This window comes from Ulvibacter litoralis, from assembly GCF_900102055.1.
In the GTDB taxonomy this organism is placed as follows: Bacteria; Bacteroidota; Bacteroidia; order Flavobacteriales; family Flavobacteriaceae; genus Ulvibacter; species Ulvibacter litoralis.
On sequence record NZ_FNBA01000001.1, the window covers coordinates 288,358 to 346,028 of the forward strand.

The 57,671-nt window shown below is 36.6% G+C and carries 50 protein-coding genes and 1 tRNA gene (2 of these 51 only partly in view); 25 read left to right on the forward strand and 26 right to left on the reverse strand.

From position 1 onward, the window contains the following. The 10 genes from BLQ00_RS01335 to BLQ00_RS17430 all read left to right on the forward strand — a co-directional run. Window positions 1–763 carry the 3' portion of a class I SAM-dependent DNA methyltransferase gene (locus tag BLQ00_RS01335; protein WP_093139593.1) on the forward strand. The gene continues 692 nt to the left of window position 1, outside the view, so only the last 763 of its 1,455 coding nucleotides appear in the window; its start codon lies beyond the left edge, outside the window; the stop codon is at window positions 761–763. Further along, window positions 760–1,971 carry a restriction endonuclease subunit S gene (locus tag BLQ00_RS01340; protein WP_093139594.1) on the forward strand — a complete coding sequence of 404 codons (1,212 nt, stop codon included), beginning with the start codon at window positions 760–762 and terminating at the stop codon, window positions 1,969–1,971. The genes BLQ00_RS01335 and BLQ00_RS01340 overlap by 4 nt, the downstream gene beginning before the upstream one ends. Continuing rightward, entirely contained in the window at window positions 1,968–2,198 is a 231-nt protein-coding gene (locus tag BLQ00_RS17515) for a virulence RhuM family protein (RefSeq protein ID WP_175445395.1), read from the forward strand. Before BLQ00_RS01340 ends, BLQ00_RS17515 begins: the two co-directional genes overlap by 4 nt. Beyond that, entirely contained in the window at window positions 2,189–3,181 is a 993-nt protein-coding gene (locus BLQ00_RS01350) for a virulence RhuM family protein/type II toxin-antitoxin system death-on-curing family toxin (protein ID WP_093139596.1), read from the forward strand. Before BLQ00_RS17515 ends, BLQ00_RS01350 begins: the two co-directional genes overlap by 10 nt. Beyond that, window positions 3,178–5,640 carry an EcoAI/FtnUII family type I restriction enzme subunit R gene (hsdR, locus tag BLQ00_RS01355; RefSeq protein WP_093139597.1) on the forward strand — a complete coding sequence of 821 codons (2,463 nt, stop codon included), beginning with the start codon at window positions 3,178–3,180 and terminating at the stop codon, window positions 5,638–5,640. The genes BLQ00_RS01350 and hsdR overlap by 4 nt, the downstream gene beginning before the upstream one ends. A gap of 49 nt (window positions 5,641–5,689) precedes the next feature. Next, on the forward strand, window positions 5,690–7,672 hold the full coding sequence (locus BLQ00_RS17755; protein ID WP_093139599.1) for a cytidine/deoxycytidylate deaminase family protein: 1,983 nt from the start codon (window positions 5,690–5,692) through the stop codon (window positions 7,670–7,672). A gap of 2 nt (window positions 7,673–7,674) precedes the next feature. Further along, window positions 7,675–8,598, forward strand: a complete 924-nt coding sequence (locus BLQ00_RS01365) for a restriction endonuclease (RefSeq protein ID WP_093139600.1) — start codon at window positions 7,675–7,677, stop codon at window positions 8,596–8,598. 599 nt (window positions 8,599–9,197) lie between these two features. Further along, the gene (locus BLQ00_RS01375) at window positions 9,198–9,974 is read left to right on the forward strand and encodes an RNA polymerase sigma factor (RefSeq protein ID WP_093139604.1); all 777 of its coding nucleotides are present in this window, start codon (window positions 9,198–9,200) and stop codon (window positions 9,972–9,974) included. Between the two features lies 1 nt (window position 9,975). Further along, entirely contained in the window at window positions 9,976–11,073 is a 1,098-nt protein-coding gene (locus tag BLQ00_RS01380; RefSeq protein WP_093139606.1) for a hypothetical protein, read from the forward strand. A gap of 494 nt (window positions 11,074–11,567) precedes the next feature. Further along, window positions 11,568–11,777 (forward strand): hypothetical protein, encoded by a 210-nt coding sequence (locus BLQ00_RS17430; protein ID WP_139149345.1) that lies wholly within the window; start codon window positions 11,568–11,570, stop codon window positions 11,775–11,777. A 325-nt stretch (window positions 11,778–12,102) separates the two neighbouring features. Here the strand turns inward: BLQ00_RS17430 and BLQ00_RS17520 are convergent, their stop codons facing one another. From BLQ00_RS17520 to BLQ00_RS01395, 3 genes are all read right to left on the reverse strand, one after another. Further along, complete coding sequence (locus BLQ00_RS17520; RefSeq protein ID WP_175445389.1) at window positions 12,103–12,246, reverse strand: hypothetical protein; 144 nt, start codon at window positions 12,244–12,246, stop codon at window positions 12,103–12,105. 21 nt (window positions 12,247–12,267) lie between these two features. Then, window positions 12,268–13,026 (reverse strand): DUF547 domain-containing protein, encoded by a 759-nt coding sequence (locus BLQ00_RS01385; protein WP_093141848.1) that lies wholly within the window; start codon window positions 13,024–13,026, stop codon window positions 12,268–12,270. A gap of 1,387 nt (window positions 13,027–14,413) precedes the next feature. Then, window positions 14,414–14,486: transfer RNA gene (locus BLQ00_RS01395), tRNA-Met, on the reverse strand. Window positions 14,487–14,687: 201 nt separating this feature from the next. On the opposite strand from BLQ00_RS01395, the gene BLQ00_RS01400 reads away from it, so the two are divergent. Then, entirely contained in the window at window positions 14,688–16,241 is a 1,554-nt protein-coding gene (locus BLQ00_RS01400) for an AsmA family protein (RefSeq protein ID WP_093139609.1), read from the forward strand. Between the two features lie 8 nt (window positions 16,242–16,249). Here BLQ00_RS01400 and BLQ00_RS01405 read toward each other — a convergent pair whose 3' ends face one another. The 6 genes from BLQ00_RS01405 to BLQ00_RS01430 form a co-directional block, all read right to left on the reverse strand. Then, window positions 16,250–16,603, reverse strand: coding sequence for a SpoIIAA family protein (locus BLQ00_RS01405; protein WP_093139610.1), 354 nt, complete (start codon window positions 16,601–16,603; stop codon window positions 16,250–16,252). Window positions 16,604–17,016: 413 nt separating this feature from the next. Next, complete coding sequence (locus tag BLQ00_RS01410) at window positions 17,017–17,199, reverse strand: CPXCG motif-containing cysteine-rich protein (protein WP_093139612.1); 183 nt, start codon at window positions 17,197–17,199, stop codon at window positions 17,017–17,019. 88 nt (window positions 17,200–17,287) lie between these two features. Beyond that, window positions 17,288–18,607: a TolC family protein gene (locus tag BLQ00_RS01415; RefSeq protein ID WP_093139613.1), complete on the reverse strand. Its 1,320-nt coding sequence runs from the start codon at window positions 18,605–18,607 to the stop codon at window positions 17,288–17,290. Further along, entirely contained in the window at window positions 18,594–21,782 is a 3,189-nt protein-coding gene (locus BLQ00_RS01420) for an efflux RND transporter permease subunit (RefSeq protein ID WP_093139615.1), read from the reverse strand. The genes BLQ00_RS01415 and BLQ00_RS01420 overlap by 14 nt, the downstream gene beginning before the upstream one ends. A gap of 2 nt (window positions 21,783–21,784) precedes the next feature. Then, window positions 21,785–22,939, reverse strand: a complete 1,155-nt coding sequence (locus BLQ00_RS01425) for an efflux RND transporter periplasmic adaptor subunit (protein ID WP_093139617.1) — start codon at window positions 22,937–22,939, stop codon at window positions 21,785–21,787. 79 nt (window positions 22,940–23,018) lie between these two features. Then, window positions 23,019–24,935, reverse strand: a complete 1,917-nt coding sequence (locus BLQ00_RS01430; RefSeq protein ID WP_093139618.1) for an ABC-F family ATP-binding cassette domain-containing protein — start codon at window positions 24,933–24,935, stop codon at window positions 23,019–23,021. Window positions 24,936–24,993: 58 nt separating this feature from the next. Between BLQ00_RS01430 and BLQ00_RS01435 the strand changes: the two genes are divergently transcribed. Further along, a complete protein-coding gene (locus BLQ00_RS01435) occupies window positions 24,994–25,371 on the forward strand; it encodes a DUF983 domain-containing protein (RefSeq protein ID WP_093139620.1) in 378 nt (125 codons plus the stop codon). A 6-nt stretch (window positions 25,372–25,377) separates the two neighbouring features. On the opposite strand, the gene BLQ00_RS01440 is transcribed toward BLQ00_RS01435, so the two are convergent. From BLQ00_RS01440 to BLQ00_RS01475, 8 genes are all read right to left on the reverse strand, one after another. Next, complete coding sequence (locus tag BLQ00_RS01440) at window positions 25,378–26,421, reverse strand: NAD(P)/FAD-dependent oxidoreductase (RefSeq protein ID WP_093139621.1); 1,044 nt, start codon at window positions 26,419–26,421, stop codon at window positions 25,378–25,380. A 115-nt stretch (window positions 26,422–26,536) separates the two neighbouring features. Beyond that, window positions 26,537–27,439 (reverse strand): type IX secretion system ring subunit PorN/GldN, encoded by a 903-nt coding sequence (gene porN, locus BLQ00_RS01445; RefSeq protein ID WP_093139623.1) that lies wholly within the window; start codon window positions 27,437–27,439, stop codon window positions 26,537–26,539. A gap of 16 nt (window positions 27,440–27,455) precedes the next feature. Further along, entirely contained in the window at window positions 27,456–29,021 is a 1,566-nt protein-coding gene (porM, locus tag BLQ00_RS01450) for a type IX secretion system motor protein PorM/GldM (protein ID WP_093139624.1), read from the reverse strand. 39 nt (window positions 29,022–29,060) lie between these two features. Then, a complete protein-coding gene (porL, locus tag BLQ00_RS01455) occupies window positions 29,061–29,714 on the reverse strand; it encodes a type IX secretion system motor protein PorL/GldL (RefSeq protein WP_093139626.1) in 654 nt (217 codons plus the stop codon). Window positions 29,715–29,759: 45 nt separating this feature from the next. Next, window positions 29,760–31,133, reverse strand: coding sequence for a T9SS ring complex lipoprotein PorK/GldK (porK, locus tag BLQ00_RS01460; RefSeq protein WP_093139627.1), 1,374 nt, complete (start codon window positions 31,131–31,133; stop codon window positions 29,760–29,762). A 111-nt stretch (window positions 31,134–31,244) separates the two neighbouring features. Then, window positions 31,245–32,408 carry a formimidoylglutamase gene (locus BLQ00_RS01465; protein ID WP_093139629.1) on the reverse strand — a complete coding sequence of 388 codons (1,164 nt, stop codon included), beginning with the start codon at window positions 32,406–32,408 and terminating at the stop codon, window positions 31,245–31,247. Continuing rightward, window positions 32,408–34,939 (reverse strand): type I DNA topoisomerase, encoded by a 2,532-nt coding sequence (gene topA / locus BLQ00_RS01470; RefSeq protein ID WP_093139631.1) that lies wholly within the window; start codon window positions 34,937–34,939, stop codon window positions 32,408–32,410. Before topA ends, BLQ00_RS01465 begins: the two co-directional genes overlap by 1 nt. A 99-nt stretch (window positions 34,940–35,038) precedes the next feature. Then, window positions 35,039–35,815 carry a hypothetical protein gene (locus tag BLQ00_RS01475; protein ID WP_093139632.1) on the reverse strand — a complete coding sequence of 259 codons (777 nt, stop codon included), beginning with the start codon at window positions 35,813–35,815 and terminating at the stop codon, window positions 35,039–35,041. A 130-nt stretch (window positions 35,816–35,945) separates the two neighbouring features. Between BLQ00_RS01475 and miaB the strand changes: the two genes are divergently transcribed. The 9 genes from miaB (at window position 35,946) to groL (ending at window position 44,604) form a co-directional block, all read left to right on the forward strand. Next, window positions 35,946–37,400 (forward strand): tRNA (N6-isopentenyl adenosine(37)-C2)-methylthiotransferase MiaB, encoded by a 1,455-nt coding sequence (gene miaB, locus BLQ00_RS01480; RefSeq protein ID WP_093139634.1) that lies wholly within the window; start codon window positions 35,946–35,948, stop codon window positions 37,398–37,400. A gap of 40 nt (window positions 37,401–37,440) precedes the next feature. Further along, window positions 37,441–38,325 carry a hypothetical protein gene (locus BLQ00_RS01485; RefSeq protein ID WP_093139635.1) on the forward strand — a complete coding sequence of 295 codons (885 nt, stop codon included), beginning with the start codon at window positions 37,441–37,443 and terminating at the stop codon, window positions 38,323–38,325. A gap of 18 nt (window positions 38,326–38,343) precedes the next feature. Continuing rightward, window positions 38,344–39,225, forward strand: a complete 882-nt coding sequence (locus tag BLQ00_RS01490) for a hypothetical protein (protein ID WP_093139637.1) — start codon at window positions 38,344–38,346, stop codon at window positions 39,223–39,225. Between the two features lie 33 nt (window positions 39,226–39,258). Further along, complete coding sequence (locus BLQ00_RS01495) at window positions 39,259–40,557, forward strand: sigma-54 interaction domain-containing protein (RefSeq protein ID WP_093139638.1); 1,299 nt, start codon at window positions 39,259–39,261, stop codon at window positions 40,555–40,557. 25 nt (window positions 40,558–40,582) lie between these two features. Further along, window positions 40,583–41,095 carry an LptE family protein gene (locus BLQ00_RS01500; protein ID WP_093139640.1) on the forward strand — a complete coding sequence of 171 codons (513 nt, stop codon included), beginning with the start codon at window positions 40,583–40,585 and terminating at the stop codon, window positions 41,093–41,095. A 3-nt stretch (window positions 41,096–41,098) separates the two neighbouring features. After that, the gene (locus BLQ00_RS01505; protein ID WP_093139641.1) at window positions 41,099–42,091 is read left to right on the forward strand and encodes a tetratricopeptide repeat protein; all 993 of its coding nucleotides are present in this window, start codon (window positions 41,099–41,101) and stop codon (window positions 42,089–42,091) included. Further along, complete coding sequence (secG, locus tag BLQ00_RS01510; RefSeq protein ID WP_093139643.1) at window positions 42,088–42,429, forward strand: preprotein translocase subunit SecG; 342 nt, start codon at window positions 42,088–42,090, stop codon at window positions 42,427–42,429. Before BLQ00_RS01505 ends, secG begins: the two co-directional genes overlap by 4 nt. A 149-nt stretch (window positions 42,430–42,578) precedes the next feature. Beyond that, window positions 42,579–42,854 carry a co-chaperone GroES gene (locus BLQ00_RS01515; protein WP_093139644.1) on the forward strand — a complete coding sequence of 92 codons (276 nt, stop codon included), beginning with the start codon at window positions 42,579–42,581 and terminating at the stop codon, window positions 42,852–42,854. A 121-nt stretch (window positions 42,855–42,975) separates the two neighbouring features. After that, a complete protein-coding gene (gene groL / locus BLQ00_RS01520) occupies window positions 42,976–44,604 on the forward strand; it encodes a chaperonin GroEL (RefSeq protein WP_093139646.1) in 1,629 nt (542 codons plus the stop codon). Window positions 44,605–44,688: 84 nt separating this feature from the next. Here groL and BLQ00_RS01525 read toward each other — a convergent pair whose 3' ends face one another. From BLQ00_RS01525 to xrtF, 8 genes are all read right to left on the reverse strand, one after another. After that, window positions 44,689–44,898 carry a hypothetical protein gene (locus BLQ00_RS01525; protein WP_093139647.1) on the reverse strand — a complete coding sequence of 70 codons (210 nt, stop codon included), beginning with the start codon at window positions 44,896–44,898 and terminating at the stop codon, window positions 44,689–44,691. A 348-nt stretch (window positions 44,899–45,246) separates the two neighbouring features. Next, the gene (locus tag BLQ00_RS01530; RefSeq protein ID WP_093139649.1) at window positions 45,247–45,603 is read right to left on the reverse strand and encodes a heavy-metal-associated domain-containing protein; all 357 of its coding nucleotides are present in this window, start codon (window positions 45,601–45,603) and stop codon (window positions 45,247–45,249) included. A gap of 22 nt (window positions 45,604–45,625) precedes the next feature. Further along, complete coding sequence (locus BLQ00_RS01535; RefSeq protein WP_093139651.1) at window positions 45,626–47,866, reverse strand: TonB-dependent receptor; 2,241 nt, start codon at window positions 47,864–47,866, stop codon at window positions 45,626–45,628. Between the two features lie 2 nt (window positions 47,867–47,868). Further along, a complete protein-coding gene (locus BLQ00_RS01540; RefSeq protein ID WP_093139652.1) occupies window positions 47,869–50,367 on the reverse strand; it encodes a heavy metal translocating P-type ATPase in 2,499 nt (832 codons plus the stop codon). A 93-nt stretch (window positions 50,368–50,460) separates the two neighbouring features. Continuing rightward, window positions 50,461–50,865, reverse strand: coding sequence for an HYC_CC_PP family protein (locus tag BLQ00_RS01545; RefSeq protein ID WP_139149346.1), 405 nt, complete (start codon window positions 50,863–50,865; stop codon window positions 50,461–50,463). 65 nt (window positions 50,866–50,930) lie between these two features. Beyond that, window positions 50,931–51,470, reverse strand: coding sequence for a DUF3347 domain-containing protein (locus BLQ00_RS01550; protein ID WP_093139655.1), 540 nt, complete (start codon window positions 51,468–51,470; stop codon window positions 50,931–50,933). 39 nt (window positions 51,471–51,509) lie between these two features. After that, window positions 51,510–51,932: an exosortase F system-associated membrane protein gene (locus BLQ00_RS01555; RefSeq protein WP_093139657.1), complete on the reverse strand. Its 423-nt coding sequence runs from the start codon at window positions 51,930–51,932 to the stop codon at window positions 51,510–51,512. After that, window positions 51,925–52,479: an exosortase family protein XrtF gene (gene xrtF, locus BLQ00_RS01560; protein WP_093139658.1), complete on the reverse strand. Its 555-nt coding sequence runs from the start codon at window positions 52,477–52,479 to the stop codon at window positions 51,925–51,927. The genes BLQ00_RS01555 and xrtF overlap by 8 nt, the downstream gene beginning before the upstream one ends. Before the next feature lie 89 nt (window positions 52,480–52,568). Between xrtF and BLQ00_RS01565 the strand changes: the two genes are divergently transcribed. Beyond that, on the forward strand, window positions 52,569–53,024 hold the full coding sequence (locus tag BLQ00_RS01565; protein WP_093139660.1) for a GAF domain-containing protein: 456 nt from the start codon (window positions 52,569–52,571) through the stop codon (window positions 53,022–53,024). A 23-nt stretch (window positions 53,025–53,047) separates the two neighbouring features. On the opposite strand, the gene BLQ00_RS01570 is transcribed toward BLQ00_RS01565, so the two are convergent. After that, window positions 53,048–54,304, reverse strand: coding sequence for an ABC transporter permease (locus BLQ00_RS01570; RefSeq protein WP_093139661.1), 1,257 nt, complete (start codon window positions 54,302–54,304; stop codon window positions 53,048–53,050). A gap of 111 nt (window positions 54,305–54,415) precedes the next feature. On the opposite strand from BLQ00_RS01570, the gene purH reads away from it, so the two are divergent. The 3 genes from purH to mreC form a co-directional block, all read left to right on the forward strand. After that, window positions 54,416–55,948 carry a bifunctional phosphoribosylaminoimidazolecarboxamide formyltransferase/IMP cyclohydrolase gene (gene purH / locus BLQ00_RS01575; RefSeq protein ID WP_093139663.1) on the forward strand — a complete coding sequence of 511 codons (1,533 nt, stop codon included), beginning with the start codon at window positions 54,416–54,418 and terminating at the stop codon, window positions 55,946–55,948. Between the two features lie 66 nt (window positions 55,949–56,014). Then, the gene (locus BLQ00_RS01580) at window positions 56,015–57,043 is read left to right on the forward strand and encodes a rod shape-determining protein (protein ID WP_093139664.1); all 1,029 of its coding nucleotides are present in this window, start codon (window positions 56,015–56,017) and stop codon (window positions 57,041–57,043) included. Window positions 57,044–57,057: 14 nt separating this feature from the next. Continuing rightward, on the forward strand, window positions 57,058–57,671 hold the 5' portion of the coding sequence (mreC, locus tag BLQ00_RS01585) for a rod shape-determining protein MreC (RefSeq protein ID WP_093139666.1). The gene runs 211 nt beyond the window's last position; 614 of the gene's 825 nt are visible here — the first part of the coding sequence; its start codon is at window positions 57,058–57,060; its stop codon lies beyond the right edge, outside the window.

The following is a 57,671-nucleotide window of genomic DNA, read 5'->3' on the forward strand; positions in this document are numbered from 1 at the left end:
ATTACAAGAAAATACCCTCTACGGAAAAGAGAAAAAGAATTTGGCGTATGTGATTGGGATTATGAATATGATTCTTCACGGCATTGAAGCACCCAATATTATCCACACCAATACGTTAGGCGAAAACATACGTGACATCCAAGAAAAAAACCGTTATCATGTTATTTTGGCAAACCCACCTTTTGGAGGAAAAGAGAGACCCGAAGTACAGCAAAATTTTGACATTAAAACAGGAGAAACCGCTTTCTTGTTTATGCAGCATTTTATTAAAAGTTTAAAAACAGGTGGTCGTGCTGCAATCGTGATAAAAAACACCGTATTGAGCAATACCGACAATGCCTCGGTAGCGTTGCGTAAACTCTTATTAGAAGGCTCAAACCTGCATACTATTTTAGATTTACCAGGAGGTACGTTTACGGGGGCAGGGGTAAAAACCGTGGTTTTGTTTTTTGAAAAAGGAGAACCCACCAAAAAGATTTGGTACTACCAATTAGACCCAGGGCGAAATATGGGGAAAACCAATCCTTTAAACGATGCCGATATGGCTTCATTTATTGAATTGCAAAAAACGAAGCCGGAAACTGAACAATCTTGGAATATAAAAGTGGCAGATATTGATGAAACCACCTTTGATTTATCTGTTAAAAACCCAAACACCCCTGAAGAAGCACCATTACGAAGTCCAGAGGAAATATTAGATGAAATGTTTTTTTTAGATAAGGAAACCAAAGCGATTTTGAAATCTATTAAAGAATTGGTATGAGAGAAGGATGGAAATATTGTTCTCTTGAGCAACACATAAAATTAATTGATTACAGAGGGCGTACTCCTAAGAAAACGGAAAGTGGTGTGAAGCTTATTACTGCTAAAAATGTCAAATTGGGGTATTTACAAAATTATCCTGAGGAGTTTATTGCAGAAGATAATTATGAAGAGTGGATGAGAAGAGGGATACCCAATTATGGTGATGTGATTTTTACTACTGAAGCTCCATTGGCTAATGTCGCTCAACTCTTAATTCATGAAAAAGTGGCATTTGCTCAAAGGACAATTGTCATGCAACCAGAGAGTGGAATATTGGATCAAACATTTTTAAAGTATTTACTTTTATCACCTGAAGTAAGAGATGACATATTTTCGAATGGCACAGGAGCTACAGTTACAGGTATTAAATCCAGTTTGCTTAAAAAAATTCAAATCCCAATCCCACCATTTCAAGAACAAAAACAAATCGTAGCCATACTCGACAAAGCTTTTACAGCCATAGATCAAGCCAAAGCCAATATTGAAAAAAACATAGAAAACGCTAAAGAGCTGTTTCAATCTAAATTGAATGACATTTTTAGCCAAAAAGGTGAGGGTTGGGAGGAAAAGACTTTGGGGGAGGTTTGTGAAAAAACCAAGAATATTAAGTGGCAAGATTTTGCAAGTGAAGAATTTGAATATGTTGATTTGAGTTCTGTTTCAAGAGAAACTTTAAGTGTTACTGAAACAACAACAGTAAATAAAGAAAATGCACCAAGTAGAGCAAAGAAAATAATTCACGAAGGTGATGTGATTTTTGCGACTACTAGACCTACATTGAGACGAGCAACCATTATTGATGAAGAAATATCAGGGAATCTTTGTAGCACTGGTTATGTGGTTTTAAGGCCAACAGAAAATATTAGTTCTGATTGGATTTTCTTTTACCTACTAACAACAAAATTTATGGATAGAATGAAATCATTGCAAAGAGGTGCTAGTTATCCAGCAGTATCAGACAATGATGTGAAAGGATCAAAACTTTCAATTCCAAGATCAAAAGTGGAAGAAAAACAGAATATTCTAATAATGAAGAATCTGCAAGAAAAGACTAACTCATTAATTAAAAATTACGAACAGAAACTTGAAGATTTAGAAGACCTCAAAAAATCCATGCTGAAAAAAGCCTTTGCGGGCGAGTTAACTGAAAAGGAAGTTGCGGTATGATTACAGGCAACCAAATAGTAATATTTAAACCAGATGATGCTAATGCTTCTATAGAAGTTCAAGTACATCATGAAACTGTTTGGTTAAACCGTAATCAATTAGCAGAACTATTTGGTAGTGATATAAAGACTATTGGTATACACATTACTAATGTTTTTAAAGAAGGTGAACTTAGTAAAGACGCAACTGTCGCAAAATACGCGACAGTTGAAAATATATGGAGATAAAAAACCAAATAGAAATTTATCAAGCTCAAGATGGCTCTACTCAAATTAATGTACAATTTGAGGAAGAAACGGTTTGGCTTACACAAGCGCAAATGGCCGAACTCTTTAATAAAGGAAGAACAACCATAACAGAGCATATTAATAATATTTTTAAAGAAGGAGAGTTAACGGAAGATAGGGTATGTCGGGATTTCCGACACACCACACAACATGGCGCTATTAAAGGAAAAACACAATCTAAAAACGTTAAATACTATAATTTAGATGTTATCATATCTGTAGGTTATAGAGTAAAATCAAAACAAGGCACACAATTCCGTATTTGGGCAACTCAAACCTTAAAAGAACATTTAGTTCAAGGATATACTATTAACCAAAAACGTTTAGAGCAAAAAGAACAAGAAGTAAAGTTGTTAAAAGACGGGATTCATATTTTAACCAGAACAGTAAGCAAAGCCATAGAAGAAAAAGCTTCAGATAACATAATCTTAGAAACCTTTGCCAAAGGTTTAAGCCTATTAGATGACTACGACCACGAACAATTAGATGCTAAAGGTTTAACAACGAAAGAAGCAAATTACCCAAGTTTAAAAGAGTATCAAACACTTATAAACCAAATGCTTACTGAATTTGATTCTGATGTGTTTGGAAAAGAAAAAGACAAAAGCTTTGAAAGTTCGGTTGCCCAAATTGCAAAAGGATTTGGAGACGACGATTTTTACCCAAGCCTTGAAGAAAAAGCAACAACACTTTTATATTTAGTAGTAAAAAATCACGCATTTGTAGATGGTAATAAACGAATAGCAGCAGCTTGTTTTTTAAAGTTTTTAGAACAAAACAAGATGCTTTTTAATGCTGAAAAACAACCTATAATCAGTAATGATACCTTAGCAAGTTTAACACTGTTTATTGCTTCAAGCAAACCAGAAGAAATGGAAACCGTAAAACGATTGGTGATTAGTGTATTAAACCGAAATAAATGAACGAAGCACAAACCAAACACGATTTAATAGAACCAGCTTTGCGAGAAGCAGGTTGGGGCATTGTTGAAGGCAGTCGTCTGCGTTTGGAGTTTCCTATTACTAAAGGGCGTTTATTAGGCCAAAACAGACGTGCAACACCCCTTTTTGCAGACTACGTTTTAGAATACAAAAACAGACGTATTGGGGTTGTTGAAGCCAAAAAAAGAGATTTATACTACACCGATGGTGTAGGCCAAGCCAAAGACTATGCGGAACGCTTAAATATTCGTTTTACCTATGCTACCAATGGATTGCAAATCTATGGCATGGATCTAGAAGAAGGTACTGAAGGTGATGTAACCAACTACCCTACTCCAGACGAGCTTTGGGAAATGACCTACCCTACTCCTAAAGAAGAGTACAAAGTTGAAATTGCCAATTGGAAAGAACGCTTATTCGCTATCCCTTTTGAAGACAGAGGCGGTACTTGGCAACCTAGATATTACCAACAAAATGCTATTGCTAAAGTGTTGGAAGCGGTTTCAGAAAAAAAAGACAGAATACTATTAACATTAGCAACAGGAACAGGAAAAACAGCCATCGCTTTTCAAATTGCTTGGAAACTATTTCATGCCAAGTGGAATTTAAAACGGGATGCTTCCAGAAGTCCAAGAATTTTATTTTTGGCAGATAGAAACATATTAGCAGACCAGGCTTTTAATGCGTTCAATGCATTTGATGTTATAGATGAAAATATTAAAGTACGTATTCGCCCTTCAGAAATAAAAAAGAAAGGACGTATTCCAAAAAACGGAAGCATCTTTTTTACCATTTTCCAGTCTTTTATGGCAGGAAATAGCGCAATTTCAAACATTGAAGAAGAAAACAACCTTTATAAAGCAGCAGAAGAAGAAGCAAACTACGGGGAGGCAAAACCCTATTTTGGAGAATACCCGAGAGACTTTTTCGATTTTATCATCATTGATGAGTGTCATCGTGGTGGCGCTAACGATGAAAGTACGTGGCGGGATATTTTAGAATATTTTTCACCTGCTGTACAATTAGGTTTAACTGCGACTCCCAAACGCGATGTAAATGGAGATACCTACGATTATTTTGGAGACCCGGTTTATATTTATTCCTTGAAAGAAGGGATTAACGATGGTTTCTTAACCCCATTTAAAGTAAAGGAAATTGATACTACAATTGATGAATACACCTATACGGGCGATGATGATATTGAAAGTGATATTGAAATTCCGATTGGCACTAAATTTACAGAGGAACAGATAAACAAGATTATTGAAATAAAGGCTCGCGAAGAATATCGCGTAAAAATCTTTATGGATATGATTAATCAGAAACAAAAAACACTGGTTTTTTGTGCCACGCAAATTCATGCTGCGGCAATTCGAGATTTAATCAATCAATACGCTACAAGCAAAAACCCTAATTATTGTCATAGAGTGACTGCAGATGATGGAAATATGGGAGAAAACCACCTTCGCGATTTTCAGGATAATGAGAAAAATATTCCTACCATACTTACTACTTCACAAAAACTAAGTACGGGTGTTGATGCACCCGAAATAAGAAATATTGTATTGCTACGTCCTGTAAAATCGATGGTAGAATTTAAGCAAATTGTAGGTCGTGGAACTCGTTTGTTTGATGGGAAGGATTATTTTACTGTCTATGACTTTGTAGATGCGCATGAGCACTTCAATGACCCAGCATGGGACGGTGAGCCGTTGGATCCACCCGAACCAACTACAGGAGGAGAGAAAAAACCTTGTAATGTATGTGGCGAGAAAAAATGTATTTGTCTGAAACCAGAACCTGAAATATGCGAAGTGTGTGAGAACGATCCTTGCGTTTGTGATACTCCTCCACGCAAAATGATAAAGGTAACTTTGGCGAAAGGCAAAGAGTTAGAATTAGATTCTATGGTAAAGACTTCGTTTTGGAGTCCGTCGGGAACACCAATTTCTGCTACCGAATTTGTAAAACAATTGTTTGGCGATATTCCTGGTTTCTTTACTTCGGAAAAAGAATTACGAACAATTTGGAGTGTGCCGAGTACCCGAAAAAAATTACTCACTGAATTAGAAGAAAAAGGGTATACCAATGCGCAATTAGAAGATTTACGAAATTTGGTGCATGGAGAACATAGTGATCTTTTTGATGTATTAAATTATGTTGCATATCACAAAGGGTTAGTTCCAAGATTAGACCGTGCAGACAACGCCAGAATTCATTTGGGCGATTACAATCCAAAACAACAAGAATTCTTAAACTTTGTATTAGAACAATATGTGAAAGAAGGGGTAAATGAACTGGATGATGCAAAACTCCCCGACTTATTAGAATTAAAATACAAAGCAATCGCCGATGCAAAACGAGAGCTAGGAGATATTAAATCGATCCGAAACTCATTTATCGGGTTTCAGAAAACAATCTATGGAGAATGGGTTGGGTGATGGTTAGAGTGTTTTAAAAAAAGATTATATAATCTATAAATTAAGAAATATGAATTTAGATAAGTTTTATTCTTTAAGAACAAGTTTTACTGTAATAGCAATTACTGGTAGAGTAGGGTCTGGATGTTCTCAAATTGCCGATAAATTAGCTAAAGAAGATTTTAATCAAAATTTAAATTCTTTAATAATTAAAAACTCTTTAAACCCTGAGAATATAAAATCTAATATTTGTACTAACTATTTATCTCACCCCAAAAATTGGACAGCATTCAAGAAAATTCTATATAAGGACATACTATTATTTCATGTTTTATTTTATGCAGCCCAAAAATCTGAATCGATTCTTGATACAATTGAAAAAATTATAGAGATTATTTGTCAAAATGATCCGGAACTCAATCCAGAGATTTTAGGTAATAGATTTACAAATAAAGATGATAAACTGATATTATTTGAGAAATTGAAAGGTTTACTATTGGCTAGTGATATGTGGTATTTAAAGATTAAAGAATTTAAAAAAGAAGATCTTAATTCCTGTCTATCTAATAAAAAGAACTATAGAAAATTATATGAATATTATTTTAATGAGCATGAAGAATTATCTTTAAAATTTTATGAAATTCTTAATAATCATAATTTTATAAAAAGAACTCGTTTTATACATGATATTGCAAATAATCTTAGAAATTTTGGATCTGTTGTTACTAATTATTCTGCAGTAAAAGGTAAAGAGTACAGTTATAATCATATCTATACCGTTGCAGAAACAATTAATCGAGTAATTAAATGCTGGAGATACGTTAAGAAAGGTAAAACAAAGACCAGAATAGTTATTGATTCTTTAAAAAATTCTCGTGAAGCTATGTACTTTAAAGAGAAGTTTGCTGCTTTTTATATGATTGCCACAAATAAGTCTGAAGAAGAACGAATTGAATATCTTAAAAGTAAACTAATATCAAAGAAAGTTCTCGATAGTACTATTCAAGACATCTATAATCTAGATGAAAGTGAATACAAAGGAGAGGAAGTAAATAATGGCGAATTTGCATCTCCTGATATAATAAACTGTATCCAAATTAGTGATTATCACATATTTTTTTCTAATAAGCAATACGGAAGCCTTGAACCTATAACTGATGGGTTATTTAAAAATAATAATTATCAATTTATTTCTTTAGATAGACAACTGGTAAAACTAGTTTCTCTAGTTCAGCAGCCAGGACTTATTACTCCTTCTGCAATTGAAAGATCTATGCAAATAGCTTTTAATGCTAAATTAAGCTCAGGATGTATTTCAAGACAAGTAGGTGCACTAGTAACTGACCAGAACTTTTCTATAAAAGCAATAGGCTGGAATGATGTTCCACAAAATCAATTACCCTGTAATTTAAGAAATGCTCAAGACTTAATCAATAAAAATAATACCAATCAATTCAGTGATTTCGAATTAGGACAAGATAATTCTAACACATATAGTGATGATCAAACTTTTCACGATAAATTTAAATCAGAAGTTAATGAAAAACACTTGAGTCTAGACCTAGAGGGACGCAATTGCTCTTTCTGTTTTAAATCTTTTCATAATGCTTTTGAAGGGGAAAAAAATCAAGTACATACACGTTCACTTCACGCTGAAGAAAATGCTATGCTTCAAATCAGTAAGTCCGGAGGTCAAGGAATTAAAGGAGGTAAGCTATTTACTACGGCAAGTCCATGTGAACTATGTGCTAAAAAAGCATTTCAATTAGGAATTATGGATATTTATTTTATCGATCCTTATCCTGGTATTTCAAAACGTCATGTTCTTAAAGGTGGTGTAAATATTAATCCAAGTCTAATGATGTTCCAGGGAGCGGTAGGTAGAGCTTATCATAAACTATATGAGCCTTTTATGGCTTATAAAGATGAATTAGCTATTTTAACAGATATTAGACCTAAAGCCAAACCAGAAAAACTTCTCAGTAAGTTAACAAACGATAAAACACTGCAAAAAAAGTTATTAGATACAATTATAAATCATAAAGAATATTAAATATGCCCATACCAAAACACTTTGAAATCCGTGTTCCTGCCTTGCAGTTGCTTCAAGACAAAGGAACATTAAAACTAAATGAAGTTGTAGCTTTTCTGGGTGAATATTTTCAACTTACCGAAGAAGATATGTCGGAAATGTATCCTTCTGGTAACGGTCATATATTCTACGATCGAGTTAGCTGGGCATTGAGTTATTTGAATATGGCAGATTTACTAGATAAGCCAAAAAGAGGGTTCTATAAGATCAATGATTCCGGAAATCTTCTTTTACAAACTCCCCAAAAGATAAATGATTATGTGGATACTAAAGTAAATGAGCGAGAAGTACCGAGAAAGTCCAAGAAAAACACAAAATTAGAAGAAGAAATAAATGAATCCACCAATAGTGGCACTCCATCTGAGAAATTATACAGTTCTTTTGAGAAAATAAAGTCAGCTCGGAAAACAGAGATTTTAAATATGATTCTAAGTAAAACTCCTTATGAGTTTGAAAATCTAGTAGTACAACTTTTACAGCAAATGGGGTATGGAGGCGAAATTAAGGATTCTGGTTTGGTCACTAAGGCTTCCAATGACGGCGGTATTGATGGAATAATAAAAGAAGACGAATTAGGTTTAGGTAGAATTCATATACAAGCGAAAAGATACGATCATAAAAATGGTGTTGGTAGAGACGATATTCAAAGGTTTGCCGGAGCCATGTTAGGAGCTCCAATGAGTAAAGGAGTTTTTATCACCACCTCCTACTTTTCGAAGGGAGCTATTGAGTATGTACTTAAATTAAACAATGCAACAATTATCCTAATCGATGGGGACCAATTAGCCGAATATATTTACAAATTTGGTTTAGGAATGCAAGTGGTACAGACTATAGAAATAAAGAAACTAGATACTGATTTCTGGGATACGATGAAGGATAATTAATTTTTATGTCAGAGTATACTTTCCCCTGGCGCGCTTTTGCAAAGCGTGACGTTTCTACCGCACTTTATAAAACCTGCCTTACTCTTGTAAAGCGCATCCCCTTTACCGTATAGAACAAACAGTTAGATGATGCAACAGCGGGAAATAAGTCTCAATATAGAGATATCGTTTAACAGTCTATTTTTTGAAAAAAATCATATAACGTAATATCTCTAGCTTCGCAAATTCGATATAAAGTTTCCACAGGAATTCTATAATTATGTATATTTTTTATCTTCCTTACTGTACTTTCATCAATAGTGTGCAAGATAGCAAAGGCATTTTGTGATTTACCTTCCTTTAGCCATGGTTGCAGCCACTCCTTTGTTATATAGTTACATATTTCAACATTAATATCAGTCATAGTAACAAAGGAAATGGATGACTAACAAAATACTTCGGTCGTTCGACCGTAATTTAAAATTATTTATTATATTTGACTCATAATTACATATTTGAGAGACTTCTTAAAGTAAAATATTAGAAGCATTCACTTTGGGTATTACATAAAATCCATTAGAATGCAAGTACAACAACCACCAATGTAAAGGAGGGCTTTCATGGCGAACACTAAGTTAGAACTATTAAAAAAAGGATGTCCTTCCGCCTTTGCAGATATTTATGCCAAACACAGCAGAAATATCTTCTGGGTGGGCAAGCGATTAATCGATGATGAGTTTGTAATAGAATCATTGGTACAGGATGCTTTTTTAAAATTATGGCTCTATAGAGAAACAATAGAATCTCCCAAGCATATTTTCTTCTTTTTACGATTTGTGATGAAAAGAGAGTGTATCTCCTACTATACCCGTCCCAAAAATAATTTTTCTAGAAACATACAATCGTTAGAGAATTTTCAAAACTATCAAGACTATATGGTAGGATACGACCCCCTCAATGGAACAGAAAATCAAAAACTCCAAGAGATGAACCAAAAAGACTTCGATAGAATCAAAATAGTATTGCCCCTATTAAATGCAAAAAGCAGCCACCTCATCGAGCTCTGCCTAAAATATGGCTTTCAATACAAGGCCATTTCCGAGGCAATGGGAACGAGCCTTAAAGAAACCTGTAACGATATAAAAAAGGCCATTAGCGATATCAAAAACATCATAAACCAAGGAGACAAGCTTAATTCCAAACAAAGTACAGTCAAACTAAAAATTCAAGAAGGGATAACACCGCAACAGGCAGAAGTACTAAAACTACGATGTGAAGGGAACTGTACTTTTGCTTTCATTGCCACAACGCTCAACCTTACTCAAAAAGAAGTGCACAGCGAGTTTGTGGCCGCATATAAAATAGTACAAGACAAATACCAACCACAATTAGCTTAATATGGAAACAGCTACAATGAAACGAACACGAAAAATCCAGCTATGGATCGACCTTCCCACCAAGGAGGAGCGGAAAATAGCACTAGATACACTATACCAATGGCAAAACAGGTGCTTTAGAGCGGCCAACCTTATCGTTACACATCTGTACGTACAGGAAATGATCAAGGAATTCTTTTACCTATCCGAAGGAATACAATATAAACTGGCAGACGAAAAAAAAGTTGAGGACGGAATCTTGCAACGCTCTCGTATCAATACAACCTATCGGGTGGTATCAAATCGATTTAAAGGCGAAATCCCAACCAACATATTGTCCACACTCAACAAAACCTTGGTAACCTCCTTTACCAAAGATAGACCTGCATACTGGAAAGGCGAATGCTCCTTAAAAAACTTCAGAAGAGATATGGCATTGCCGTTCAGCTTAGAGCTGGTAAGTGGCCTGCATTATGATGACCAAAAAAATGCATTCTGCTTTAAGCTGTTCCAGATCCCTTTTCGCACCTATTTAGGGAAAGATTTAACAGATAAACGAAAGCTATTAGAACAGGTAATAACAGGGAATACCAAACTCTGTACATCACATATCAAACTAAAAAATGGCAAGATATACTGGCTCCCAGTATTTGAAATTGAAAAGGACGAACACCGTCTGAGACCTGAAGTAATAGCGGAAGCATCCCTATCCCTCGAATATCCACTTATAGTAAAAACAGCCAACAAGAAACTAACTATTGGCAGCAAGGAAGAGTTTATGTACAGAAGGCTAGCCATACAGGCAGCTAGAAAAAGGGCACAAGAAGGAGCTACTTTTTCCAAATCGGGAAAAGGAACCAAAAGAAAATTAAAAGCAATGCACAGCTTCCACCAAAAGGAAAATAAATATGTGCAACAACGTATCCACTTCTATAGTAAAAGCCTGATCGACTTTTGCATCAAACATCAAGTAGGAACACTCATTTTAAGAAACCAGGAAGATAAAATTGGAATAGCCAAAGCAGAAAAATTTGTCCTAAGAAACTGGAGCTATTACGACCTCATGGTCAAAATAAAGTACAAAGCAGAAAAAGCAGGCATTGAACTTATTGTCGAATGATACGCTGATGCGTAACGAGGGTGCTTGTACACCCGTAAGGTGAGGCCAGTTAGAGCACTCACTAAATGTAAAAAGCATATACAACGCGTGGACTCTCTTATTTTGATAAGACCCCTGACGCGCTTTTGTAAAGCGTGACAATTCTAGTGCGCTTTTATAAAACAGCATTCCATCAAAACCACAAAGAAGTAGTACCCCCTAGATACCCCCTAGATACCCCCTAGATAAGCCATGGATAAGCCATGGATAAGCCCATAAAACCTCATAAACCTAAAAGGATCTTAAATACAGGCATTCAAGGGATAATTCTTAACACCTCTAAACGTGCCATAAGCCCTGTAAATACGGTACTTTTAGCCAATCTAACCCAAATAAATAAAACCCAATAGAGACCCAACTTGTGAAATATATCCAAAAAAGGCACGAACAAATTATTATCCCTACTCGTGTATACGTATCGTATATTCTAAAAGGCAGGCTCGAACCGTCATGTTATGAATAAGAAACAAAACCCAAACTATTCAATACTCACCTTCCCAAAACCTAAGTGTCTTTTTCTTTGGTTCGTTTCTTTTGGACAAGCAAAAGAAATGAACAGAACACCCTTAAAACCCAATGAACATCATCATTTCATAATCACAAATCACCAGTCACAAGTCACTCAAAAAACAACTCTAAAAACACGATACCAATCCGTTCCCTAAGCGTAGAATACCTATCGAAAAAATCGAAACAGGACGACGAAGGAGGACGCGGTTTTTTGGATAGGGGTTTGAAAGACGGCACGGATTTCAAAATTCCCCAGCGTGGGTGTCTTTTTCTTTGGTTCGTTTCTTTTGGACAAGCAAAAGAAATGAACAGAACACAAATAGAACCGCAGCATAAACTCATTATATAGGCTGTTTAACCTTCCATTTTAAAGTCAAGAACTAAATACGTTTACATAAAGTATTTGTGACATCGGCAGCTTCATCAATTATGCATTGATTGAAATACAACCAAAAAAACTCTACCGAAATCACCTTTTTTTTATATGTCTTTTTTATAAAACAAAATTGAAATAATAATAAACCCAATTCCTGTAAGCGCTGGAGGGAGCATTTTTCCAATAATTCCAAGTATCACCATGACTATGGCAATTAGCACCAGTGTAATTAATAGCATGTTCTTCATGTTTATTTTATTTAATGTAAATCAATTATTTAAATTCCATTTGTAATCTTTATAGTTAATTTTAGTATTTGCATTGATTTTTACAGTTGAGTATTTGTTTAAAAAATCAATCAAGCTTCCTTCATTTTTAAAATCACCAGAAAACCAATCAAATATTTTTGAAATTTCAATTTTATCGGCAGTAATACTATTTTTGGTTGTATCGTTAATAAAAGAAATTGTCGAACTTTCTAACTGCTTTTCAATCTTGGCTTCAGTATAGGCTTCATTCAACAAATTAGGACACGAATAAGATGCGCAATTAATGGCAAAATGAATTCGAGGTTCATTCATTTTCCTTAAAATTTTATGTTCAATTTCACCTAGACTATAGGCGCTATTTTCTAACATAATAAAATCTTGATCCCAAGGTTTTTTAATGTCCTTTATGCTTTCAACTGGATAATTATCTAAAATTAATTTCACCGTAAATGCATTATATGCATTAATCCAATACGCCAAAGTTGCATTTTTTGACCATGATTTTTTAGGAAGGTTTTCGGCTAAAACATCTAAATAAGATTGAAGTGCTGCTGTATCGTTCTTAAACCCCAGGTAATCTACTTTTCCCGAGCTTGAAACATGTTTTTGCAATAAATCATCCCACTTTTGGTGACTTATGGTTGCTACATTATCACTAATTTCTAAATTGGAACTATACGCTAAATCTGGAATTGAATTTCCGCTTTCTGCACAAGAGATAAATGGCATAAAAAGTAGAATTAAAATATATTTTCTCATTTTATAAGGATTTAATTGTTCTATGTATTGGACTCCATTATAATACAAACCTAACAACTGTTTAGAAAAAAAGGGTTCAGCTACATTCAATATATGTATAAGTGTTTTGAAATATTCCCTCCGATTTGTCAGTTTTAAGAAAAGTCAAAAAAATCATCCCTAAGCGTAGAATACCCATCGAAAAAATCGAAGCAGGACGACGTAGGAGGACGCGGTTTTTTGGATGGGGGTTTGAAAGACGGCACGGATTTCAAAATTCCTCAGCGTGGGTGTCTTTTTCTTTGGTTCGTTTCTTTTGGACAAGCAAAAGAAATGAACAGAACACCGTTAATCCCTCAGAATCCTCTTCATTTCCTAACCACAAATCACCAGTCACAAGTCACAAATCACCAGTCACAAATCCCTAAGCGTAGAATACCCATCGAAAAAACCGAAACAGGACGACGCAGGAGGACGCGGGTTTTTCGATAGGGGTTTGAAAGACGGCACGGATTTCAAAATTCCCCAGCGTGGGTGTCTTTTCTTTGGTTCGTTTCTTTTGGACAAGCAAAAGAAATGAACAGAACACTGTTAATCCCTCAGAACTCTATAAACACTACGTCAGTAATCTAGCTTAAGAAAAGATTCCGTAAAATTCAAAAAAGAAAAGACATAATTGAAACCTAAAACACCCATACAAACCTTTTCCCAAAGCGTAGAATACCCATCGAAAAAATCGAAGCAGGACGACGAAGGAGGACGCGGTTTTTTGGATAGGGGTTTGAAAGACGGCACGGATTTCAAAATTCCCCAGCGTGGGTGTCTTTTTCTTTGGTTCGTTTCTTTTGGACAAGCAAAAGAAATGAACAAACACCCTTAAAACCCAATGAACATCATCATTTCATAACCACAAATCACCAGTCACAAGTCACAAGTCACTAATCACAAGTCCCCAATCCCTAAGCCTAGAATACCCATCGAAAAAACCGAAACAGGACGACGAAGGAGGACGCGGGTTTTTCGATAGGGGTTTGAAAGACGGCACGGATTTCAAAATTCCTCAGCGTGGGTGTCTTTTTCTTTGGTTCGTTTCTTTTGGACAAGCAAAAGAAATGAACAGAACACCCTTAAAACCCAATGAACATCATCATTCATAATCACAAGTCCCCAATCCCTAAGCGTAGAATACCCATCGAAAAAATCGAAGCAGGACGACGTAGGAGGACGCGGTTTTTTGGATGGGGGTTTGAAAGCCGGCACGGATTTCAAAATTCCCCAGCGTGGGTGTCTTTTTCTTTGGTTCGTTTCTTTTGGACAAGCAAAAGAAATGAACAGAACACTCTTAAAATCGCAGCATAAACTTATTGCATAAAAAAAGCTTCAAGAGAACTTGAAGCTTTTTTCCTAGTAGCGGGAACTGGACTCGAACCAGTGACCTTCGGGTTATGAGCCCGACGAGCTACCTACTGCTCTATCCCGCGATATATAGTATCTGAGAGATGCCCAAGATACAATCCCAAATAATGTTCTTAGCTTTTAACTTTCGGTTCATAATGCCGACACGATTATTTCGGACTGCAAAGATACAACGTTTTTTAGTTCCCGCAAGTAAAGTCACTAGAAAGTTTAACATAAAATCATAAATATTTCGCTGACAGCTTCTTGTTTGCTATTTTTAATATATGACCAAGAAAACACGCTACAGCTTACTCACTGTTTTAACCGTAAGTATCCTCATACTTGCTGCTGTGTATTGGGTAAACAACAGCATTAAAAACAAAGTAGAACACTTCATTAACAACCGATTGACCGAAACCATTGTGCAATCGTACGACGATCTTTCTCTAAATGTATTGGAAGGCACCCTTACCTTCTCTAATGTTTCCGTAGCCATAAAAAATAAAGACTCCGAGGTGATTCACACCCAGGTCAATTTAAACAAATTAGTGATTACCGATATTAGTTATTGGCAGTACCTTGTTCACAATACCATACATATTGATCACATCTCTTTAAAAAACCCTACCATTCGCTACAAAGAAAACCTTTTGAAGGCTTCGAAAGACACTACCAAAAAACCCATGCTTACGTTGTTTAAACCTATTGAAATTGACGAAATTTCTATTGAAAATGCAACGCTTCAAATTACGGAAGATGAACAAAACACCATAAAACTGTACACCGAAAATGCTTCCGTAGCGGTTAAGGGCATTTCTATTACTTCGGAAACGTTATTGAAACGCCTTCCTGTTACGTTTGAAAGTTATGAAGCGGAAGCAGATTCCATTTTTGTAAAGATGAATGCCTTCGAAAACCTTTCCGCAAACAATTTTGTCTTGAAGAATAAAAAAGCAACTCTTACCGATATTATCCTCAAAACAAAGTACAGCAAGACCAAACTTTCCGAAGTCATTCAAAACGAAAGAGACTATTACGACGTACAACTAAAAACACTCACGGTAGACGGAATCGATTTTGGCTTTAAGAACCGTAAATTCTTTGCGAAGAGTACCGCTATAACCCTTGACACTCCTTCGGCGCTAATCTTTAGGGATAAATTGGTCGCAGACGATCCAACGCACAAAAAACTATACAGTCGCGCATTGCGAGAAGTACCTTTTGATCTTTCTATCGATGCGGTGAAAATTAAGAATGGTACCATTACCTATCAAGAACGCACCAAGAAAAACAATTTGGGCGGAACCTTACTTTTTAAATCGCTAGACGCCGATATTAAAAACATTAATAATACTTCGGAAGGAAACTCTACAACCACTATTGCCATTAAAGCCCTGTTTATGAAAGACACGCCTTTTACAGTCGATTGGAGTTTTGATATCCAAGATGTTTCAGATCATTTTACGTTTAAAACCTCCATTGGCGCATTGGAAGCGAGCGATTTAAATCCTTTTACGGAAGCAAATTTAAGGGTACGATTAACGGGAAAGGTGCTAAAAACTTATGTAACGATTGACGGAAATAGAAATGCATCGCATTCGGATATGAAAATTAATTACAACGACTTTAAAATAGCGATACTGAATAAGTCTGGAAGAGAAAAAAATAAGCTACTCTCAACAATTGCTAATTTATTTGTATCGAAAAACAGTAAAAATGAAGGCTATAGCGAAAGTGCGATTACCGCAACGCCCGATAAAACGAAATCGTTTTTTAATTATATCTGGGTAAATATTATGGCCGGCCTTACAGAAAGCCTAACGGGAGGAGGGTTGTAAGATTTCTTCTATTCGGCAATCCACGCCATCGCATCCAATCTATTCTCTGTTGGAAACTTTTTGAACTCTCCTTGAATAAAAAAATCATCGATCGTAGCAAGCGCATGAATCCACTTACGGTTTGATACAATGGCAATTTTATTTAATTTACTAGAATACTCAATAGGAAAGATGGTTGCAATAAAAACAGCGGTGAGCGTAAATTTTCGGATTTCGTTATCTTCTAAATACAAATTTACTTTGTCGTAGGTTTTCAGTTTATGCAACACAGAGTCACGAAGTTCTAGTACGGCCTTTTTATCCATAACCCCCTCAACAATATATCCTATTGTATTTTCAGAAAAACTAAAATCCACTGACATTTATACCTACAATTATTAAATAATGACTTACCCCTTTCTTTATCTTATTCAACAAGAACAAACGTGATGAAAACCAAAAATAAAGAATTTTCAAAAACAAAAGAAGGAAATATCCTACTTTTAAGTGGTTCCTATTTCCTTAATTTTTTAAAAGCTGATAAATATACTATTTTGTATAATCGCCTAATGTTAAACTTTAATAGGAACGTAATCAGCCTCAATACGATACATTCCTAATACACCAATATCACATTCATAAATAATTCTATTTATGAATTTTTAAAAGTTACAACATAATACACGTTTTAAAAGAGAGGGTTTTTCCCCTTTTTTACATCAACTTTAAAAGGGTCTCTTTTTTAGAGGGGTAGTTGTCTAAACGTTGGCATCAACAAAAGGTGTTATTACAGGTTTTATTGTTCTATATTTTCTGAAGTGAAACCAGTTAAAATCCCCTCTTCAAATTGAGGGGTCACTTGGATGGGATTACAACATACTTCGCAATCTTCAATATACGTTTGTCGTGCCACTGAAGCATCTAACAACATCGAAATTTCCTCCCAGCAATAGGGACATTGAAAAAAATGTTCGAACATTTAGGTTTCGTTTACTATTAAAAATTGTTTCTTCGGAAAAAAGATGCGATTTACAAAACTAGCGGCAATCACACAGTACAAAAGGCTACTAAAACTTCACATTGAGTAGTTGTCCCGTTAACTGAAGCAACTCCAATTCTGCCAACTTGGTTTCATATTTTGCAAAGTTTTTATTGGTTTGTGCATTCAACAAATTAATTTGTGCCTGTCGCAATTCTACAGAACTTATCTGCCCTACTTTATATTGCTCATTGCTGCGCTCAAAATTATTTTGTGCGGTAGCAACATTTTGTTCTTGTAACCGATAAATAGCTAATAAATTACTGTAATTACCTTCTGCATTGGCAATATCTCTCTGTACTTCCGAAATTAACTGACGCTTTACCAAATCTGTATTCTGTACCTGAATTTTTGCATTTTTCACATTCGTAATTCCACGACCTCCATCAAATAAACTCCAGGTTAAATTTAGACCCGCCGAAAAACCCGTGGTGGTATTGGAGCTTGCAAAGCTTGTGGAAGGGAAATTACCTTCATTCCATCCATAAGAACCCGTTAGTCCAAGACTGGGTAAAAATACTGCCTTGCTCGCTTTATAGCTAAACTCATTGATTCTTTTGTTCGAATTTGCCTGCAATAAACGAACATTGTTCGTGTCTGAGCCTTGTACAAATTCTTCTAACACCATCGGACTGGAAAATGCAACAATCGTATCTACTTCAAAATTTCGCTCTAAATCTTTATGGTTCACCACCACATTTAAATCGCGTTTCGTATTCCGTAATTGCTGCCGCGCATTCATTAAGTTGATGCTATCAGTTACAATATCTACTTCTGCATTTAGTACTTCCAGTTTATTTATCTGTCCGTATTCAAAAGCATATCCAGCACGTAGCAATCTCTTTTTTGTATTTTGAAAGGTTTCCTCCAATACTGTTACATTTTCGGTAAGACGCGCCACTTCATAATAAACCGAAAACAACTGAAGCAGTGTCGTTTCAATCGTTTCACGAGCTTCCAACTGACTTAAATTATAGTTTTCTTTTAACCGTTTGTAATCGTAATAACGTCCTAAACCGTCAAACAATGTGTAATTTAAATTTAATGAAGCATTGTATCGCGTCGTTTCTGCATCGGTGATATCTGAAATTCTTCCGTCTTGAAATCCGACCGTTTGATCTTCTATATTATAACTAGCACCCGCATTTCCTGTTAAGGACGGTAGGTATCCAGAATTTAAAAGGCCCGCATTATTTTCAGAAATAACAACGTTATTTTTTGCAATTACAATTCCGAAGTTTTGTTCCAGTACTTCAGAGACAGCATCTTCCTTACTTAAAAGATCTACCTGTCCGAAAATGCTTCCGAAGCAACCCAGAAAAAACCATATATAATTAATGTTCTTCATTTTGTTCTTTAATAGCACGTTCTACTTCTTCTTTTGTCACTTTATCGCCTGTTGCCAACCACTTTGAACCCGTTTTTACTGAATTCGTTACAGATAAAAGTAATGGTAAAATAATGAGCGTAAGTACTGTTGCAATACCAATTCCATAAGCGATAGAAATTGCCATCGGTTTTAAAAACTGGGCTTGTCTACTCTTTTCCAATAGCAAGGGTGCGATCCCAGCAATGGTTGTAAGAGAGGTTAAAAATATTGCACGAAATCGTGTTCTTCCCGCTTCATACAAAGCTTCATCAAACTTCATCCCTTCCTGAAGAAAGGAATTAAATTTCCCTATGAGTACGAGTCCGTCGTTGACCATAATCCCAATCAAGGCAATAATCCCCAACGCCGATAAGATATTGATAGGAAAATCATGAATCCAGTGTCCCCAACCTACAGCAATAAAACTAAACGGAATCATAATAATAAGCAATAACGGCTGACTATAACTTCGGAAAGTGAACGCAATCACAATATAGATTAGAAACACTACAATTGGCACCACAACTCCTGCTGAATCTGTTAATTTTTTTGCTTCCCGATTCTGTCCTTCATACAACACACGCACCGTAGGATATTTTGATAAGATGTCGGGTATTACGTTTTCTTGAATATCAGAAAGAATTTCGGTAGGACTGCCTTTAGGATCGGTGAGATCTGCATTCACCTGAATTTCACGTTGCCCGTTTAAGTGACTTATCGATTCGTCTCCGCGTTTAATTTCGTAGGTAGCAATCTCTCTGAAGGGAACGCGCGCTCCGCTCGGAGTTACAATGCGCATGTCATCAAGGTTATTAATCGATTCCCGATTTTCTCTGCTGTAACGCACCCAAACCCGAATTTCATCTTGTCCTCGTTGAAAACGCTGTGCTTGCAAACCAAAAAAACCTGCCCGCACCTGACTCATTACATCTCGTAAATTAAGTCCTAACGCATAGGCAGTTTCGTTAAGTGATACATAAATTTCTTTTATTCCTTCTGGGTCGGTATCGGTTACGTCGGTAAGAAGTGGATTATTCTCAAAGGCCACGCGAAGCTCCTCTTTTGCCGCTTTTAATTCATCTGTGGTGTTTCCAAGGAGTGAAACAGACACCGGACTTCCACCAAAATTTCCACCCGAACCAAAGGTAAGTCGTTCAACACCAAACACGGGACCCACTTCCTCACGAATCGAGGTTGTAATATCGGGAGAAGAAAAGTCGCGTTCTTCACCTGGCAGTAAATTAACCTGTAACGAAGCTTTGTTATTTCCAGGTCCTACTCTTTTAATAATATTTTCTACCACTTGTTTGTTTCCGCTTTGACGCGCGGTATAATCTTCATTAACACGCCAAGCAGCAGCTTCCACCAACGAAATAATAGAATCGGTAAGTTTCGGATTAGTCCCTTCAGGCATGAGCAAATTAATACTTACCCTGTCGCTCGCAATACTAGGAAAAAATGCCGTACGAATGATTCCTCCGTTAATACTCCCAATCGTTAAAATCATTAATGCCCCAAGGATTGCGAAGGTGATAAATCGCTGCTGAAGTGCAAAGCGAAGTACCGGACTGTAAATTTTGTCTCTGCAATAAGCCATAAACCGATCGCCATATTCATTAAAAACACGAAGTTTAGAAAATAGCTTGGCGATGCCTTTTTTGTTTTTCCGTTCTTCTTCTGTTTCTGAAATAAGGGCTTTTGAATGCGCAATATGTGCTGGTAATATGATGAGTGCTTCTACAAGAGAGACCACCAATGTAAGGATTACTATAACGGAAACTTCTCCAAAGAAATTCCCCATTCTTCCATCTAAAAACAAGAAGGTAGAAAACGCAAGTACTGTGGTTGTAATTGCCGCGATTATCGGCGGAAGCACCTCGATAGTTCCATCGATTGCTGCCTGAACTCTTGATTTGCCTTTTTCGTAATGTTGGTAAATATTTTCAGAAATCACAATACCATCATCCACAAGAATCCCAATAACGATAATCATTCCAAACAATGAAAGCACATTAATCGTTACTCCAAAGAGGTCGGCAAAAATAAACATTCCAAGAAATGAAATCGGCAATCCGAATGCCACCCAAAAGGCGAGTCGGGTATTTAGAAAAAAGGAAAGAAACAACAATACTAATAAAATACCTACGGCTCCATTTTCTAGAAGAAGGGCGGTTCGTTGTTCCAACCGAATAGAAGAATCGCTTACCACATCAATTTGTACTCCCGTATATTTCTGATTGAATTGTTCGATATACAGATTTACCTGTTCTGCGGTAGAAATAAGGTCTTCGTTATTGGTATTGGTTATTTCAATATTTACTGCCACATTACCATTAAAATAAGAAGCATTGGGTGTTTCAGAAAAACGATCCCGAACTGTAGCCACATCTTGAAGTAGCACCAGTGTCCCATTTTGTTCCGAACGAACCACGAGATTATTTAACTCGTTGCCGTAATACGATCGGTTACTCGCGCGAATAAGATAATCTTCGGCATCGGTTTTTATATTTCCTCCAGTAGTTAAAATATTTGCTTTTGCCACTGCTTCGGCAACTTCAGAAAAAGAAAGGTCATAGGCCAACAAATCATTCTCTCTAACGGCGATCTCAATCTCTTCTTCGGGATAGCCCGAAACGGTAATCTGCGAAATACCATCCATAGCACGGAGGTCATTTTCAACCTGCCTTCCAATTTGTTTTAAAGCACCTAGATCAATATTTTCTCCGCTAATTGAAAAATCGATCGTTTGACGAGTCTGCTCTTGTTTAGCCACGACGAGAGGTTCCATTCCTGTAGGGAAATTGGGAACGCGATCTACCGCATTTTTCACCTCCGCAAGCATGGCGTTAATATCTTCATTACTTTCAACCTCTACCGTAATACTTCCGCCACTTTCTCTAGACACCGAAGTAACACGTTCTACACCAATAAGACCTTTTAAATTATCTTCTATTTTAAGCACTACTCCTTCTTCGATTTCTTGAGGAGCTGCTCCGGGATAGGCAATATTTATTGTGATAATTTCAGCTTCCTGTAACGGAAAGAAAGAAGATTTTAATTGAAAAATTCCGAAGATCCCAAAAATGATAAAAGCAAGAATAAGCACATTTGTGGCAACTTCGTACTTTATGAAATAGCTGATAATTTTTTTCATTTCTAAAGTGTTTTCGTTGTTGAAGTAGGTTCTTCATCTTCTTTAGAAATTCCTTTCCCAATTTTTACAAGCATCCCAGAGTAAGCGCCGGGAACTGGTTTGGAAAGAATTTTTGTACCGTCGGGTACGCCTTTCACTACAACTTCATTTGGAGAGAAATAAACAGGATCTATTTCGAGAATTGATAATATACTATCCTTCACTACAAATAACTTATTCTCATCTACCAGTAACTTTCGGGGCAACTGTATGGCGTTTTCCACTTCATTGGCCTCCAATTGTGCTTCGAGATACATGCCTTCTTTTAAATCAGTTCCTTTTACTTCTACAAAGACATTAATGGTTTGAGTGGCCTGATTAATTCTTCCGTTGATTCGAACGACTGTACCTGTATAATTTTTACCCGTATCGACCGTATTAAGCTGTACCTTTTCTCCAATCTTTAATAAGTCACTGAATTCTTTTGCGATTGAAAGTTCCAGTTCAAACACTGAGGTATCGATGAACTCTCCCAGTTTTTGTCCCGATCGAATTAGCGTTCCTCGGGTCACCAAAGCTTCCGTAACAATTCCATTAAAAGGGGCTCTTACGCTGTATTTTCCTAGCCGTTGCTCCAAGTTTTTAACATTAAAATAAGAAGTTGACACGCCTCTTCCCGTTATAAAATAACGTACTTTTTCGGAGGTCATCTCTGGAAGATTGGGTACCGATTTCGTCATATCAAAATTAGCAAGATACTGGTTCCAAACAGGAAAAGCATCGGGATAATCCAAACGTAAATCGGGCATTAAGGAAGTGATAAGATTGTAGAATTCACTTTTTGCTGCTTGTACGGAAGCGTAATATTCCGAAGAATTCATACGGATTAGTGTCTGCCCTTTCTGGTAGTGCTGCCCCGCTTTAAAATCGTTTGAACTTGATTCGAAAATACCTTGAACTTCACTGTATATCTCCAATCGGTTTTTTGCTACCAAATTTCCATTGGCAGGAAGTATGATAGGAACCGTACTGTTTTTTACTTCTTCAACAAAAACCGTTTTAATTACTTTTTTCGCTTCAGGTTTTTGCTTTTCGTTGTTTTTTACAATGTAATTCGCACCAAGAACAGCTCCAACGAGAATTACAACCCCAATAGCAAAAAGTATAATTTTACGCATTTTTTATGTATTTTCCTTTTTTTCAAAAATAGGAAGCACATATTCTTCGGATGTTAAAAATATCCTAAATAAAAAAACTCTAAATTAACTCTTCTAGTTTATTTGTGATCTTTTCCCACTCTTCCATCAATTCACTTAATGTATCCTTTTTAGATTGATACATATCAAAAAAGTTTGGTTTTGCAATTGTTTCGTCATAGCGTATTGCTAATTCGGCATCAATTGCTTTAATCTCCTTTTCTAATTTTCCAATTGCAGCTTCAGTTTTGCTTAGCTTATTGGTAAGTGACTTTTGTTTCTTCTGATTTTCGTACGATTGCTTTCCTCCTGAATTTTTTTGTTTCCCTTCGGAAGCTATGACAGTTCTTTTTTCTGCTTCTCGTAAATTCTGAAGGTTTCGTTGTTCTAGGAAATACTCTATATCTCCTAAATATTCTTTTATCTTACGATCTTTAAATTCGTACACCTTATCGGTAAGTCCTTGCAAGAAATCTCTATCGTGAGACACTAAAAGCAGCGTTCCTTCAAATTTCTCTAACGAATCCTTTAAAACGTTCTTAGACTTAATATCTAAGTGATTGGTTGGCTCATCCATCACCAACACATTAAACGGCTGTAAAAGCAGTTTAGCGAGCGCCAAACGGTTTCGCTCTCCCCCACTTAATACACGTACATATTTATCTACTTCTTCTCCTCGGAATAAAAAGGATCCTAATATATCTCTTACTTTACTTCTATTTTTTTCATTTGCCGCATCAATCATAGTATCTAGAACGGTTTTACTTCCGTCTAAATAATCAGCTTGATTCTGAGCAAAGTATCCTATTTGTACATTGTGGCCCAATTTCATCGTTCCTTCGTGTGAAAGTTCGTTTACAATGATTTTTGCCAGTGTCGATTTTCCTTGTCCGTTTTGTCCCACAAAGGCAATCTTACTATCACGCTCTACCATCAAATCTACATTGCGTAAGACTTCCTTGTCTCCATAACTTTTTGAGACCTTAGAAGATTCAATGACGATTTTTCCAGGCGTAATCGAAACCGGAAAATGTAGCGTCATTACGCTATTATCATCTTCATCAACTTCAATACGATCAATTTTATCAAGCTTTTTTATCAGCGATTGCGCCATGGTTGCTTTACTTGCCTTGGCCCTAAACTTTTCAATTAGCTTTTCAGTCTGCTCAATTTGCTTTTGCTGATTTTTTTGGGACGCTAGTTGTTGCTCTCTAAGTTCTTTCCGTTGTACCAAATACTGGGTATACGGTTTGTTATAATCGTAGATCTTTCCGAGGGAAATCTCAATAGTACGATTGGTTACATTATCTAAGAACATTTTATCGTGCGATACAACCACAACCGCACCTGCATAATTTTTCAAGAATTCTTCCAACCATAAAATAGATTCAATATCTAAGTGATTGGTAGGCTCATCGAGTAATAAAATATCATTATTCTGAAGTAGCAGTTTTGCCAATTCAATTCGCATACGCCATCCTCCAGAGAATGTTTCGGTAAGCTTATTAAAATCTTCACGTTGAAATCCAAGTCCTTGTAAAATTCGCTCGGTTTCTCCTTGGTAGTTATACCCACCATGAATTTCGTACTGATGCTGTACTTCGTTCAAATCGACCATTAAATCGTGATAGCTCTCACTTTCATAGTCGGTTCGTTCAGCTAGTTGGGTGTTAATTTCTTCTAACTTCTTTTCAAGTGTTTTAATTTCTTTGAACGCTTCGTACGATTCTTCCAAAACCGTTCTACCAACTTCAAAATCGATATCCTGTTTCAAAAACCCTATCGAAATTTCCTTATCGGTGGCAATCGCACCTTCGTCGTATTCTTGCTCTCCAGAAATTATTTTTAATAAGGTAGATTTTCCCGCACCATTTTTACCTACCAAACCAACGCGAGTTCCTGCCCCTAATTGAAAGGTAATTTTTTCGAACAAATAGTCTCCTTGAAAAGAAACTGAAAGATTATGAATATTTAGCATCTATAAAGCTGTAATTTTTTTGCAAAGATGCTTAATTTTGTACTGCAAAAAAAATGATATGAAAGGTTCAAAGCTATATAGTATTTTCACAAGCACATGTCCCGTTTGTCATACAGGCAAAATGTACCTAAATAGCAATCCCTATATTATCTCTGAGGCACAAAAAATGCACGAACGCTGCCCACATTGTGACACCAAATTTAAAATAGAGCCTTCTTTCTTTTACGGTGCGATGTATGTAAGTTATGCCGTTGGTGTTGCCATTGCCGTTGCTGCCTTCATCATTGCTTACTTTTTTATAGGTCTTGGCCGACTCGAAAGCTTTTTTGTGATTACTGGAACGTTGATTGTGTTGCTTCCTGTGATTTTAAGAATTTCACGAAATATCTGGATCAATTTTTTCTTCAAATTTGACAAAGAAAAAGCAAAGAAATAAACCTGCTTAGGACCATCGGTTAATATCCACCTCTTTCGGAAGCTCAATTTGCATCGCTACATGCTCATAAAGCATTTTAGACAACAACGGAGCTCCCATGATTCCATGCGTTCCCAAACCGTTAAAAAACACCTTATTTTTACTTTCAGACAGCATTCCCATCAAAGGCCTCCTATCTTTTGTGGTTGGCCGAATTCCAATTTCTTGCGAAACTATTGTAAACGGACACGAAACCATTTTCTTAAACTTAGAAACAATCTCGTCTTCGGCTTTTTGTGTCGCTGCGTATCCTAAATCATCTCTCGAATAGGTGGCCCCTACTTTGTACAAATCTTCCCCTAATGGAATAATGTACACAGGTCCTTTCAATAAAAAAGGAAGCTTCAATTCTGGAGCTTTAATAAGGAGAAATTCCCCTTTATTGGGAGAAAGGTATTCTTTGGGAAAAAATGGATTGTTTGTTACGAGTACTCCTTCAGCAAACACAATTTTTTTTGCGGAAAGGTTTTTATAGTGAATGGTATTATTTTCTTCGGAAAGTTGGTCGTAGTCGAATGTTTCAGCTGAAAGTGAATCTTTTTTCTGAAGATACTCTCGATACGCGCTTAATACTTCTGAAGGAAAAATCCTTCCAGAATTACGAACCTTTCCGAAGCCAAAAGGAGCCACGACGGAAGCATTGGTATTGGCATCAATCTCGGCTGAAAGATAGGGAGACAATTCAAATTTATCGCTTGCCACTGCCCAATCATTCTGTTCTTCGACACTCGTTAAGATTCTATAAATAGGCTCTTGACTAAATATAGGAATATTTAATTTTTGAGAAAGGTGTTCATAAAAAGGAAGGCTTTCTTCCAAATGTTCTTTCGCATTCCAAGCAATGGTAAATCGTTTTAAAACGACTGGATTAAAGACCCCTCCCGAAACCTGAGTTGCCGAGGGTTGTTGTCCATCAAAAACAACAAAAGACTTACCGTGTTTTTCCAATTGCTCGCAAAAACTGAGTCCTGCAATGCCTAATCCTACTATGATATAATCAACTTCTTTCACGCAGCAAAGATAAAGTTACGGTTGGAAGTGATGGATAGGAAATTGAAAAAATATTGAAAATAAAAAAGCCCTCTTACAAAATAAGAGGGCTTTTTTTAAACTATATAATAGGTCTCTAGTAATTCCAAAGATCAATTTCTATATTTCTAATTACTTCTTGAATTCTATCCGATTCTAAAAGTTGCATTAAAGCGTTATCGTTGATGTATTCATTAACTGTTCTATCTCCTTGAACGTTATCTTCTTTGTAGATAACACCGTGAAAACGTCTTGAGTTTAATAAATGGTCGTACGAAATAGGTTGTGATGTATTCTTTCTATTAAAAGCTTTGGCTTTGTGTAACACTTCACGTGCTCCAGGATACCAAACCCAGAATAATTCAACTCTATTGTCAACACTTCCTTCATCTTCGAAAGCCTTAGAACGTGCTTCACCTGCTACTGGACAAATACCTAATAAACGGTATTTTAATTCTCCTTGACGTTTGTCTAGGTACCAGTATCCACGGATTCTCCACTCTTCAATATCACCTGCATCCAATGTAAACTCACGAATGTATTGGTCGTCTACAGCTTCACCGTTATTCACTTGGTCAATACCAGCATCCGTTGTATCTCTATATACTAAAGAAGCATCTAAATCGCTAAGGGTACGTTTTTCAGTAAAGTAAGAATCTGCATATACATTTTCTATTTTACCTTCTTTAATGTTTTTAACTAAAACATCGTACAATGAACGTCGTTCAGAACCAATATTGTTTGTGTCAATTGGGTAATACAAAGGAAAATTAACACGTTCATCAAGATCGATTATTTCCCATGTAGTTTTAGACCACAACACATCACGCTCGTCTGTATAACCATACGGAAGCGGATTGTCATTATCATAAGCGATCTGCTCACTCGTCTTCACGCCTATTTCGTCAGGTGTTGTAGCATTAAGGATGTTTATCTGCGCATTTGCAGCAAACGTCCCTACTAATAGACCAACACATAAAACAACATTCTTCAAATTCATAAGTAATTAGTTTATTCTAGTTTGTTAACTCAATAAATACAGGAGATATTTTCTTTAATTTATATCCTGAATTTCCTGAAATATTTGCTGTAATGTCAAATATTTGAACTGTCTCACCACGTTTCGCTCTTTTTAAAGCTGAAGTTGCTTGACCGTTTAATCTAGCTCCGTTTACTTTTACAGTAGGTTGACCAGATACTTTAAAGCTAAATCCTGTTACATTTAATTTTAAATCAAAATCGAAGTCAGGTAACACAGCACCAACAGAAGACTTTTCAAGTCCTTGACGTTGCATTCTTACCACTCCTCCATCACCATCTTCCCCACGAATGGTTCCGGTTGGTCTTGGAATTCCTTTTACACGAAATTCTGAATTAGAACTTACACGTTGTCCGTCAGGTAAAGTACCACTAGCCGTAATTGTAACCGTTCTACCTTGTCCAGGTGTCATGTTATATTTACTTCCAGAAACTTTAGAAAGACCCGCACCAGATGCAGTTACTTTGTTGTCTGGAATACCAGGAATAGAAATCGTCATTGGATTTACAACTCCTTGGTAAACTACATTCATTTTATCTGCAGCAATTACAGCAGAATTAGGCTTAGAGATTGTTGCGAAACCTGTATTTACAGGAACTTCAATTTCTTTTCCTCCTTCACCATAATACAAGAATCCTTCAATTTTGTGATCTCCAGGGCTTCCTGCACTTACTTTAAGAACAATTCTACCTCCTTCAATATCGTAATCTTTTCCTTTTTCAAGTTTTCTTCCGTCCAATTTAAGGTCTTCTCTTTGTGGCACGGTACTCGCATCAGTTCTACCTAATAAGATCGCTCCGTTAAAAACCTCTCCAGGATAGAATGCCGATTTAGGCACATCCATAAAAGTGTTGTAGTTGTTCATAGAAAGCGCTGAAGCTTGTTGGCCAGCTAACATCTTTTGTAACACTTCACTTTCCGTAGTTTTAATATCTGCTTGAATCTGCGTCAATTTAGTTAAAGAAGCAATTAATGGAAACCCTTCGTAGTTATAGTTTAACCACTCACGTTTTTTCCCATCACGATCTTCTACTTGAGAAGTAGAAAAGTTTTGTTCGATTGCTTTTCTAACATTTGGAAAAGATTCTGCTGGCAATACTGCCATCATTTTAGTTCTATACTCGTTCATTTTATCAATAAACTCTTGTCCTTCTGGCTTATAATTTTCACCAGTAAAAAATAGATTGTTAAAATGATCTGGTTTATCCATTACTTCATAATCTGAAGTATCTTCAAGATCAGCTTTAGCCGCAGTTTTTAAAGATTGAATATACGCATCTAGTTCTGCAGAAATTTGAGCTACTTTACTTCCGTTTTCTTTTACCGCTGCATATTGCTCTGGAGCATCTATTGCTTTTTGAGCTAAGTTAGCCATAAAAGCTTGGTTACGTTCGGTAGTTGCAGTATTTGCTTCTTCTATTTTTTTGTCTAAAAGCCCAAAAGCTGATAGTACTTCTTTCGACATGTTTAATGCCAACATTGCGATGAAAACCAGATACATCAGGTTAATCATCTTCTGTCTAGGGGAACTTCCTCCTGCCATGTTAATTTGTTTTTAAATTAATAGTTAGTGAGAATTGTCCTAGTTTTTTGAACTCATAGCCGATAACATTCCGCCATATACACCATTTAAAGATGATAAGTTCGTTGCAAGGTGTTGCATTTGTTGCTTTAATTGCTCAGCGTTTTCTGCTACTCTTTCGTTAGCTTCAGCTTGACGACTTGTAGACTCTACTTGTACTTTGTATAAGCTGTTTAAAGATTCCATTTGCGCAGCAGCTAATGCCATTTCTTCGCTGTATTTTTTAGTAGAGCTCATTGCCTCAGCAGTTGGAGCCATTCCTTTAGCAGCACCTTCAAAAGAACGGATACTATCGCTAAGGCTACTCATTAATTCTGAATCAATTTTTGCTCCTTTAAGCATTTCATCTAATTTCTTAGACAATAACCCTTGTGCATCTTCTGGTTGCTCATCTTTCTTTTTCTTAGATGAAGCAGCACCACCTGCTAACTCAGGATATACTAATGACCAATCTAAATCACTTTCTACCGGTTCGAAAGCAGATATTGCGAAAATAATTGCTTCAGTAATAAGTCCAATTGCTAAAAGAATACCTCCATTAAGTGGTCCTAATTCCCAGTGAAGAATTTTAAATAAAGCTCCAATAATTACAATCGATGCTCCAAGGCCATAAGCCATGTTAAATAATTTCTTTGTTGATTTTGCTTGTGCCATAATAGTTTAGTTTAAGTTTAGTTAAGTTTTATTTATTTTAATAGATTAACGGGCGTCTCCAAAATTTTTGTTCATTGTAATGTCAGTCCCCATATAATCTTGTACTGTTCTAAAGCCGATATAGCTTCGAGCAGAATCTGCATATTCGTAATCACGAGTACTTACTTGAAGGAAGTAAGCTACATCTTTCCAAGAACCTCCACGTACAACTTTACGTGCATTATCTTCGTCATTTACATTTGGGTTCATTGTAGAAGTGTATTCGTAGGATGCAGGATCGTATGAAGATGCTACCCATTCTGAAACATTTCCAGACATGTTGTACAAGTTAAAATCGTTCGGTTCGTATGCATTCGCTTCAACAGTATATAACGCTTGATCTGCTGCATAATCTCCACGAAGTGGCTTAAAGTTTGCCATAAAACAACCTCTATCGTTTTTAGCATAAGGTCCACCCCAAGGATATGTAGCTGACGCTAAACCTCCACGAGCTGCATATTCCCATTCAGCTTCACCAGGAAGACGGAATGAATTTACATGATTACGCTTTTTAGATTTTTGGTATGAGTTTTTGTACAATGTTCTCCAAGCACAGAATGCTTTTGCTTGTTTCCAGTTTACACCAACCACTGGGTAATCACCATAGGCTTGATGCCAGAAGTAATCGTTGTGCATTGGCTCATTGTAAGAATAATTGAAATCTTTAATCCATACAGTAGTATCTGGATAGATAGCTACAGTATCTTTTTTAATAAAGTCTTTTCTTCTTTTGGTTTTATCTCTCGCTGCCGCTTGAATGTCCATGTGTGTGTATTGGAACTTCAATTTATTCACATCGATGGTACGTTGTCCATTATACGCTTCTTCAGCAGGGATATACATACTATCCATTACCTCTGTATAATATTCATCAGGATACTCGGCAGTATCCCAAATTAAATCAATGTTGTTGTTTATTTTTCTTCCAGCGTAGAAATCTTCTCCAAGACCATAGTAGTTATCGTACATGTATTGGTCGTACGGTGTCATTTCTGCACTCTCTTGATCTTCAAAAGCGAAATCACCTACACCACCATCACCTGGCATTGCACCCACTTCATCTGCAATAATTGCAAGACGTAAACGGATTGTAGAATCGCGAACCCACTCTACAAATTGACGGTATTCAGCATTGGTTATTTCCGTTTCATCCATATAGAACGAACGAACGGTAACCGTTTTGGTAGGGGCATCGTTAACAGCGACGAAGTCATCGTCAGCCTTACCCATGATAAAAGATCCACCTGGAATAAGTGTCATTCCATAAGGTTTTTCAGGATACCATTTTTTCCCTTTTGCTCCAACTAGTTCTCCTCTGTCTCCAGAGTTACAGCTGTACAAAAAGGCAACAATCGCAGTTAATGCAATAAACTTCTTCATAGGTAATTAGGTTAAATTTTCGAGATTCAAGGGCGTAAACCTATTTATAAAATTTTAAAAAAACAAAAGTTTTCTTAAAAATAAACAAATCTCTTTTAGTTCAATGTTTGATTATACTTCATTCTTTCGGCGGGCCTTATACCACCGCTCAGGAATCTCCTGGTTACACGCACTCAAATATTCGCCATAAGTGCAAGGTAATAACGTTCTTCTTTTTAATTTATTATTAACATTTAGAAAAAAAGGTAATTCTATCCACCAACGCCCTGTTTTATTGCACTTTTTAAACAATAAAATAGCATCATCGACAGGTACATTGTATGTAGAATAGCGTTTTTCATCCTCAAAATCATCATCAGAAATCCTAAAATTCACGCCCTCTATAAAATACCAAATTATTTGCGCCACTAACATTGCGGAACTCTTTTCTTCTTTAAATTTATTCAATTCATACACACCAAATGAGGATACTTGATTGCTTATTCCAGCATATCGAGCTATGGCACATATTTCTCTCCCATCAAATCCATTTGGAGAGGCATTATTCTTATAACTAATTTCTGAACTTTTTATTGCAGTTACATCCAAACTTACAATATCTGCATTTCGCATAATAGGCTCAACAACTGTGATATCTGAAGTAACTTCTCCCAATCGATACGCATCGAAATACAACTTCTCCATCAAAGAAATTTCTTCAGGAGGGTTGAAAAAAGACTGATAGCCAAGCGCACTATAATTAAACAGATTATAAGGCTGATCAACAATTATCTTACCAATGTACGAATGGTTAGAAATGGGTGCTTCTGCATCTCCCACATCAAATTTACTATCCACGTTTACCAAATTCACCATCTCTCCAAGCTCATCGTAAGCGCGATACTGCGCATACAATACATCTTGACCGGCTCCCAAAAGTAACGGAATTATATTTCTTTTCAGCAATGCTTCAACAACTGTTTTAACAGCAAAATACGTATCTTCAACAGTTGCGCCTTTTTCAATATCTCCTAAATCGATAATTTTATGAATCCAATTCCCAGGATATAAGGAATACAGCTCTTTCCGAAGTAAATCAAAAGAAACTTCCTCTCCCATATAATCTACACCACCTCTATTCTCTTTAACACCTAGCAAAGCAAACTTCACATCCTTTAAATCTGGAAGTTCTCCTTGTTTGCTGTGCACCGCAATCTTTTTTCCCAATACACCGACTGGCAAAATTTCTCGATGGGCACTTACAGATTTAGAAACGGGGGAAAGAAACTCTATCATTATTTTTTCTTGGCTGCAGTTTTCTTTTTAGTGGGTGCTTTCTTTTTGGCTGGCGCCTTCTTTTTAGCTGCTTTCTTCTTAGGAGTTTTCTTTTCAATCATTGCCAGAGCCTCTTCCAAAGTGATTTTATCAGCTTCAGTCGTTTTTGGCAACTCTATCTTCAGTTTTCCTTTTATCAGGTTAAAACGTCCCCAACGTGCTTTCTCAAGGCGAATTCCTTCATCTGGCCATTCGTTGATAAGCTTGTCGATTTCTTTTTGTTTTTTATCCTCTATCAACTGTTTGATATCTGCTTCGGAAAGGTTATCGAAATCGTACTTTTTATTAACGTTAATGAAAATATTATTCCATTTAATAAAAGGTCCGAAACGCCCTACTCCTTTTTGAACGGGCAGTTCTTCGTAAAAAGCAATCGGCGCATCTGCTTTTTCTTTTTCAAGAATCAACTCTGTAGCCACTTCCATATCTACTTCTAAAGGATCCATGCCCTTCGGAAGTGAAATAAACTTTTTACCCAATCGGATATACGGTCCAAAACGACCATTATTTACCTCAACATCTTCTTCTTTATACACTCCCAACGTCTTCGGAAGCTTAAACAAATCCATTACCTCTTCAAACGTTATTTGATGTAATTGTTGGTCTGGACGTAAACTTGCAAATTTCTTTTCTTCATCGTCTGGCGCTCCTATTTGAGCCATAGGACCAAATTTACCCAAACGAACTAAGACTGTTTTTCCACTTGCAGGATCTTCTCCTAAAATACGCTCTCCACTTTCACGATCGGCATTTTCAGAAACATCTTCCACACGTGGATGAAATTTCGCGTAGAAGTCTTTCATCATCTTCTTCCACTCTTCTTTTCCTTCTGCTATATCATCAAAGTCTTGCTCAACTTTTGCTGTAAAATTGTAATCTAACACCGATGAAAAATGCTCCACCAAAAAGTCGTTTACAATCATTCCAATATCTGTTGGAACCAACTTTCCTTTGTCCGATCCTATTGTCTCAGTCAATGTTTTATCGTTCACTTCGTTTTCTTGAAGTGTTAGTTGTAAATACGAACGCTCAACGCCTTCAACACTTCCTTTTTCTACATAATTACGATTGATAATGGTAGAAATTGTCGGTGCGTACGTAGACGGACGACCAATTCCCAGCTCTTCCAATTGTTTTACCAAAGATGCTTCCGTAAAGCGGTAAGGCGGTCTTGTAAATCGTTCGGTCGCTGTAATATATTCGTTTCCTAAATCGTCTCCTTTTGAGAGGTTAGGCAACATTCCTTCTTGTTCTTCTTCTTCAAAATCGGTACCTTCTAAATACACTTTCAAGAAACCGTCAAACTTGATCATTTCACCGTTAGCAGCAAAATGTTCCGATACTTTTTCCGAAGCAAGTACTTCAATTTTTACATTGGTACGCTCCAATTGTGCATCGCTCATTTGCGACGCGATGGTACGTTTCCAAATTAGGTCGTACAAACGTGCTTGGTCGTAATCGCCTTCAATACTCTTTCGAGACATATCGGTAGGGCGAATGGCCTCATGCGCTTCTTGAGCTCCTTTTGCCTTTCCTTTATAATTTCGTGGTTTGCTGTATTCGCTTCCGTAAGAATCACTAATTTCTTTTTCGGCAGCCGCGATAGCATCTTTTGAAAGATTTACACTATCGGTTCTCATATAGGTAATAAGTCCCGCTTCGTACAAACGCTGCGCCATGGTCATCGTTTTCCCTACTGAAAAATACAACTTACGAGAAGCTTCTTGTTGTAGTGTTGATGTTGTAAAAGGCGCTGCAGGTGATTTCTTTGCAGGCTTTTTTACCAAATCTGAAACTTTATAAGAAGCCTTAATATTTTTTGCTAAGAATGCTCTAGCATCTGCTTCTTTCTCAAAGTTCTTCGGCAATTTTGCTTTAAACTTATTCCCTTCCGCAGTAATAAACTCAGCATCTATTCGGTAAGATCCTACTGGAGTAAACGCTTCAATTTCTCTTTCGCGCTCAACAATTAATCGTACCGCGACACTTTGTACACGTCCGGCAGACAACCCTCCTTTTACCTTTCTCCACAATACTGGAGAAAGCTCATACCCTACCAATCGATCTAAAACACGACGTGCTTGTTGGGCATTTACTAGGTTGTAATCTATTTGTCTTGGATTTTCAATCGCCTTTAAAATGGCTGTTTTGGTAATCTCATGAAAAACAATTCGTTTTGTCTTTTCTTCTTTTAAATCTAGCTCTTCAGCAAGGTGCCATGCAATAGCCTCTCCTTCTCGATCCTCATCACTCGCTAACCAAACCATTTCAGCTTTTTTAGAAAGTGCTTTTAATTCTCGTACGAGTGCTTTTTTATCGCTAGATACTATATATTTTGGCGTAAAATCCCCCTCTACATCTACCCCTAACTCTTTGGAAGGAAGATCTGCAATGTGTCCGAAACTGGAGGAAACTTTGAAATCTTTTCCGAGGAACTTTTCAATAGTTTTCGCTTTCGCAGGTGACTCAACAATCACTAAATTCTTAGCCATATTCTTTTTTCTTTGGGAGACAAAAGTATAGTATTTTTTTAATACCGTATTATCAAGGAGGCATTTTCACCTTCTATTAACAAGAGTAACGTATATTTATTATTTTAAAACCTTCTGTTCCCTTTCTTCCGTATCGCCCTCAAAACCAATGGTATCTTTATACACATAATAGACAGGAACATGCATAAAGTACGCCGTAAACAAGACTCCAACAAAACATAAAATAATTCCTAATTGCGCAACCATTGATGAAATTAAAACCAATCCAAATATGATGATCCAATACTTATTCCCCAATTTAAAACTCGCTTTTACAATATCTGAAACCGAAAGTTCGGGACGAAATGCATAAATAACACCGAATAATTGAATCGGAACCATTACATAAAAAATGGGCAAATAACACAAAAGAATTGCTAGTAATACGATTCCGAAACTAGCAAATGACAATAAAAATAGCTTCTTAAAATCTCTCTTTACAAAGTCAAAATATCCACCCACATCGCTTGCCAACTCTAAATCCTCTTTTTTAAGAACTGTAAAGTAATGAGCTGTAACTCCAAAAACAACCGCTTGAAAGATAAAAATAACGCAAAACACAACCAATCCATAAACGATGATTAAAGGTAAATAAGTCATAAGCTCCGAAGCATCACTAAAATCAGAACCGCCACTAGAAACTTGACTAAAGATAACTGCAAAATAGGGTACATAAATAAGCAAAAGCATAGGCACAACCACCACCATACTCACCAAAACGTGGTACAAGGCCTGCTCCCATGTTTTTTTAAACAACTCAAAACTCTTAGAAAGAATATCTCCAAAATCTGGTTTATTCGATTCTTCTATTTGCTGAAAAATATCTTTTTTTATCATAGTACTATTGAAGGTTAGGGTGTAAATTTACAAAAAGAAGTCTGACACTTTGTCACCAACTTCAATTTAATTGTATCTTTGTACGTTACTTGATTACACATACAAGTATATTCAATAGTGAGACGAACTTATGGAAGAAAAGATTATAGACGAGAACAAACAAGGGACTGCTATCACATTAGAAGCAAAACCTAAAAACACACGTAAACTTTATATTGAAAGTTACGGTTGCCAAATGAATTTTAGCGACAGTGAAATTGTTGCCTCTATACTTGCAGACCAAGGCTATAATACCACCCAAAACTTGGAAGATGCCGATTTGGTATTGGTAAACACCTGTTCCATTCGTGATAAAGCCGAACAAACAGTTCGAAAAAGATTGGAAAAATACAATGCTGTAAAACGTATTAACCCAGGAATGAAAGTGGGCGTATTAGGCTGTATGGCCGAGCGTTTAAAAGAAAAGTTTCTTGACGAAGAAAAAATTGTAGACATGGTGGTAGGGCCAGATGCCTACAAAGACCTTCCTAATTTATTAAAAGAAGTGGAAGACGGTCGCGATGCTGTAAATGTTGTGCTTTCTAAAGATGAAACTTACGGCGATGTTTCACCCGTGCGTCTAGGCTCTAATGGCATTAACGCCCTTGTAAGCATTACCCGTGGATGTGACAATATGTGTACATTCTGTGTGGTTCCTTTTACCCGCGGAAGGGAACGTAGTCGCGACCCACAAAGTATCTTAAAGGAAGTGAACGACCTTGTTGAAAAAGGATATAAAGAAATTACGCTGTTAGGCCAAAATGTAGATAGTTATGTTTGGTACGGAGGCGGTCTGAAGAAGGATTTCAAAAATGCTTCGGAAATGCAAAAAGCAACGGCGACGTCTTTTTCTAACTTGTTAGCGATGGTTGCTGAAGCTCATCCAAAACTTCGTGTTCGGTTTTCGACCTCAAATCCGCAAGATATGACCGAAGATGTGCTACACACTGTTGCCAAATACGATAACATTTGTAATTACATTCACTTGCCAGTACAAAGCGGAAGCACGCGTATTTTAAAAGAAATGAACCGTCAGCACACGCGTGAAGAGTACCTTGCGTTGGTTGACAAAATTCACGAGATTATTCCCAACTGCGGAATTTCACAGGATATGATTGTTGGTTTCCCTACGGAAACGGAAGAAGACCATCAGGACACCTTAAGTTTAATGGAGCAAGTACAGTACTATTTTGGATATATGTATAAATATTCTGAACGTCCTGGAACCATGGCTGCCCGTAAATTTAAAGATGATGTTCCTGAAGAAACAAAAAAACGCCGCCTTACTGAAATCGTAGCCGCACAACGCAGACATGGTGCCTACCGAACCAATCAATTTATAGGACAAACCTGCGAGGTGTTGATAGAACGAGCATCTAAGAAAAATGAAAACGAATGGAGCGGTAGAAATCCGCAAGGATTGGTGGTTGTTTTTCCAAAAGAAAACTACAACCCTGGCGACTTTGTGAATGTAAAAATAGCATCCTGTACGAGCGCAACATTGATTGGAGAAGCTATTGGACTTTCAGAAAACAACGAACTATAAAAATTTTGTATATTGAGGTGTAACTTAAAACAGAACAATTATGAGACATGCTATTTTACTTATAAGTGCGATTTTTCTTCTATTAAGCTGTTCCAACAATGATAATGATGCAGTTCAAGAAGAACAAATTTCAGAATTAAAAATTAAAAAATTTAGAATTACTCACTTCGATGAAACTACCGGCTTGCCTGGACACAACGACTATTATTTTGACGAAGATGCGAAACTCACAAAAATACATGTTATTCATTATGACGGAATCGATGGAGTTATAGACAACATTTCATACAATGCTTCTGGGCAGTTAACTAGAAATGATAGAAACACCATAGATCAAGGCGTTTCAGAACTTTCCTATTATTTTGAGTATCTATACAATAGTGACAACAAGCTTGAACAAATTCAGGAATACGATGCAAATGGAAATGAAAATCGTATTATGGAGGTTATACATTACCAAGACAGCATACAAGTTCATAAGGATTTAGCCTCAACCTCTGAGGTTATTTCATCTTTTAAATTTAGCCCCGCAAACCTTTTAACAAAAACAATAACTAAAGCTCACGAATCGCTCTATCCTACGCATCAAGATTACACCTATGACGGTGCAAATCTGATAAACATTCATACGGAAGATTTCTACACTTCTGAGATTTCGGATCAATACTACCAACACGACGATAAAATAAATCCGCTGCACCTCGTTCTTATGGAGAGCTATAGACAACATATTATAGATAACTTCGGACTTTACTTGCTTCCAAAAGAATATTTATATTCTGAAAATAACACAACACACTATCAAAGCACTTTTGATAGCGATCAAGTGACCACGTATCGATACAACAATTTAGACTACCCCATAAGTGCCGAAGTCAAAATTGATGGAAATTTATACCGTGAATTGACGTACGAATATTACTAACCTAAAAATAAAAGAATTATGAGACATGCGATTTTTCTTATAAGTGCGATTTTACTTTTATTTGGCTGTTCCAACAATGACAATGATGCAGTTCAAGAAGAACAGATTAGAGAATTAAAAATTAAAAGTTTTACTTTATCGAAATATGCGCCTGGAAATGGTTTTCCTGAGCACACTGCATTCTTTTTTGACGAAGATGCTAAGATTAGTCAAATACATGATTATCGTGAATCTAATCCTGGTAAATTTATCCAAGATATTTCGTACAACGATCAAGGGCTAATTTTAAACAACGATTGGCTATATGTTACTGATAATCAAACTGAAATGTTTGGCCACATAGAAACTGAATACAACGCATCAAACGAACTCATAGAAATGATTGAATATGATGCTAATGATCAACAAGAAAATACCTATCATTTAACACATTATCAAGATAGCATCCAAGTAGTTGCTAATCTAAATACAACCATCGAGGAAAAACTAACCTTTAAATTTAACCCCAACAACCTTCTAGTTCAACAAGATGTTATACCTGCCGATCTAATCAGTTTTTATAGAAAAGATTATTTCTATGAAAATGGAAATTTAATTAAACAACAGACAACAATTAATTCAAATATCACAGAAATTATCTATAGATACGATGACAAAATAAATCCACTATATACTGTATTGAACAATAGTTACGAACAGCTCATTTCTATTGGCAGAGCTGGCTGGTATAAATTTTATCCCAATCTAAATTACTTTTATTCCAAGAATAACTTTACTTCATATGAAGGTTTAAGTGCTGATGACATCATAACCTACCAATATAATGACCTCGGCTATCCAATTAGCGGAGAAAAGGTAATTGATGATTTCACACTTAAATTAACCTACGAATATTACTAAAATCTAAGATTCCTGCCAGCGCAGGGAATACATATGGAAAGCATACAAGCAACAAAACAACGATTCGGAATTATCGGAAACGACCCCAAACTGAATCGTGCCGTAGAAAAAGCAATGCAAGTTGCCCCCACAGACATCTCTGTACTAGTAACCGGAGAAAGTGGTGTAGGTAAAGAGAGCATTCCTAAAATAATACACTCACTCTCACACAGAAAACACGGAAAATACATAGCCGTAAACTGTGGTGCCATTCCTGAAGGGACGATTGACAGTGAACTTTTTGGTCATGAAAAAGGGGCGTTTACAGGAGCAACAGCTACCCGTAGCGGATACTTTGAGGTTGCCGATGGTGGAACTATATTTTTAGATGAAGTTGGCGAGCTTCCACTACCAACCCAAGTGCGCTTGTTACGCGTATTAGAAAATGGAGAGTTTTTAAAAGTAGGATCGTCTCAAATACAAAAAACAGACGTGCGTATTGTTGCCGCAACCAATGTGAAAATGGTAGACGCCATTAATAAAGGGAAGTTTAGAGAAGATTTATACTACCGTCTAAGCACCGTAGAAATTAATCTACCGCCCCTGCGCGAACGTAGTGAAGACATCCATTTACTGTTTCGAAAGTTTGCTTCCGATTTTGCCAACAAATACAAAATGCCCACCATTCGTTTGGACGATGCAGCTGTTGAACTTTTACTAAAATACCGCTGGAGTGGTAATATTAGACAATTACGCAATGTGGCCGAGCAAGTTTCAGTACTAGAAGAAAATAGAGACATTACCTATCAAACCCTAAAACATTACCTTCCAGACATGGGAAGTAACCTTCCAGCTGTTGTAAATACTAAAAAGTCGGAAAGTGATTTTAGTAGCGAACGGGAAATTCTTTACAAGGTTTTATTCGACATGAAACGCGATGTAAACGATTTAAAAAAATTAACATTAGAGTTAATGAAGTCGGGGAATGCCGCTAAAGTAAAAGAAGAAAACTCATCATTGATTAATAAAATTTATTCTGAAACTCATTCGCAAGAAGACGACTTAGAGTCATTCATAGAAACCGAGCATTCACCAGTTCGAGAAGAAAAAGTAGAGGTTTTAAATATTGCTGAACTTTCTTCGGAAGCAAATACGCCAACGCGTACTAAAAAAGACGCCTACGATTTCGCGGAAGAAATTGAAGAAGAAGAAAATCTATCGTTACAGCAAAAAGAGTTAGAATTGATTAAAAAATCGTTAGAAAAATACCAAGGCAAGCGAAAAGATGCCGCAGACGAACTAGGAATTTCTGAACGCACCTTATATCGAAAAATCAAACAATACAATCTTTAAACCAGCAATACACTAGTTTTTATTTATGAAAAACCTCAAACACTTATTTTTACTACTGCTTACAGTTATTACTATACAAAGCTGCGGGGTATATTCATTTACCGGAGCCGATATCGATTATGCAAATACAAAAACATTCCAAGTCAGTTATTTTCAAAATAATGCCCAACAAGTAGAACCTGGAATTGACAGAGAATTTACTCAAAGCCTACAAGATTTGTTATTAAACCAAACCAGTTTGGATTTGGTAAATAGCAATGGAGATTTAGTGTACGAAGGTGAAATTGTAGAGTATTACACGGCACCAATTACAGCGACGTCTCAAAGTACAGCCGCTCAAAACCGATTAACAATTGGAGTCAATGTTCGCTTTTACAATACCAAAGATGCGACTAAAGATTTTGAACAACGATTTTCGTTTTATTACGATTATACAGGTAGCACCCTTTTAACAGGGGCAGCATTAGACGATGCTATCGATGTTATTTACGAACGAATTACGCAAGATATTTTCAATAAATCACTCGCAAACTGGTAAGCCTTGAACACAGATAAATTTACATACCTGCTTGCGAATCCGCAAAATATAAGCAACGACGAAATGGCGTCGCTAGACACGGTGATTGAAAACTACCCTTATTTTCAAAGCGCGAGAGCCCTACAGTTAAAAGGACTTAAAAACCAAAGTAGTTTTTTATACAACGATGCGTTAAAAACAACAGCCGCATATACCACAGATCGCGATATTCTTTTTGAGTATATTACTTCGGAAAAATTTATACAAAATGATATTTCGAAAGCGATTGTACAGCACGATATTTCTTTTAATGACATTGAAGTAATTTCTGAAAATGTTTCAGAATCTATCAGCATAGAAATAGACAATCAGTTAAAAGCCGAACTTAAAAAAGCAGAAGCCGTTTTAAATCCAGACCTGTTTGAGCGTAAGACAGCTGTAAAAGCTTCAGAAGTAACTGAAGACACACAAAACCCAGCTGAAGCTACCGAGAAAGCACAAATAACACCAGAAACAACTTCTGAGTCCGAGGCTCCTTCCGCAGCAGAAATTTTAGAATTGGACAAACCGCTAGAATTTACAAAAGCAGACACTCATTCGTTTAGTGAATGGCTTCAATTAACGCGTACAAAGCCTATTATTCGCGAAAAACCTTCCGAAGAGAAAAGCGAAACACCAAAAGTTGAAGTTGAAAAAACAGAAGTTCAAGACGAAAAAGAACGCAAGTTTGAGTTGATTGAAAAATTTATTCAAGAAAAACCAAAGTTAAAACCAAAGGCTATTTCGGGAAATTCGGCAAAAGAAAAAAAAGAAAATATAAACTTAGCGTCCCCTTACACACAAGCTCCCGACGCTTTAATGACGGAGACTTTGGCAAAAGTTTACTTGCAACAAAAAAATTATACCAAAGCCATTCAAGCATATAAAATTTTAATTTTGAAATATCCCGAAAAAAGTGGTTTCTTTGCAGACCAAATTAGGGCAGTCAAAAAATTGATAAATACAGAAGAGAAATGAGCACGTTTACAATATTTTTAGTTTTGATCATTATCGTAGCATTTTTATTGGTAGTGGTAATTATGGTTCAGAATCCAAAAGGTGGAGGTTTATCATCTTCATTTGGAGGTGGTGGAACACAACAAATGGGTGGAGTTCAAAAAACAACCGATTTCTTAGACAAGAGTACTTGGACTTTAGGAGCCGTGATGTTAGCTTTAATCTTACTTTCGAACATTCCAATCATGGGAAGTAACGCAAACCAATCAAAAGCTTTTGATGAGGATGCTATCGAGAATGTAATCCCAACAACTCCAACACCAGCTCCAACTACTGAAAGTACTCCAGACGCAGAGTAATTTCTTTAAAAAAATTAGTAAAAAATGCCAGCTTATGACAAGCTGGCATTTTTTGTTTATAATTGTCAGTTTTTGAGCAGTGGCATAATTTCTGTCTATTAGCCTACATACTATAAAAACAAAGTTTAACAACTAAAATTATATTGAACATGGCATTAAAAATTCAACCACTTTCAGACAGAGTAGTAGTTCAGCCACAAGAGGCAGAAACGAAAACTGCATCTGGACTTTACATTCCAGATTCTGCAAAAGAAAAACCTCAACAAGGTAAAGTCGTAGCTGTTGGAAAAGGTAAAGAAGACTACAAAATGACCGTAAAAGTAGGTGATCTTGTTTTGTACGGAAAGTACGCAGGAAGTGAACTTAAGCTAGAGGGAAGCGATTACCTCATTATGCGCGAAGATGACATTCTAGCGATTATCTAATTCAGTAGAAGCCCACTTCTTGGCTTCAGAAATAGAAAACATACTCTTAGAACAAAAATTAAGAACAAACATAAAAAGCACAAAGCGTAAAACTTGTTGCTTTTTGTAAAACACAAACACAATGGCAAAAGATATAAAATTTGATATAGAAGCTCGCGACGGAATTAAACGCGGAGTTGATGCATTAGCAAACGCAGTAAAAGTAACACTAGGACCTAAAGGTCGTAATGTAATTATTGGAAAATCATTTGGTGCTCCACAAGTAACAAAAGATGGAGTAAGCGTTGCAAAAGAAATTGAGCTTGAAGACCCGTTAGAGAATATGGGAGCTCAAATGGTAAAAGAAGTAGCCTCAAAAACCAACGATTTAGCAGGTGATGGTACTACAACGGCAACCGTTTTAGCACAAGCAATTGTAAAAGAAGGATTGCGTAATGTAGCTGCAGGTGCAAACCCAATGGACTTAAAACGTGGAATTGACAAAGCTGTTGAAGCCATCGTAAAAGACCTAGAAAAGCAATCTACTAAAGTGGGGAACTCTTCAGAAATGATCAAACAAGTAGCGTCTATTTCTGCTAACAATGATGATGTTATTGGGGATCTAATCGCAAAAGCATTCGGGAAAGTTGGAAAAGAAGGTGTTATCACTGTTGAAGAAGCAAAAGGAACAGATACGTATGTAGATGTTGTAGAAGGAATGCAGTTTGACAGAGGATATTTATCTCCATATTTCGTGACCGATAGCGAAAAAATGCAAACTGAATTAGAGAATCCTATGATTCTTTTATACGATAAGAAAATTTCTTCAATGAAAGATTTACTTCCTATTTTAGAACCATTGGTTCAACAAGGGAAGTCTCTTTTAATTATTGCTGAAGATGTAGATGGTGAAGCATTAGCAACATTAGTAGTAAACAAACTACGTGGTTCTTTAAAAATCGCTGCTGTAAAAGCACCAGGGTTTGGAGACAGACGTAAAGCAATGCTTGAAGATATCGCTATTCTTACTGGCGGAACTGTTATTTCTGAAGAACGCGGATTTACATTAGAAAACGCAACTTTAGAAATGCTTGGTACTGCTGAAACGGTTACAATCGACAAAGACAATACAACGATTGTTAATGGTGCAGGAAGTAAAGACGACATTAAAGCGCGTGTTAACCAAATTAAATCTCAAATTGAAAGCTCTACCAGCGATTACGATAAAGAGAAGTTACAAGAGCGTCTTGCGAAGTTAGCAGGTGGCGTCGCTGTATTGTATGTTGGTGCTGCTTCTGAAGTTGAAATGAAAGAAAAGAAAGACCGTGTAGATGATGCACTTCACGCAACACGTGCTGCTGTGGAAGAAGGTATTGTTGCCGGAGGTGGTGTTGCACTTGTTCGTGCAAAATCTGTTTTAGAAAAGATTGCTACAGACACTTTAGACGAAGTAACAGGAATCCAAATTGTAGCGCGTGCTATTGAAGCACCTCTACGTACCATTGTTGAAAATGCAGGTGGTGAAGGTTCTGTTGTAGTAAGTAAAGTAATGGAAGGCAAAAAGAACTTCGGATACGATGCTAAAACTGAAACGTACGTAGATATGATTAAAGCGGGAATTATAGATCCTAAGAAAGTAACTAGAATTGCATTAGAAAATGCTGCTTCAGTTGCCGGAATGATCTTAACTACCGAGTGTGCATTAATTGATATTAAAGAAGATGCTCCAGCGATGCCTCCAATGGGTGGTGGTATGCCAGGGATGATGTAATATCAAACTGCAACACACAAATTGATTCTAAAAGACCTTTGCTTTCTGCAAGGGTCTTTTTTTTTACAACTATTAAAAGAAATGTTACTCCTTTTTACCAAAAATACGAAACAAGGAAACAGACACAAGTGTTATAACCACTGGCCAAATTACGAATAAGTCTGAACGCATAATGGGTTCCGCATTTTCAGGAAGGGTCGCAATCATTTTTTGCATGTACACTTCCCAAATAATGGCTGCAATCACTACCACAATGGTTATGATGTATAAAAGAATTTTAGGTTTTAATATCATCCTATAAAAATATAAAAACCACCGCTTTTAGGGGTGGTCTTGTTTGTTTATTTTCAATTTTAAAAAGATCTATACATAGACCTACCACGAATTACTTCTTCTTAGAAGCAGTCGTAGGAGCCTTTTTAGCTGGAGCTGCTTTTGCAGGAGCTTTTTTCGCTTGAGGCTTACTGTTTGACTTAGGTGTTGCCATAATTTCTAATGTTAAATTAACTACGTAAATGTAGCATAGATTTAGATTCGTGATATTTTCATTGGCAAAAATTTAACTATAAAAAACTCCAAAAAAAAAGGAGCTATTTAAGTACTCTTAAACAGCTCCTTTTTATACATTATTAAGAGTACACCTTACTCTTGATGGTCTTTTTGCACATCCTCATCTCTATACAAACAACATGGATGTAAACTGTGATATGCTTCCTCTGTAGCCTTTGCTTCTTTGGTATCATGCCCTACATTTGCAACACTCTGACTAATGGTAGCAAGATCGGTTTTACGTTCGTCGTAAATAACACTTAATTCGTGTGTTTTCACATCCCAAACAGCAGATTTCACTCCTTTTGTTTTTATGGCTCCTTTTTCAATTCGTTCTTTACACATCATACAAACACCATCAACATCAAGGGTTGCTTTTGCATTTTTATTTTGTGCATACGATGTTACTCCAAAGCAAAGTAATATTGCTAAACTTAGTATTTTTTTCATTGGTTTATTTTTAAGTTAATTTTTAATTTAGTTTAAATCGTAATCCTGCATAATAGCTACTTCCAAAAATTGGACCATAAACAAATGTGGTATCAAAATTAGCCCCAAATGGATTTTCACTGCTTACAATAGGATTGTCTTGTTTTACATTTGTAATATTTTCACCTCCTAAATATACTTCAAATTTATTAGAAAATACTTTTGTAACCTGTGCATTAAGAGTAGCTACACTAGGTGAATACGCTGGTAATTTATATTCTGAAGGACTTTCAGCAGTAGAAGAAAAACGCTGTTCTCCAAGCCAATTATAGGTCGCGTCAAATTTCCAATGCGCATTGTTTGTTTTCCGATATGTTTCGTAAGAAATATTTCCAAAAATACGATGGCTTGGTGTTAAAGGCTTTTTCAACATGCCAGAATTATAGGCTGTTTTAATTTCATAATACTTATATGCCGAACGGAAATCCAATCCTTTTGCCAATACAATATTGAATTCAGCCTGAAAACTGTTCGCATAACTGGAACCCTTCAGATTGTAAAAACTAACTTCTTGAGAATTTTCCCAATCAACAACTACTTGATTCTGAAAGTCGGTTCTGTAAAAATCGAATGTGATGTCTGCCTTTTTTCCGAAGAGATCAAAACCCTGTAAATACGAAACACCATAATTCCAAGCAACCTCCGGATCTAAACCATAGACACTTCCACCTTCATTTACTATACGAATAGCTCTACCGGTTGAAAACAAACTCTGATTCTCGGTGAAAATATTTGCGCTACGCTTTCCTCGCCCAACAGAACCTCTAAAAACACCCTTTTCCCATGCCGTATAACGCGCATGCAATCGGGGAGTAACAAACGCTCCTAACAAATTATGATTATCGACACGAAGTCCTGCCGAGACATTTAAGTTGCTTAAATTATCATACTTATATTCAAAAAAAGCACCCACCGAATTTTCAACACGATCGTAATTGGTTGTTTCTACCAACTCCTTATAACTATCATAAGTCGCACTTAAACCAGTTTTAAATTTATGCCTCGAATCGCCAATGATAGAACTGTAAATTCCATTTGCATACAAACTGTTGTGTTCAATGTTGTACTCTCGCAATCCAAAGTACGACTCCTGATTGTGGTTGCTAAACGCTACTTGCGCCCCAATATTTTCATACGGAATATTAGGATTTACATACCCTAACTTTGCCGAAACATCGAAACGTTGGGTATTGATTTCACCTCCCCAAGCATTGGTTGTAAGCTTATCAGTGTCTGGATTAAAATCTATTTGCCCTGTTTGTTTTTCATCATTCAGAAATCTAAAATTTATAAAACTTACAAATCCCTTTTCAGGATCGGTGTATTGCCAGCGATTCATCACATTTACTTGTTTTGCCAAAGGCATATCTAAAAACGAATCATCGTTTTTATCAAACTTGGTATCACGAATATTTCCATGTACGTAAAGCCCTGTACTCCACTTTTCGCTTACATTGGTATTGACATGTGTGTTTAGCTCAAACCTTCCGTTAGCCGCACCATACAAATTGACAAACAATTTTGAATCTGTTGTTGGTTTTTGTAACTCAGCATTTATTTGTCCAGCGATACTTTCAAACCCATTAACCACGCTTCCTGCTCCTTTGGTAATTTGAATGCTTTCTACCCAAGTTCCCGGAATAAAACTCAAACCATAGGCTTGTGAAGCGCCCCGTATAGAAGGAATATTTTCAGTGGTGATTAAAATGTACGGACTGGTAAGTCCAAGCATTTTAATTTGTCGTGTTCCTGAAATCGCATCGGCAAAATTCACGTCAATCGACGGATTGGTTTCAAAGCTTTCAGAAAGGTTGCAACACGCCGCTTTAAGTAATTCGGCACTGCTAATATTGATTACATTTTCTGAAGCTAAAAAAGAGCGAGAAGATGCTTTTTTACGAGTGGTTACAACCACCTCATCCAAATTTCCTTTAGGCAGTAGTAAATGACGGATCTCTTTCGAATTAGTAACTGAAATAGTATCCGTTTTATATCCAACGTAGCTTATCACCAGTTCTTTGTATTCCTCTTGATACGGAATTGTAAATTGTCCGTCCAAATCGGTAACCGTCCCTACAGACGTATTTAGCCAAAATACATTGGCTCCCGACAATCCAATCTCTACACCTTTGTTATTGGCTTCCACCACCATTCCCTCAATTTGCTCTTGGGCAAATAGAAAACAAGGGAGAAAAAATACTATATATAAAATTTTATGTGTCATAATTATAATGTTGTGTTTTTTAATCGTAATGCGTTTGCTATTACTGATACTGAACTGAAACTCATTGCCAAAGCAGCAATCATTGGAGATAGTAAAATTCCGAAGAATGGATACAAAACCCCCGCAGCAATCGGAATTCCAATCGTGTTATAAATAAGTGCGAAAAACAGATTTTGTTTAATATTCTTCATCACGTTAGCACTCAAATTATACGCTTTCAAAATGCCTTGCAAATCACCATTTACCAATGTAATAGTTGCACTTTCCATGGCAACATCTGTTCCTGTTCCCATAGCAACTCCCACCTCACTTTTAGCCAAAGCAGGAGCGTCGTTAATACCATCACCAGCCATGGCTACTTTATGTCCTTCACTTTGCAAACGCTCTACTTCATGAAGCTTATCTTGAGGTAACATTTCTGCTTTAAAATGTTTTAGGTTTAATTGAGACGCAACCGAAGCAGCAGTTTCTCGATTATCTCCCGTAAGCATGATAACATCTATTCCTTTATCTTGCAGTTCATTAATCGCTTTTCTACTGGTTTCTTTAATTTTATCTCCAATAACGACATACCCCACCACCACGTTATCGATTGCAAGCATTGGCACTGTTTTACCTTGTTTTTGAGACGCTACAATTTCTTTTTCTATTGTTTCTGAAAGTGTTGCGTTTGAAGCTTGCATCATGTTCATATTTCCTAGATGAATTGTCTTCTCTTCCACAATACCTGAAACACCTTTTCCTGTTTCTGAAGAAAAATCGGTTACTTTAAGAACAGCTATATTTTGTTCTTTTCCATATTTCATCATTGCTTCAGCTAAAGGATGCTCGCTTAATTGATTTACCGAAATTAAATACTGAAGCACTTCACTTTCAGAATAAGAACCTTGTAAAAACCCTACTTTTTCAACAGAAGGTTTTCCTTCAGTAATAGTCCCTGTTTTATCAATAATAAGGGTATCGATGGTGTTCATCTTCTCTAAAACCTCCGCATTTTTTATCAAAATTCCAGATTGTGCTCCTTTACCTATCCCAACCATAACTGACATTGGCGTTGCTAATCCCAAAGCACAAGGACAGGCAATTATCAAAACCGCAATTGCATTCACCAACGCAAATACGTAAGCTGGATCTGGACCAAAAACGGCCCAAAGAATAAAGGTAATGATCGAAACAAGTACTACAATCGGAACAAAATAGCTTGATATTTTATCGGCTAGGTTTTGTATCGGCGCTCTACTTCTACTAGCTGTATTCACCATTTCAATGATTTGCGACAGCAACGTATCGGCACCCACTTTTTCAGCTTTTACTACAAAAGATTGTTTTCCATTAATAGTTCCAGCTCTCACCTTATCTCCTTCTTCCTTTTGAACAGGAATGGGCTCTCCACTAATCATAGACTCATCAACTGAGCTGCTTCCTTCTGTAATAACTCCATCTACAGGAATCTTATCACCTGGTTTCACGCGCAATAAATCTCCAAGCACTATTTTCTCAATCGAAACAACCTCTTCCGTTCCATCTACAATTCGAACTGCTTTATTAGGTGCTAGTTGTAACAACGATTTTAAAGCCGTATTGGTCTGACTATGGGCTCTTGCCTCTAACAACTGCCCTAGCAACACCAAAGTCAAAATAACTGTGGCGGCTTCATAGTACACGTGAACACTACCCGTATCTCCTCTAAATTGTTCTGGAAAAAAATCTGGAAAAAGCATTCCGAAAACACTAAACAACCAAGCAACTCCCGCTCCTATTCCAACAAGGGTAAACATGTTGAGATTCCATGTTTTAATGGAACGATAGGCTCGTTCAAAAAACATCCAAGTTGCGTAAAATACTACTGGAATTGACAATCCAAATTGAATCCAATTCCAATAAATAGGATTCAAAATCGTGTACAACGGATTGTTTGGAAGCATTTCAGACATTGCTATCAGAAAAATAGGAAGGGTAAAACCAACCGCTATCCAAAACTTCTTTAATAATTGTTTGTATTTTTTTTCTTCGGAAGAAACATTGGCTTTTACAGCAACCAAATCCATACCACAAACAGGACAAGATCCCGGCTCCTCACTATGAATTTCTGGGTGCATCGGACAAGTATACCCTTCGGCAGTTTGCTGTGTAAGACGAACCTCTTCTACGAGATCCATCCCACAAACAGGACAATCGCCAGGCTTGTTATACGTAGTATCCCCTTCGCAATGCATGGGGCAATAAAATGTTCCTGTTCCTTTCCCCTTTGGGGTTCGAAGAGACGAATCGGGCATTGCATTAGGGACAGTTCCCAGCATGTGAATGGAATATCTTCCTCCATCCTTTTGCAAAGCTTCTTGGAATGCTTCCATAGAAATATGCTGTTCCATTTCAATAACAGCTTCCTGTTTTTCTAAATCAACAGCAGCAGAAACGCCATTCACCTTGCTGAGAGTTTGCTCAACATGCGATCGACAGCCATTACAGGTCATTCCCGTAATTTTATATGTGTGTTTCATTATTCTTTTTTGATTTTAATGCGTACTCAGTTCTTGTTATTCAAAAAAATGTGAATAACAAAATAGGTCCTTAAAGGACGAAATAGCATAAAATCAAATTAGAAAAGTCTCGTAAAGAACAGAGATGTCTTTATAAAGTGGAGGTGGTCTATAGGTATCAACAAAAGGCTGAGAAGCCTCATAAGTTACGAACGAAGGAATAACAAATACAGAAACAAAACTTGCAACAAACACTTTGTTAAAAGAAATATCAAGACTTGCTTTTGCAAAATTAGAATCGGTAGTTACTTTGGTATATTCATTTTCGCAACACTGTTTTTTCGTTATGGAAGGAGGCTCGCAAACAGATCCATCCATCATTCCACACGAAAGGTATTGTTCTCCAAAAGTAAGTTGCGCCATCATTTCATTTTCGCCACAAAAGTGCTGCGCATAGGCAATTCCGCTACTACTTACAAGTAGCAACAGTGACAACAGTATGGAAATGATTTTTTTCACAATTGTAAAACTACTAAAAAAGAAGGCTACAGATTCAATAGCCTTCTTAATTATTTATTAAAAAGTTATTTAATTTCGTCTGCTACACGTCCGCATTTTAGCATTTTATCTCCAAAATAAGGGTTCTGAATATCTTTAGAAGTACTTAACCAATACGCTCCAGTATTCCCAAAAGCCATCGGACAATACTGTTTGTAGACAGTACCAGAGGTTAACGCTCCCTCCAACATTTTTTCAACAGAAGCCGTAATTGTCACAAACTCTTTTCGCTGTGCTTCAACATCGCTAGAAACTACTAACGCTTCAACTGAGTCTAGTGTTGTTTGATCTGCTTGTGCCTCTTTTAATTTTTGTAGTAATACCATCCCTGCTGCAGAAGCAATCGTGCTATTTGTATTAACCAATGCTGTTTTAAGTTTAATATAAGCATCAAAAACACCAGCAGTGGTAGCTTCTTTAAAAGCTGCATCTGTTTTTGCAGAAGTGTACACTTCCGTTTTTGGAGTTACAGTAACTACTTCTGGAGTGTCGCTTTTTTTATTCTCATTACAAGAAACAAAGGCAAAACAAAGGGCAAAAATAAAGGCAAGATTTCGTGTTTTCATAGTTCTTTTTCTAGACGACAAAGATATTAAAATTTTGAACTACTTTTTCTTCTGAAAATAAAAAGCTGGAATTAAAATAAGTAAGAAAATTGGCTGAATTAAAAATCGACGTACGTAAAACAGCGTCATGTGTTGTCCTGCTTCAGAAGTATCTAAAAGTACTGTTAACGCTACCATTAATACTACAAAAAACAACAAATAGAAAATAGCAGACAACTTCAGAATTTCGGTACTTTCAAAAATAAACCATAGAATCCCCAATGAAATTAAAGTATTTAACACAAAACGAAAACCAACGTGAAGCAGTAATTTTACGGTTTCAAAATTAGGAAGTACGTCATTGGGTGCCGATTTGAAAAACACTATTAAAGGATCGTAAAAAAGTGAACTTTCAAAAAAACGAATGACCACTAACAAAGCCCCTAAAAAGGCGATTCCTGCTATTTTAAGAACCTTAGTCATTTTCAGCTTCCGTTATAGGGTCTAACTTCTTTATCCAAAGCATCCATAGTAAAAAAACCATTCCGTAGATAATTCCTGGAAACACAACCCCGTGTAATAATTTTTCATATTCAGGATACGCATGAAGTGCCACCACCAAAATAACAATCCGAACAATATTGACGGCGTAAATTAAAACAGAACCTGCCAAAAGGAATAAAATTGTTTTCTTAAATCGCTGTGCAAAGGCAACGACAAAAGCAATAAACAACACAATAATACTTAACGAATTGCAGCCTTCTACAATACTAGCCATGTATTCATTATTTAAATACAAAACCATCTGCGGCTTGCTGTCATGCGGATAAATAGCCGCTGGGTATCCAAATCCAGAAAGAATGGCGGTACTTTGCTTTGCCACCAAATGAGTTACAAAATCTGGATAGTACACGCTTCCTTCCGAAGCCTTTAAATACAGCGCATACCCAACGCTTAAAAGCAGATACGTTCCCAAAAAAAGGAATACAAAACGGACAACCGACTTATATTTTACAAATAACGCTTTCACTCTTATTTTATCATTTTTAACAAAAATACAGTATTTAGTGTTGGTGTATCTAGCGGTTTTGAAATACTTTTGCCAAAAATAAATACACTATGTCTTTTGATTCCCTTCGCGATAAAGTAACTACCCTACTTGCACATCCTTCTACTACTGCTGAACAAAAAATGACGGCGGTTTGTGAGCTGCTTCAAACATCTATGGATCATTACGACTGGGTTGGTTTTTATTTTGCAAATCACGAAGCACAAACATTACATCTAAAAGCCTACGCCGGCGAAGAAACCGACCATACGGTAATCCCTTTTGGTAAAGGAATTTGCGGACAAGTAGCCGTTTCGAATGCTAATTTTGTGGTGCCAGATGTCAAGGCACAAGACAATTATATTGCATGTAGCATTACGGTAAAAGCAGAAATTGTGGTTCCGTTATTTAAAAACGGAAAGAATATTGGTCAGATTGATATCGACTCAAACACTCCAGACCCTTTTACTTCGGAAGACGAGCGCTTTTTAGAATGGGTGAACGAAGAAGTGGCTAAAATTCTTTAATTCTGAAAGGTACGTAGCTAGGTTTACATTCCCGTTCTAATGGCTTCTACAGGGTCTAATTTAGACGCTGAAATCGCAGGAAGTATTCCTGAAATAAGTCCGATTGCTGCGGAAACTAATGTACCTATCAACAAGTTTAAAGGAGACAACACAAATTCGAAATCGCCCGTAAACTGTGATGCGAGCAGGGACACAATGAAGACTAAAAAGAGTCCGATTAATCCTCCAATGATTGAAAGAATCATCGCTTCAAACAGAAACTGAAACAAAATAAACTTGTTTTTAGCCCCTAGTGATTTCTGAATTCCAATTAAATTGGTGCGTTCTTTTACACTTACGAACATAATATTGGCAATTCCGAAACCTCCTACCAGTAAGGAGAACCCACTAATAATTAACCCCATTACATTGAGGTTTCCTGTAATATTATCAATCAGGTCAGTAAATCCTTTTAGTTCATTCACAAAAAAGTTGTCAATCTCATCGGGTTTCAATCCGCGCGCCATTCGCAATTTTTGCTTCAGAAGGGCTACAAATTCGGCTTGATCTGCGTTCTTTTCAGGTTTAATCATGATAAAAGGAAACAACGATCGGTTGTTACTTCCAAAAATTCGTCGAATGGAATTTACAGGTAAATAAGCTGCGGTATCTCTAGAACCTCCAAATAACCCAGATCCTTCTTTTTTAAGCACTCCAATGATGACATAGTTTTTTCCGTAGAGCCTTGCCTTTTTACCAATGGCAGCTTCTGCAGAATCAAACAAAATATTTGCTATTTCATCTCCAATTACGGCAACCGATACCCCGCTAGCAGATTCCGCTTCATTAAAAAATCGTCCGTGTGCAATTTGCAAAGCTTCAATATCATAATACTCATGGGTAATCGCTCCAATTTCAACGCTACTCACCGTTCGTTCTTCAAATTTCATCGTGGCGCGCGGAACATTTAGCGTATACGAAGCTGCAAACAAATCTGGAACTGCTCGCTTTAAATATTGATATTCGTCATAAGTGACATCGGGAAATTGTTCTGCTTTCCATCTCGGAACATCTGTAGGACCAAAAGAAAAGCGTCCTAAATAGATGGTACTATTATCCAAAGAGCTAATACTACCTTCAATTTCTTTCTTCAACGAATCTACCGCTGCTAAAACTGCTATTATCGAAAAAATACCAATGGTAACACCTAAAAGCGACAGGAAAGTTCGCAATTTATTGTTTCTCAGGGCATTAATAGCGAAATTAAAGCTTTCTTTTAAAACACGAAAGTAGATTAGCATTGGCTAAATTTTTTGATTTTTTCTTCTGAATAAAGATAAGACGATTTCTCATCACTTATGTTACAAATTTCTTAGGTAATTATGTACTTTTGCACCTTAATTTTCCAACCCATGAGCGACACAAAAAAAGTAACATCTGCATTACTATCCGTATTTCATAAAGAAGGGCTTGCCCCAATTGTTAAAAAACTAAACGAACTTGGTGTTACCTTGTACTCTACTGGAGGCACTCAGAAATTTATTAATGACCTTGGCATTGATGTAATTCCTGTGGAAGAAGTTACCGATTACCCTTCTATTTTAGGAGGTCGTGTAAAAACATTACACCCGAAAGTATTTGGCGGAATTTTAAACAGACAAGACAACGAAGGTGATGTAAAAGAAATGGAACAATACAATATTCCGCAATTGGACATTGTAATTGTTGATTTATATCCTTTTGAAAAAACAGTTGCTTCTGGCGCTCCAGAGCAAGATATTATTGAAAAAATTGACATCGGCGGAATTTCATTAATTCGCGCTGCTGCCAAAAATTTTAAAGACACCCTTTGTGTTTCTTCTATGGAAGATTACGCAGAGGTTTTAGAACTTCTTTCAGAAAACGACGGAAACATTTCGTTAGCAGACAGAAAACGATTTGCGGCAAAATCATTTAATGTTTCTTCAAATTACGATACTGCTATCTTTAACTATTTTAATAGCGACAACAGTATTCCTGCCTTAAAAATTAGTGAAACCAATGGAAAAGTACTTCGTTACGGAGAAAACCCACACCAAAAAGGATTTTTCTTTGGCGATTTTGACGCAATGTTTGAAACACTTCACGGAAAAGAAGTAAGTTACAACAACTTGCTAGATGTGGATGCCGCTGTGAATTTAATGGGTGAATTTACTGGTGAAGCGCCAACGTTTGCCATCTTAAAGCACAACAACGCTTGCGGATTGGCACAAAGGGACACCTTGAAACAAGCCTATTTAGATGCATTGGCTGGAGATCCAACCTCTGCATTTGGTGGTGTTTTAATATCGAATACGGAAATAGACGTAGCTACTGCTGAAGAAATTCACAAGTTATTCTGTGAGGTAGTAATTGCCCCTTCTTTTTCAGAAAAAGCTTTGGAAATTTTAAAAGGAAAAAAGAACCGAATTTTATTAGTTCAGAAAGATGCTGTGTTACCAAAAACAACGGTTAGAACCTGTTTAAATGGTACACTTGTTCAAGATAAAGACGGAATTACAGATAGCGCTGATAAATTAACACACGCTACAAACAATAAACCAACCGCATCGGAGTTAGAAGATTTGATATTTGCTTCTAAAATTTGCAAACACACAAAATCGAATACCATTGTTTTAGCAAAAGGAAAACAATTATGTGCTAGCGGAACAGGTCAAACCTCAAGAGTTGATGCCTTACGCCAAGCAATAGACAAAGCAATTGGCTTTAATTTTGACCTAAAAGGATCGGTATTAGCAAGCGATGCTTTTTTCCCGTTTCCAGATTGTGTTGAAATTGCAGACAATGCCGGAATTACTGCTGTTATTCAACCAGGAGGTTCCATAAAAGACGAGTTAAGTATCAATTATTGTAACGAGCATGATTTGGCGATGGTATTTACAGGTACACGCCATTTTAAGCACTAAAATTTTATTACATTTGTGTTGAGTTGAAACTCAGTACGTTTAATTTCAATACCGCCAATATAGCTTATGGGATTTTTTGACTTCTTAACAGAAGAAATTGCTATCGATTTAGGGACAGCCAATACCCTAATTATCCACAACGATAAAGTTGTTGTAGATGCTCCATCTATTGTGGCACGTGATCGTTCTACTGGTAAAATTATTGCTGTAGGAAGAGAAGCAGCAATGATGCAAGGTAAAACACACGAAAACATAAAAACCATTAGACCACTTAAAGACGGAGTAATTGCCGATTTTGATGCAAGTGAAAAGATGATTAACATGTTTATTAGCGACATCCCAGCTTTAAAAAAGAAATGGATCAAACCATCTTTACGAATGGTGGTATGTATTCCAAGTGGTATTACAGAAGTGGAAATGCGTGCGGTAAAAGAAAGTTGTGAACGTGTAAACGGTAAAGAAGTTTTCTTAATTCACGAACCTATGGCAGCTGCTATTGGTATTGGTGTAGACATCATGCAACCGAAAGGAAACATGGTTGTAGACATAGGAGGAGGTACTACCGAAATTGCTGTCATCGCATTAGGTGGAATTGTTTGCGACAAATCTGTTAAGGTTGCCGGAGACGTTTTTACCAACGACATTGTATATTACATGCGTACACAACACAACTTATATGTTGGAGAGCGTACTGCTGAAAAAATAAAAATTCAAATTGGTGCTGCTACTGAAGACTTAGAGCTTCCACCAGACGAAATGGACGTTCAAGGACGTGATTTGCTTACAGGAAAACCAAAGCAAGTTCAAACATCCTATCGTGAAATTGCAAAAGCATTAGACAAATCTATTCTTCGAATTGAAGATGCTGTAATGGAAACCTTATCACAAACTCCACCAGAGTTAGCTGCCGATATTTACAATACAGGTATTTATCTTGCCGGTGGTGGATCTATGTTACGAGGTCTTGACAAACGTTTGTCTCAAAAAACAGACCTTCCAGTGTATATCGCAGAAGATCCTTTAAGAGCCGTAGTACGCGGTACAGGTATTTGCCTTAAAAACTTAGCCAAATACAAAAGCGTATTGATAAAATAAAGGACTAACACATCATGCAACAGATTCTATTTTTCTTTATACGGAATAAAAACTTCCTGTTGTTTGCTGTTTTATTCTTGTTTTCCTTTGTACTCACGGTACAATCACATTCGTTTCACAGTACAAAGTTTATGAGTTCTGCCAATTTTTTAAGTGGCGGAATCTTCACATTTAAAACGAATATCAACACCTATTTTGGCTTAGAAGAAGAAAATAAAAAACTCATTCAGGAAAATGTTTTTCTTCGGAAAGAGCTAGAAGCATATAAAATGGATGCTGCCGGAAAAGCACCAGATACCTCAACATTACATTCAAAGTATCGATTTATTGACGCACAGGTGATCAATAATTCGTATTCAAAAACAAAAAACATTCTTACCATTCAAAAAGGAGCTAGCGACAGTGTTTCTATAGATATGGGGGTAATTACATCCAACGGAATTGTGGGAATTGTAAATAATGTTTCTAAAAACTACGCAACCGTACAGTCTATTTTAAACACCAACAGTCAAATAAATGCGCGTGTTAAAAATTCGAATCACTTCGGAAGCTTAACTTGGGATACTAAAAAACCAAACGTAGCACAACTAAACGATATAAACCGATTGGCTTCCGTAAAAGTAGGAGA

Excerpts from the sequence above, each read along its gene's own strand:
- BLQ00_RS01340 (WP_093139594.1), top strand. The coding sequence starts at position 760 with ATGAGAGAAGGATGGAAATATTGTTCTCTTGAGCAACACATAAAATTA.
- BLQ00_RS17515 (WP_175445395.1), top strand. The coding sequence starts at position 1,968 with ATGATTACAGGCAACCAAATAGTAATATTTAAACCAGATGATGCTAAT.
- BLQ00_RS01350 (WP_093139596.1), top strand. The coding sequence starts at position 2,189 with ATGGAGATAAAAAACCAAATAGAAATTTATCAAGCTCAAGATGGCTCT.
- hsdR (WP_093139597.1), top strand. The coding sequence starts at position 3,178 with ATGAACGAAGCACAAACCAAACACGATTTAATAGAACCAGCTTTGCGA.
- BLQ00_RS17755 (WP_093139599.1), top strand. The coding sequence starts at position 5,690 with ATGAATTTAGATAAGTTTTATTCTTTAAGAACAAGTTTTACTGTAATA.
- BLQ00_RS01365 (WP_093139600.1), top strand. The coding sequence starts at position 7,675 with ATGCCCATACCAAAACACTTTGAAATCCGTGTTCCTGCCTTGCAGTTG.
- BLQ00_RS01375 (WP_093139604.1), top strand. The coding sequence starts at position 9,198 with ATGGCGAACACTAAGTTAGAACTATTAAAAAAAGGATGTCCTTCCGCC.
- BLQ00_RS01380 (WP_093139606.1), top strand. The coding sequence starts at position 9,976 with ATGGAAACAGCTACAATGAAACGAACACGAAAAATCCAGCTATGGATC.
- BLQ00_RS17430 (WP_139149345.1), top strand. The coding sequence starts at position 11,568 with ATGAATAAGAAACAAAACCCAAACTATTCAATACTCACCTTCCCAAAA.
- BLQ00_RS17520 (WP_175445389.1), bottom strand. The coding sequence starts at position 12,246 with ATGAAGAACATGCTATTAATTACACTGGTGCTAATTGCCATAGTCATG.
- BLQ00_RS01385 (WP_093141848.1), bottom strand. The coding sequence starts at position 13,026 with ATGAGAAAATATATTTTAATTCTACTTTTTATGCCATTTATCTCTTGT.
- BLQ00_RS01400 (WP_093139609.1), top strand. The coding sequence starts at position 14,688 with ATGACCAAGAAAACACGCTACAGCTTACTCACTGTTTTAACCGTAAGT.
- BLQ00_RS01405 (WP_093139610.1), bottom strand. The coding sequence starts at position 16,603 with ATGTCAGTGGATTTTAGTTTTTCTGAAAATACAATAGGATATATTGTT.
- BLQ00_RS01410 (WP_093139612.1), bottom strand. The coding sequence starts at position 17,199 with ATGTTCGAACATTTTTTTCAATGTCCCTATTGCTGGGAGGAAATTTCG.
- BLQ00_RS01415 (WP_093139613.1), bottom strand. The coding sequence starts at position 18,607 with ATGAAGAACATTAATTATATATGGTTTTTTCTGGGTTGCTTCGGAAGC.
- BLQ00_RS01420 (WP_093139615.1), bottom strand. The coding sequence starts at position 21,782 with ATGAAAAAAATTATCAGCTATTTCATAAAGTACGAAGTTGCCACAAAT.
- BLQ00_RS01425 (WP_093139617.1), bottom strand. The coding sequence starts at position 22,939 with ATGCGTAAAATTATACTTTTTGCTATTGGGGTTGTAATTCTCGTTGGA.
- BLQ00_RS01430 (WP_093139618.1), bottom strand. The coding sequence starts at position 24,935 with ATGCTAAATATTCATAATCTTTCAGTTTCTTTTCAAGGAGACTATTTG.
- BLQ00_RS01435 (WP_093139620.1), top strand. The coding sequence starts at position 24,994 with ATGAAAGGTTCAAAGCTATATAGTATTTTCACAAGCACATGTCCCGTT.
- porN (WP_093139623.1), bottom strand. The coding sequence starts at position 27,439 with ATGAATTTGAAGAATGTTGTTTTATGTGTTGGTCTATTAGTAGGGACG.
- porM (WP_093139624.1), bottom strand. The coding sequence starts at position 29,021 with ATGGCAGGAGGAAGTTCCCCTAGACAGAAGATGATTAACCTGATGTAT.
- porL (WP_093139626.1), bottom strand. The coding sequence starts at position 29,714 with ATGGCACAAGCAAAATCAACAAAGAAATTATTTAACATGGCTTATGGC.
- porK (WP_093139627.1), bottom strand. The coding sequence starts at position 31,133 with ATGAAGAAGTTTATTGCATTAACTGCGATTGTTGCCTTTTTGTACAGC.
- BLQ00_RS01465 (WP_093139629.1), bottom strand. The coding sequence starts at position 32,408 with ATGATAGAGTTTCTTTCCCCCGTTTCTAAATCTGTAAGTGCCCATCGA.
- topA (WP_093139631.1), bottom strand. The coding sequence starts at position 34,939 with ATGGCTAAGAATTTAGTGATTGTTGAGTCACCTGCGAAAGCGAAAACT.
- BLQ00_RS01475 (WP_093139632.1), bottom strand. The coding sequence starts at position 35,815 with ATGATAAAAAAAGATATTTTTCAGCAAATAGAAGAATCGAATAAACCA.
- miaB (WP_093139634.1), top strand. The coding sequence starts at position 35,946 with ATGGAAGAAAAGATTATAGACGAGAACAAACAAGGGACTGCTATCACA.
- BLQ00_RS01485 (WP_093139635.1), top strand. The coding sequence starts at position 37,441 with ATGAGACATGCTATTTTACTTATAAGTGCGATTTTTCTTCTATTAAGC.
- BLQ00_RS01490 (WP_093139637.1), top strand. The coding sequence starts at position 38,344 with ATGAGACATGCGATTTTTCTTATAAGTGCGATTTTACTTTTATTTGGC.
- BLQ00_RS01495 (WP_093139638.1), top strand. The coding sequence starts at position 39,259 with ATGGAAAGCATACAAGCAACAAAACAACGATTCGGAATTATCGGAAAC.
- BLQ00_RS01500 (WP_093139640.1), top strand. The coding sequence starts at position 40,583 with ATGAAAAACCTCAAACACTTATTTTTACTACTGCTTACAGTTATTACT.
- secG (WP_093139643.1), top strand. The coding sequence starts at position 42,088 with ATGAGCACGTTTACAATATTTTTAGTTTTGATCATTATCGTAGCATTT.
- BLQ00_RS01515 (WP_093139644.1), top strand. The coding sequence starts at position 42,579 with ATGGCATTAAAAATTCAACCACTTTCAGACAGAGTAGTAGTTCAGCCA.
- groL (WP_093139646.1), top strand. The coding sequence starts at position 42,976 with ATGGCAAAAGATATAAAATTTGATATAGAAGCTCGCGACGGAATTAAA.
- BLQ00_RS01525 (WP_093139647.1), bottom strand. The coding sequence starts at position 44,898 with ATGATATTAAAACCTAAAATTCTTTTATACATCATAACCATTGTGGTA.
- BLQ00_RS01530 (WP_093139649.1), bottom strand. The coding sequence starts at position 45,603 with ATGAAAAAAATACTAAGTTTAGCAATATTACTTTGCTTTGGAGTAACA.
- BLQ00_RS01535 (WP_093139651.1), bottom strand. The coding sequence starts at position 47,866 with ATGACACATAAAATTTTATATATAGTATTTTTTCTCCCTTGTTTTCTA.
- BLQ00_RS01540 (WP_093139652.1), bottom strand. The coding sequence starts at position 50,367 with ATGAAACACACATATAAAATTACGGGAATGACCTGTAATGGCTGTCGA.
- BLQ00_RS01550 (WP_093139655.1), bottom strand. The coding sequence starts at position 51,470 with ATGAAAACACGAAATCTTGCCTTTATTTTTGCCCTTTGTTTTGCCTTT.
- BLQ00_RS01555 (WP_093139657.1), bottom strand. The coding sequence starts at position 51,932 with ATGACTAAGGTTCTTAAAATAGCAGGAATCGCCTTTTTAGGGGCTTTG.
- BLQ00_RS01565 (WP_093139660.1), top strand. The coding sequence starts at position 52,569 with ATGTCTTTTGATTCCCTTCGCGATAAAGTAACTACCCTACTTGCACAT.
- BLQ00_RS01570 (WP_093139661.1), bottom strand. The coding sequence starts at position 54,304 with ATGCTAATCTACTTTCGTGTTTTAAAAGAAAGCTTTAATTTCGCTATT.
- purH (WP_093139663.1), top strand. The coding sequence starts at position 54,416 with ATGAGCGACACAAAAAAAGTAACATCTGCATTACTATCCGTATTTCAT.
- BLQ00_RS01580 (WP_093139664.1), top strand. The coding sequence starts at position 56,015 with ATGGGATTTTTTGACTTCTTAACAGAAGAAATTGCTATCGATTTAGGG.